Source organism: Paenibacillus sp. JJ-223, assembly GCF_927798175.1.
Taxonomy (GTDB): domain Bacteria; phylum Bacillota; class Bacilli; order Paenibacillales; family Paenibacillaceae; genus Paenibacillus; species Paenibacillus hubeiensis.
Map to the genome: position 1 here is coordinate 1 of NZ_CAKMMP010000006.1, position 57,671 is coordinate 57,671.

Sequence of the window (57,671 nt, forward strand, 5' to 3'; positions counted from 1 at the left end):
CGTCGTCCGCTCCAAATATGCGCCCTTAGCTCAGCTGGATAGAGCGTTTGACTACGAATCAAAAGGTCGGGAGTTCGAATCTCTCAGGGCGCGCCATTTAATTAAATAAGCCGGTGTGGCGGAATGGCAGACGCGCTCGACTCAAAATCGAGTGGGGAGACCCGTGGAGGTTCGAGTCCTCTCACCGGTATTTAACGGGATGTAGCTCAGCTTGGTAGAGCACCTGGTTTGGGACCAGGGGGTCGCATGTTCAAATCGTGTCATCCCGATCTTTCGAAAGACGGACTATCATAATAGATAGTCCGTCTTTATTGTTTTCCATGAGAGAAACTGTTTTATTTTGCATAAAGCTGAGCCCTTTCGGTCACAATATCCTTAAAACAGGGATAGAAGGGGTTCATGTGAACACATTTAAGCTCAGAAAACAATTAAAGCGACGTTGGCGTCGATGGAAACGCACAGCATGGATGGCTGTAGCTTTGATAACGATCACGGTGTTGGCGGGTAGTGGATTGTCCATCTCTTCGCATGTTCAGCGGCTGCTGACAACCCATTTCGGTGAGGCTAAGGCTGTTATGGGGCTTGCCGAACCGGAAGCACAGGTGACGGAAAAAGCGCAAATGGTGTTGAAGCAATTGGGAACGGACCCAGATCGGTTAACTCGGGTTGTCCTCGAGACACGTTATATTTGCGGGATTGAAACGGAGCAGTTGGGGCGTTTAACGAATTCGCAGCTAGAAGCATTGTTGCTTCAGCATCCTGAATGGGAGCCCGAATTGAAAAGTACTGATCTTGTTCAAGTCAGTCAACAGATTGACGATCTTTCACCGTTGTGCAAAGAGAAGGCGTATATCAGCGTCGATGCCGTAGGGAATTTAAATTTATATGAAGGACGTCCAACCAAGGAGAAAGTCATCCGGACATTTTTTCAAATGGATGTGGGTTCCCTCGAATCTTCTTTGCCGGAAGGGGTATTGGAACAATTGCAGCAAGGGATACGCGTACAGGACAAAGATGAATATAACAGTGTGATCTCCACATTTAGCGATTATGCCCTCGATCGGGAGTATGAAGCAGCACAGCCTGTGCAAAGCGGCGGGTAAAAACAAACCAACATAATAGGTGGAGTGTGCCAAGGCATCGTCGGATGCCTTTTTTGCATTGTTGAAAATGATCGAAACTCATCAAATGATGCGGCATCATCGTCTCGACAAAGTTTTTCCTGCCGCAGGATCATAAACTTTGTTATAATGAAATGAACGATACATATGTTCGCTTTATTGTAAGGGAGAGATGGTTTTGCGTTTTTTGGGGATCGACCCGGGGATAGCGATTGTCGGCTTTGGTTTTGTGGACAAAATCGGAAGCCAGGTAAAGCCTGTGCAGTACGGCTGCATTCAAACCGAGGCTCATACGCCCGAAGAAGAACGGCTGCTTCATGTGTATGAGGGCATGGTGCAGTTGATTGATAAATATAAACCGGATGCGATTGCGCTGGAGAAGTTGTTTTTTAACCGAAACGTGACGACAGCCATGTCTGTCAGCCAAGCGAGAGGGGTCATGGTGCTTGCAGCAGCTCAGAAAGGGCTGCCGATCGCGGAATATACGCCAATGCAAATTAAACAGGCCATCGTGGGTTACGGCAAGGCGGAGAAACGCCAGGTGCAGGAGATGGTTCGTATGTTTTTGCGTTTGCAGGCCATTCCGAAACCGGACGACGTGGCGGATGCGCTAGCCGTAGCCGTTTGTCACGCCCACTCATACACACTAAATAACAAGTTGAATGAGGTATTGCGAAAATGATAGATTTTCTTAGAGGACAGTTTGTGCTTGTGGAGAATGAATATATTGTGTTGGATGTGCATGGAGTGGGGTATCGCGTGTTCTGCCCTAATCCCTTTGTTTTTGCCAAACAAGAAGGGGAAATCACGGTGTATATTCATCACCATGTACGTGAAGACGCAATCCTTTTGTTTGGTTTTGCATCCCGGGATGAGCAGCGTCTTTTCCGCAAATTGATTGAGGTATCCGGCATCGGGCCGCGGGTTGCATTGGGGATTCTGGCAGGGGGAACGCCTGAGCATGTCGTTACGGCGATTTATCAAGAGAACATTACGTTCCTGACCAAATTGCCGGGAATCGGCAAAAAGACGGCACAGCGCATGATTTTGGACCTGAAGGACAAATTGGACGGCTTCGGTACGGCTGCATTGGCGACAGGGTTGTTTGCCCCTCCGTCGGAGGAACAGGGCAGCGGGTCTGCGTGGGATGAAGCTCGAGAAGGCTTGAAGGCATTGGGTTACACGGACAGCGAGCTGGATAAAGTATGGCTGAAGCTCAAAAAAGACGCCACTGCGGCAGATTCGGTGGATGTGCTGATGAAGCGGGCGCTGCAGATGCTGTTTAAAGGATAGCGAGCTGATCGGTGACAGACCATTTCAGACAACCAAGTCAACCAAGCAGCCAGCAAAGAAGGTAGGGATATAACATGGAAGACCGGATTATTTCCGCCAACCTGATGATGGAGGACCAAGCTGTGGAGCTGAGCCTGCGTCCCCGGTATTTGAACGAGTATATCGGACAGAATCAGGTCAAGGAAAATTTGAAAATATACATCGAAGCCGCAAAAATGCGTAATGAAGCGTTGGACCACGTGCTGTTGTACGGTCCTCCCGGACTGGGGAAAACAACGCTGGCCAATATTATCGCGAACGAGCTCGGCGTGAATCTAAGAACGACGTCGGGCCCTGCGATTGAACGTCCAGGAGACTTGGCTGCGCTTTTGACCAACCTGCAGGAAGGTGACGTCTTGTTCATTGACGAGATTCACCGCTTGCATCGTACCGTGGAAGAAGTCATGTACCCGGCCATGGAGGATTTTGCGCTGGATATTATGATCGGCAAAGGCCCGAGTGCACGTTCCGTGCGTCTGGATTTGCCTCCATTTACGCTGATCGGTGCAACGACGCGTGCGGGATTGTTGTCGGCTCCGCTCCGCGATCGTTTCGGCGTGATCAGTCGTTTGGAATTTTACACGGTGGATGAACTTGCGTTTATCGTGTCGAGGGCTTCGGAAATTCTTGGCGTCGACATCGTGGGCGATGCGGCAGAGGAGATTGCCCTTCGTTCTCGCGGTACGCCGCGGATTGCTAACCGTCTCTTGAAAAGGGTACGGGATTTCGCCCAAGTGCGGGGGGACGGCATGATCACGCAGGCTTTGGCAGAAGAGGCGTTGAAACGTTTGCAGATCGACCCGAGAGGGTTGGACGAAATCGACCATAAGATGCTCAAATCCATGATTCAAAGTTTCAAAGGAGGCCCGGTCGGGCTGGATACGATAGCTGCCACCATCGGGGAAGAGAGCCAAACGATTGAGGACGTATACGAGCCTTATTTGCTGCAGATCGGCATGCTTCAACGAACTCCGAGGGGCAGGGTGGTCACGGATTTGGCGTATCACCATCTGGGCATTCCCCTTCCGCCAAGGGACGGGAAGTAATGGTTGGATGGAGCATCTGACGCAACATCAACGATAAAAAGAAGCTCATAAGCAGGACGCATATTTCCGATAATCCAATGGATATAGCATGGAGAGGAGTTTGATTGTGGGAAGAGCGAGGAATACAAACAAGTGGAGCAGACGCATTAAGGTTTTTGCGGCGGCATTGCTGACTGCGGGATGCCTGCAGTTGCCTGCCTATGCGGCAGAAAGCGACGGCCAAACGATCCGGGTTGCGATGTTTGCGAACCTGGGAAGCACGTACAAATCGACAACACCGCTTATTACGCTGGAATCCACGGGAAAATGGAGCATTGGTTCTGACAGCGGAGCCAACTTAAGCATCCCTGCAGGGCAAATCCGATTCAGCGCGGACGGTTATAGGGTTAAAGTGTTGGAAACGACCGATTTCCAAACGGCGTCGGCTGCGGCTAAACGGTTACAGGCCACTGCGGACACGCCGCTGCTGTTTACAACAACGGTCAACGGCAAAGAGACCTATCAGCTGTATACAGGCAATTATGCGACAGCAGCGCAGGCCGGACAAGCCGTAGCCCGTGTCCAAAACACGGCTGCAGCCCAACTTGGCGGCCAGAAACCGGTGGTTACCGGAAGCAAACGGCTGACGACGGGCACGTACAGTTCGCTTGAGGAGGCGCAGGCAGCACAGGCGACTTTGCTGTCGGCAGGCATTACGGCTTATCCTGTGCTCCAATTGGGGGCAAATGCTTCGGGATACGCGGTTTGGGTGGGCGAAGCCTCCACGGATGCAGAGCTTGCGGCACTGAAAACAACGGTTGATGCTCAAGCACCTGGTTTGAGTTTATCTACAGTGAATGACGGTCAACCCGGGCTGATCATCCGTACGGATGCAGGACTCAGCCTGGATGCTCTCAAAACGGCAGCACATTATACGATGGCAGGCACCAATGCCAAAGCTTTGGTACAGGGAGACGGCAGCGGAATCAAAGTCGCGGAGCGTTCACAGCGGACCTACCGCGGCGATATGGAAGTCAGCATCGTTAACGGGGACCTGGCTCTGGTCAACGTTGTACCGCTGGAGCAATACCTGTATTCAGTCGTGGGCGCAGAAGTGTATTCCTCGTGGCCGGCAGAGGCGTTAAAAGCTCAGGCTGTAGCAGCGCGTTCCTATGCGCTTCAGCAGGGTGACCGCTTCAAGATTGCCAATGTCGTGGATACAACGCTCAGCCAGGCCTACAACGGAATGGGATCCGAGAATGACAAAGTAAACAGCGCCGTCGATGCGACCGCGGGCGAAGTGGTCAAGAGCGGCGGAAAAATCGTCGAGGCTGTGTTCTCGTCCAATGCGGGCGGGCAGACGGCGCATCCTTCCGAAGTTTGGAACGGCGCAGAAGGTGTATTCAACACGGTTGACAGCTCGGGAGATATTGCGGCGCAGGCAGGACTGCACACGTGGTATCACGTGTTTCTAAGCTCGGGGGTCAGCGGATATATACGCGAAGACAACGTGAAGGAACTCTCTTCCCAAACGAATGCAGGGCTATCCAAAGTAACGGTTACGGCCCAAAATACCAACGTGCGACCGATTCCGATGATCCAGTCCAATGTGAACCCGGTGGCAAAAATGAATCCAGGCAACGAAGCCGTAGTTTTGGCGAAAGTGCCTGAATCAAATACGTATTCCTGGGTAAGAGGCCCGTTTACTTCAGCTCAACTAGTCAAAACCCTTCAAGGCAAAACGACATCCTCGGTACCGTCAGCCATCTCCACGTTGGAGGTAACGAAACGGGGGCCGTCGGGAAGGGCGCTCGAAGTCAGTGCCAACGGACAGCCGATGACCGTGAAGTATGCGGACACCTATCGTTCTGCATTGGGCGGGTTGCCGAGCACATTATTTGATATTGCCGGTACCGGAAGTTATACTGTATTAGGCGCTGACGGCGTGCAAGCCAGCAAAACCGGGGCGAACGGCGCAGCCGTGTTATCGGCTTCCGGGACGGGCACATCGTCCGGAAACGCACTCGTCGTCATGAGCGGGGACGGAACGGCCAGAGCCGTAACCCAAGGCCAAACCTTCATGTTTATCGGTCAGGGCAATGGCCATGGTCTGGGGTTGTCCCAGTGGGGTGCCAAAGGCATGGCGGATGAAGGGTATGATTACCAGGCCATTTTGAAACACTATTACCAAAATGCGACTATTGTTAAGGAATGAATTTAAGATGAATGTGGATCTATATAATTTTGAACTGCCGGAAGAGCTGATCGCGCAGACGCCGTTGCTTGAGCGCACGGCGTCCCGGCTGCTTACGTTGAACAAGGAAACGGGCGAGGTTCACCACCGCAAGTTTCCGGATATTATCGACTTTTTTGAGCCGGGAGACACGCTTGTTTTGAATGATACCCGTGTCCTCCCTGCACGGTTGTTCGGAACAAAGCAGGACACCGGAGCCAAAGCCGAAGTGCTTTTGCTCAAAAATGTGGAGGGAGACCGCTGGGAAGCGCTGGTCAAACCAGGGAAAAAGCTGAAAGCGGGATCGGTCATCGTATTCAGCGATGAGCTGAAGGCCGTGATCGACGAAGAAGGCGAAATGGGTGCCCGAATGCTCACTTTTATGTATACCGGCATTTTTCAGGAGATTTTGGACCGCTTGGGAGAGATGCCGCTTCCTCCATACATCAAGGAGACCCTTGATGATCGGGAGCGGTACCAGACGGTATATGCGAAGCATGAAGGATCGGCTGCGGCACCGACGGCGGGCCTGCATTTTACGGATGAACTGCTCGACCGCATCCGCGCGAAAGGCGTCAACATTGCTTTCATCACGCTGCACGTCGGTTTGGGAACATTCCGGCCGATGTCCGTGGATGTCGTTGAAGAGCATGTGATGCATGAGGAGTACTATTCATTGTCTCAGGAAACGGCCGATTTGATCAATGACACGAAAAAGAGGGGTAACCGCGTATTCGCCGTTGGCACGACGAGTTGTCGTACGCTGGAAACGGTAGGCAGCCAGTCCGAGGACGGCTTGCTTAAGGAAAGCAGCGGCTGGACGAGCATTTTCATTTATCCGGGCTATTCCTTCAAAGTCATTGATGGCATGCTGACAAATTTCCATTTGCCGAAGTCGACGCTGGTCATGCTGGTCAGTGCGCTTGCCGGCAGGGAACACATTATGGATGCATACGCGGAAGCGATCCGCGAGCGGTATCGGTTTTTCAGTTTTGGCGACGCCATGCTGATCTATTGATTCGGCGGAATTTACGAATATTTTTCAGAGGATGATTATAAACGATGGCAGCCATTACGTATGAACATATTAAAACTTGCAAACAGTCAGGCGCGCGTCTTGGACGTGTCCACACGCCTCACGGGATCATTGAAACACCTACCTTTATGCCTGTCGGTACACAGGCAACCGTAAAAACGATGAGCCCGGAAGAATTGAAGGAGATGGATGCCCAGATCATCCTGAGCAACACGTATCATCTCTTCCTTAGACCAGGACATGAGATCATACGCCAGGCTGGCGGACTGCATAAATTCATGAACTGGGATCGCCCCATTTTGACGGATAGCGGCGGATTCCAAGTATTCTCGCTCAGCGAGATGCGCAAAATTACCGAGGAAGGCGTTCACTTCCGTTCCCATCTGAACGGAGACAAAAAGTTTTTGTCCCCCGAAGTAGCTATGGAGGTTCAAAATGCACTCGGCTCCGATATCATGATGGCGTTTGACGAGTGTCCTCCTTACCCGGCCGAATACGAATACGTGAAAAAGTCGCTGGAGCGGACGAGCCGCTGGGCGGAACGTTGTCTGGAAAGCCATGCCAGACCGCATGACCAAGGATTGTTTGCCATCGTTCAAGGGGGCATGCACGAGGACCTGCGGAGACAGAGCGCTGCGGATTTGACTTCCATGGATTTCCCGGGGTATGCTATTGGTGGACTGAGTGTCGGAGAACCCAAACATTTAATGTATGGTGTATTGGATTATACGGTGCCTTTGCTGCCGTCCAATAAACCACGGTATTTGATGGGGGTAGGTTCGCCCGATGCATTGATTGAGGGATCGATTCGGGGAGTGGACATGTTCGACTGTGTACTGCCTACACGGATTGCCCGTAACGGAACTACGATGACAAGTCAGGGACGCCTGGTCGTTCGGAATGCGCAGTTCGCAACCGATTTCGGCCCGCTTGACCCCGAGTGTGATTGCTATACTTGCCGGAACTACTCCAGAGCATACTTGCGTCACCTGATCAAAGCGGATGAAACGTTTGGCTTGCGGTTGACCACCATCCATAATCTTCACTTCTTGCAGAATTTGATGCGCAATGTGCGGAAAGCGATCATGGAAGATCGTCTGCTTGATTTCCGGGATGAATTTTTCGATCAATACGGTCTGCACAACAATGAGAAAGGGTTCTGATCGGGTTTTGCGGAACCTGGGAGCCACGAACGAATTGGTGAAAAGCTGATAAGGGGGAGTCCATATGTTTCAAGGAATGACTGCGAGCGCAGCGGCAGGCGGAGGCGGAATTCTCGGCCTGATCGTGCCACTGGTGCTCATGGTGGCCATTTTCTACTTTCTGATGATTCGTCCTCAGAACAAAAAACAAAAAGAACGCAACGCCATGTTGGGCCGTCTGAAAAAAGGCGACAAGATCGTAACGATTGGCGGCCTGCACGGCACCATTGCCGAAATCACGGATGATACGGTTGTATTGCGTGTAAACGATGTCACGAAGCTGACGTTTGACCGCAATGCCATCAGCAGCGCCGTAAGCCGGGAAACTGCGGAATAAAGCAGACAGGCATTTTTATGAGAGAAAGGGAACTCCTCGGGAGCTCCCTTTCTTTTTTTGTTTGTGATGAACGTTTGATAGAAAATGATCTGACGACTTTCCCCGCCGCTTTCGTCGTTTATTTCATGATTTGCGTATATTTACTCCAAAGATGCCACCCAGAGCGGAAATGACGAACGCGCTTGCGAGCTGTAGTCCGTCTTTCCAGTTAATCACGGCATCCAGTGCCAAAAAACCGATCAACAACACGATAACACCATAAATAATACCGGTAATTCCGCCATGGTACCACCCCTTTTCGCCAGAGCGTTTGCCGGCCAGAAAACCACCGATCAATAAGGAGACGGCGTGAACGATGTAAGTATACCTGGAGAGGTCTTGTTCCCGCATGTCCGTCATCCAGAGGAAACAAGAGAGAATCAACGCCCCCAGAAACATCCACACGAATGCATGACAAAGACCGGACAAAATCGGATTGGTCAATCGGAACGGATTCATTCGTCGAATCAGCTGCATAAAGCAACCCCCTTGTACAAGTTTAAATTAATACAGTTTATGGTCAAGCCTCCCCACTTATGAACTGATTTTCCATTATATGAACAATCGAAAAACTGCATCAGCATGTGAGGTTCAGGCCAAAATAGGGATTACGCTCCAGGCTTCACTACAACTTATAATTAAGGGAGGAATCCTGTTGTGAACCTTTCAGATATCGGAGTACATATTTTTAGAACGATCCTGATGTATTTTATTGTTTATGGCGCCATTCGCGTCATGGGCAAACGTGAAATCGGGAAGCTGTCCATGTTTGATCTGGTCGTCTCGATCATGCTTGCTGAAATTGCCGCATTTGTTATCGAAGACACGGATAAGCCGTTGTTCCACGGCATTGTGCCCATGCTGACGGTGCTTGTGATGCAGATCGCCATGGCCTACATGAGTCTCAAAAGCCGTGGTTTGCGTTTGATGATCGACGGCAAACCCGTGGTGTTGATTTCTAAAGGCACGTTGAGTCGCGATGAAATGCGCAAACAGCGTTATAACCTTGATGATTTGCTGCTGCAGCTTCGAGAGCAAAATATAGATAGTATCAGCGAAGTGGAATACGCCATTTTGGAAACGACAGGCAAGCTTACCGTTTTCCCGAAAAATCAGAACGGGAGCGTGTCTGCAACAGGGGGCAATTTAAATTCCAACAGTATACAGAAACCGAGAAAAGATAAGGTGGACGGTTTTCAAAACATTAAATACGAAGGTTTGCCACTGCCTCTGATCATGGACGGGAAAGTTCAGGACCAGAATCTGGAGTTGATTCAGAAAACCAGATTCTGGCTCAAAAACGAGATTCAACAGAAGGGTATACTTGATTTCAAGGACGTTTTCATTTGTTCCATTGACCATAACGGAAAAATTTACGTAAGTCCCAAAGAGGATCCGAAGTAAAGTCATTTCCGCAAACGGCGATTGAACCACGAACCAATGATGGGCGCGCGGGACAGATCGTGAAAGTCGATCATGCGGGTCAAGCCCATGACGATAAAGTAAACGATCAAACCTGCGATCGAAGCCATAATCAGCCTGAGCCACAAAGGAAACAGCACAACGGTTTGCTCGTAAACGAGCAGCGTCGCCGCACCCATAATAAACATGCCTGCAATGGTTTTGGTCCAGTCCATAAGCTTGAAACGAAAAGCGAGCAGTTTGCGAACACTGCCGGCATGAAGGAACGTGACGATGGTGGAGTTGACGCAGATGGCGATAACCGCGCCAATTATGCCAAATTCCGGACGGGAAGCGAGCAGCAAAATCAGAGAGATTTTGATCACCGCCCCGATGAATGTATTGAGCAGCGCCTTGCCCGGCCGATCAAGGGCCTGAAGAGCCGCTTGCAGCGGTGGCTGAATATAAATGAACAGGGCAAAAGGAGCCATTAATTTCAGCATGTTGCCAATCGAAGCGTCATTGTATAACAGAAGGCACAGCGGTTCCGCAAGCACGTACATGAATACCGAGAACGGAGCCCCTGTGACCAGAGCCAGACGCAAAGCCTGGTGCATGCGCTTATGTATGAGTGCGCGATCGCCTTGGGCGGATGCTTCGGACAAAGAAGGCACAAGAGAGGTCGCCAGCGAAGACGTCAGCGCGCCGGGCAGGAGCAGCAAAGGAATGATCATGCCTTGAAGCGCGCCGTACTGGGCCGTGGCCAGTCCTCTGGATAACCCCGCAAGGGCGAGGCTTTGCGCGGTAACGATCGTTTCGGCCAAATAAGAAAGGGATCCGACCAACCGTCCTGCGGTTACGGGAACCGAAATGGCGAGCAGTCTGCGAATCAGCCCTTTTTGAGAGGCTGCCGAGTCGATGGGCGTTTTGCCTGTGGTTTCGTCTTGGTTTTGGAGGGGGGATTTCGGTTGCACTTCTGTTCTCTTCTGTTCTTTCTTGGCCCTGCCGTAATTCCAAAGCAAAATGAGCATTCCTGCAAACTCGCCGACAAGCGCCCCCAGCATGGCGCCGGCTGCAGCCCGTTCAATGCCTTGGGGAACCAGCAGCCAGGAAAACCAAATGACGCAGACAATGCGTACAATCGTCTCGGTGATGGAAGAAGCTGCGCTGGGGATCATGTTCTGTTTGCCCTGAAAGTATCCCCGGTACACGGCAGACACCGCTATGATCGCAATCATGGGACTCATGCTGACGAAGGTGTGGTATACACGCTCGTCCGTGAGAACGTAACGCGTTACCCAAGGGGCAAAAACGATGCAGAGAAACATGAACAAAACGCCCAGCGTTAGCGTGAAGCTTAAGCTGACCTGCAGGATGCGCTGCGGAGAATAACGATTTGCTCCCGTATCCGCTTCGGCTACAAGCTTGGCTATGGCGAGCGGAATGCCTCCGGTGATCAGGGTGACCAGCACAATAAAGAAAGGATAGCTCAGTTGGTACAGGCCCACCCCTTCTGCACCGATGACTCGCGGCAGCGCGATGCGCGGGATAAAGCCCAATACCCGGTTAATAATGCCAGCAGCGAGTAGGATCATGGCTCCTTGGATAAATGTCTGCTTTTTCAAAGCGACCCCTCTTTCCCGGTTGAAAAGTAACAGGTTGGTTACGCGGACAGGACAAAGCCTGGTTGTCTCATTCTATGCTAGTCCATGACCTTCTCATGACACGATCGGGCGATTTACAAAAAGAACCAAACCAATCAAAGAAGGAATATGGCATGTGGAAGTCGAATGTTGTATCAAGGATGCCGCAGAAAGGTTTTTGAGCAAGGAAGGGAGGCGCTCCCCGTGGAAGAAATGAACGATACGGAACTGGAACAGTCCATCGAGCTGCTCTGCCAAAGCAAAGCAGAGGAGTTACGGCTTGTGGGATACGAGTATGTGACAAGCAAAGATGTATGGAACTGCGTCAGTCATAAATATGAGAAGCAGGGCATTCCGCCCCTGCACCAGCTGGTGAACGACATATTGTCACTGAAAGCAACGAGCTTTATGAACTTTTTGACCGTAGCTGCTTACCGGGGGTCCTCTTTCTAATCGAAAGGGATCTTTTTTTGTTGAAAATTGACTGCATTTTACGGCATCGCTATAATAGGAATATTGAGAATGAAAGGGGATCTAGGAACGGCATGAAAAGAATTGTCAGTTTCATTCTGGTCGTGCTTGTCACCGCTGGCGTGATGGTGGGGACAAGTCCGGAGCTGCTGAAAAATATGCGCTTGGGCCTTGACTTAAAGGGAGGCTACGAGATCTTATATGAAGCAGAGCCGCTGGAACAAGGACAGCAAGTTTCCAAGGCTTCTCTGGTGCAAACCGCAAGAAGTTTGGAAAGTCGTGCCAACGCGCTCGGAACCAGCGAGCCAGAGGTCACAACGGAAGGAACGAACCGCATCCGTTTGAAACTTGCCGGAGTTACCGACGAGGCCGAAGTTAGGGCCAAAATGAAGGAGCCGGCCGTTTTGACGTTCCGCAGTAAAGGCGAGAACGACAAAGAAGGCGAGTACAGCAAAATCGAACTTCGCGGTAACGAATTCGTCGAGAACGGCGCAAAAGTGGTGTTTAACCAACTGAACCAACCGATGATCGACATTCAGGTGAAGGACAAAGCCAAATTTGCGGAAATTACGAAACGTTTGGTTGGACAGCCTTTGGCGATCTACTTGGATGATCAACTGTTGTCCGCGCCAGAAGTTAAACAAGCGTTAACCGACGGTTCTGCCCAAATTTCGGGCAGTTACACGCGCGAGGAAGCGAACCAGCTGCGCGATACGATCAACTTGGGCGCTTTGCCGTTGAAGCTGACCGAGAAGTATTCGCAAAGCGTTGGCGCAACGCTGGGTAAACTTTCCTTGAATCAAACGATTAAAGCGGGGCTTATCGCATCAGTCATTATTCTGGCGTTCATGATCGCAATGTACCGTATACCAGGCCTTGTCGCAAGTTTCTCGCTGATAGTGCACACATGGCTTGTGCTGGCCATCTTCTATTTGGGAGAATTCGTGCTCACGCTGCCAGGGATCGCGGCCTTTATTCTCGGGATCGGGATGGCGGTCGACGCCAACATTATTACGTACGAACGGATCAAAGAGGAGATGCGGAGCGGCAAGTCCGTGATGTCGGCAGTGAAGGCCGGCGGGAAACACTCGTTCCGCACAATCATCGACTCCAACATCACTACAATCATTGCTGCTGGCGTCATGTTTTTCTTTGGTACCGGGGCGGTCAAAGGTTTTGCACTCGTGCTGATCTTCGACATCGTGACCAGCATCATCACGAATATTTACTTCTCCCGTTTCTTGCTCAGCCTGCTCGTTAAAGCGAACTTGCTGAAGAAACCGAAGTATTTCGGAGTAAAGGAGAGTGAAATTCGTGCGCTTTAATTGGAACTATGACTACATCAAAGGCAGCAAATTTGCTTATACTTTCTCCATTCTGTTAACGATAGCGGGGATCGTCAGCTTGCTTGCTCTTGGATTGAACTATGCGGTGGATTTCCGTGCAGGTTCAAACGTCGACATCACCGTATCCAAAGCGATTACAGCGGAACAAATCAATCCGATCATCAAAGACATTGGTGCAGATAACGGGGATGTCCAAATAACAACGGGAACTGACCGAGTAAACGTACGTTTTTCCAAAGAGCTTGATGAAACTCAGGAAAAAACGTTCAAGGATGAATTCAGCAAATTGGATTCCACCGCTTCTTACGAGGTGAATACCGTTGATCCGGAGATGGCCAAAGAATTGGAACGGAATGCCATCTACGCTGTGCTGATCGCAAGTATCGGGATCATGATCTACGTTGCGATCCGGTTTGAATGGCGATTCGGCCTTGCCGCCGTCATTTCGCTTTTCCATGACGCATTTGTCGTCATCAGCGTGTTCTCCATTTTCCGGTTGGAAGTGGACCTGACGTTCATTACAGCCGTACTTACCGTTGTCGGCTTCTCCATCAATGATACGATCGTTATTTTTGACCGGATTCGTGAAAACATGCGGTTCGCCAAAAAAACGTCGAAGGCCGATTTGCGTCAGGTGGTAAACAACAGTTTGGCTCAAACGATGACTCGTTCCCTGAATACAACGTTCACCGTTTTTGCCGCTTCCATCTGTTTGTTCATTTTCGGCGGGGAGTCCATTCGTATGTTCTCGCTCGCCATGGTCATCGGAACACTGTTCGGCGCGTATTCTTCCATCTTTATTGCTGCACCGCTCTGGCTGGTTCTGAAAGGCAAACAAATCAGCAAGCCAAAAGCGGCTGCCAAAGCATCCAACTAAACATGTATGTTCAAGCCGCGCTTCCATGCGCGGTTTTGTAACTTTAGGTACACGTACAAGGGGGATTAAGCATGACCAGAACTCGTATTCCAACTGTTCGCACTGCGGCATGGAGCGGCATCGCCGGGAATATGGTTCTCGCAGTGATCAAGGCTGGGATTGGATATATTTCAGGAAGCAAGTCTTTGCTTGTCGATGGTTTATATTCGGCCTCGCAGGCGGCATCCTCACTGACGGACTTGTTTCCGGCCAAGGTTGAAAAGACTGGGAATCGAATCCGAGGAATGGCTTCCGGGGATCATGTGCGCGTAGCCGGGCCAGGGACTTCGGTCGTGTTGTCTGTGCTTGTTCTTTTGGGCGGGTTGCAAATTGCTTTTTCGGCACTGTCGGCATTATCGGGCAGCGTACCCGAAATGAAGGGACAGTGGGCCCTTGTTACCGTTCTAGTTGCCTTGGCCATCCGGGAAGCGATATTTCACTTTCAGTACAGATATTACCGCAAACGAAACCAGCCGCAAGCCTTGGCGTATGCGCAGCAGCATCGCCGCGCATTATATTGCTCGCTTGTCGTTATGATCGGCATTGCCGGTTCCTTGACCGGGGAAATGATGGGTTGGGACGCGCTGCTGTACATGGATCCGGCCGCATCTTTGATTGCTTCTTTCTTTGTGCTGCATCAGGGATACCGCATGATCGTGGATACGGTGTACGGTTCGCTCGTGCAGGAACTGGAACAGGAAGAGTCCATTGACTTTCAGGAAACGGTTCAACGCGTGCTTGGCGTGATTACGATTGATCATTTGTCTGCAAGAAACCAAGGGCATTACGTTGCCATCGACCTTATCATTACCGTTAATCCGAGAATCACCATTCTGGAGGCGCAAGAAATAGCTAACCGTGCCAAAACATTGCTAATGACCCGTTTCGACCATGTTAGGGAAGTGCAGGTTCAGGCGATTCCTTATGACCCTGGTTATCCCTATAAATCCAATCATGAGCTGCCTGATCACGAAGCGACATTGATCCAATAGTGACGCTTGATCGTGCAGCGCAGGAAAGGAGCGTTATCATTGCTTTATTCGCAATACCGGTGGAGTACGCCGGATATCGAACCGGAGGCGGCTGCGGGACTCTCGCAGGCGCTTTCCGTTTCCCCGCTCGTCGCACGTTTGCTCGTGGGCCGTGGAGTGCTCACAGAGGCAGAGGCGGAACGGTTTTTGCATCCGGACCTGAGCCAGATGCATGATCCTTATTTGCTGCATGGCATGGATAAGGCCGTACCACGCATCCAACAGGCGCTGGAGCGCGGCGAGCATATTTTAATTTATGGAGATTACGATGCCGACGGTGTATCAAGCACTTCACTCATGATTCATTTGATGAGGCATTTGGGCGCCTCGTACGATATTTATATTCCTCATCGATCCAATGAAGGGTACGGGCTGCATAATCATGCCTTGGATTGGGCACACCAGCAGGGAGTCACGCTGATCATTACCGTCGATACCGGGATCAGCGCAGTGGAGCAGATCGCGTATGCCTCATCGCTGGGCATGGAAGTCATCGTGACGGATCACCATGAACCGCCTGAAGTATTGCCGGAAGCCTATGCTTTAATCAATCCGAAGCTCCCGCAATGCAGCTACCCGTTCAAGGGGCTGGCAGGTGCAGGAGTCGCCCTGAAGTTGGCCCAAGCGCTGATTGGGGAAGTTCCGCGCGAATGGATGGAGATTGCATCCATTGGCACGGTAGCGGACCTCATGCCCTTGGAGGGGGAAAATCGGGTCATCGTAAGTTACGGCGTCGAATCCATGCGCGATACGCGCCTTCCCGGAGTAAGTGCCTTATTGGAGATCAGCGGGGTTACACAGGAACAGGTGACCTCTGTGAACATTGCGTTTGCAATGGCTCCTCGAATCAATGCCAGCGGGCGTCTGGATCACGCGGGGCGTGCGGTGTCCCTTCTTACGACAGACAATCTGGATGAGGCGCATATGCTCGCCGGTCAACTCGATCTGTTGAACAGGGAACGCCAACAAGTGGTCGAAAGCATCGTGCAGGAAGCGGTGGCGATGCTGGAGCACAAAATTCAGAGCCAAGGCTCGGTTCCTCATGTCATTCTGTTGGCAGGAGAGGGCTGGAACGTGGGTGTGGTTGGTATTGTGGCTTCCAAATTGCTGGAACGATATTATCGCCCTACGCTTATTCTGGGCATTGACCCTGAAACAGGGATGTGCAAGGGATCGGCCCGATCCATCGACGGGCTCGACATCTACGAGGCTCTAACCGCGTGCAAGCATACGCTAGACCATTATGGAGGCCATCCCGCAGCTGCGGGCATGACGCTCCATCGGGACCAGCTCGTGGAGCTGGAGCGAGGCTTGAACGATTATGCCGCTGGCGTTTTGAAAGAGGAAGATTTCATTCCACGACGCCTCGCTGACGATAACTGTTTGATCAGTGACGTGCCGCTGAAAGTCATTCAGGAAATAGACAGACTGCAGCCGTTCGGCATGAGCAATCCATCGCCACGTTTTGTGCTGAATAAGGTCACTATTAAAGAAACCCGAACGATGGGCCGCGAGAAACGCCATCTGAAGCTGGTGCTGGAGCAGGAGGGCTGGCAGCTTGAAGCTGTTGCGTTTGGCAAAGGGGCTTTGGCGGACTTCCTGCTTCCCGGAACCGTCATCGACGCGATGGGCGAACTTTCCATTAACGAGTGGAATGGCACGCGAAAGCCGCAATTTATGCTGCATGATCTGGCAGTGAGCGAGGCACAGGTTTTCGATCTACGCGGCAGTGCCGATCCATTAAATGGAATGAAACAGTTTATGCGTACCTTCGAAGTTCATCTGAGGTATACAAGCGGCTCGATCGGCGTTATCGTCCGTCAAGAAACGAATGTTTCTATAGGAAATTCATTGTATGAACCATGCCTTTGGGTATATGATAGGAAGGTCGGGTTGTTACCCCGTAATGCTGCCGCGCAGCACTACGGACAGGAGCAGGTCCGGACGTTATTTGTGTTTGATACGCCGGAAACTCCGGAACAGCTTGATGCGATGCTGAAGTTGTTCAGCGGAGCCGAGAATATCATCCTTCTGCATGGATCGGGCCACAATCGCCGAGATCGACTTCAGATGCCTTCCAGAGAGCTCTTTAAGCGCATGTATGTGCTGGTGTCCAAATGGGGAGCTGAACCGGTGGGTGAACAGGAAATTACGCCTGTACTCAGTCGGCAGTGCAGCTGCTCTGTACGCATGATTACGATGATGCTTGATGTGTTTGAAGAACTGGGCTTCATTCACCGGCGAGACGGCAACATCGAGTTTGTTGCCAATCCGCCCAAACGGGATCTGGCAACATCGCGAAATTATCGAGCCATCGAAAGCATGGCAGAAACCGAGCAGGTGATGTTGGATGCACCCACGTCTCAGCTTACACAATGGATGATAACCCGGATGAAGGGCGTATCTTAGGCAGAGTTGTGTTATTTATTTTAGGAGGAGATTAATTTTGGATTTCAAAGATTATATTCGTGTCATTCCGGATTTTCCGCAGCCGGGAATCAGCTTCAAGGACATTACCACGCTGTTGAAGGATGGAGAAATGTATCGCAAGGCGATCAATGAACTGAAAACGATGGTTTCCGATCTGAAAATCGATGTCATTGCCGGACCGGAAGCGCGTGGTTTCGTTGTGGGTGCTCCATTGTCCTATGCTCTTGGCGTTGGTTTTGCGCCGATCCGCAAAAGCGGGAAGCTGCCTGGTGAAACGATCGAAGCCGGTTATGACCTCGAATATGGCAAAGATACGCTCGCTATGCATATCGATGCGATCGAGAAAGGACAAAACGTGCTGATTGCCGATGACCTGTTGGCAACCGGCGGCACCATCGCTACCTCCGTCAAATTGATTGAGCAATTGGGCGGCAACGTGGTTGGCGCTGCGTTCCTGATTGAGTTGGATGAACTGAACGGGCGGGCTAAGCTGCCGAATATCGACGTGTTCACGTTGATGAATTACTAAACCAAACCTATTGCTCCCGTTTCCCGGGAAATAATACATGGCATGAATGACTGAAAAAAAGCCAGTTCGCTGCCTCCGTAAAGGAGGGAGTGAACTGGCTTTTTTACATGTTACGGATGAAATCAGTCAGGCGTTTTCTCGGTCAGAATCGCCTTATCTTCTTTGTCATTCGACCAGCCAAGCACTTCGAACAATTTGAACAACAGGCTGAGCAAGATGCCCAAGATGGTTGCCAGTGCCATACCTTTCAATTGAACGCCGTAGAAGGTTACTTGAGTGCCGCTAAGTCCCACAACCAATACCAAAGTCGTTAACAGCAGATTGGTCGGTTTGGCGAAATCCACCTTTTGTTCGACCAGGATGCGAAGACCGGAAGCTGCAATGACACCGAACAGAAGCAAGGACACACCTCCCATGACCGGAACGGGAATGTTCGCAATCAATGCCGAGAATGTCCCGGAGAACGAAAGAATAACAGCAATGATCGCAGCGCCGCCAATAACATAGGTTGAGTATACTCGGGTCAAAGCCATGACACCGATGTTTTCGCCATATGTCGTGTTAGGCGTTGAACCGACGAAACCGGAAAAGATGGTGGAAATCCCATTGCCGAGAAGGGAACGATGCAAACCAGGATCTTTGGAAAGGTCTTTGCCCACAATGCTGCTTGTGACAAGCAAATGTCCGATATGTTCGACAATAACGACCAAGGCTACAGGTAGAATCGTTAGAATAACGGACCAGTCGAAGGTAGGCGTCGTAATGGTAGGCATGGACACGAAATCGGCATTGGCAATTTTATCGGTTTCCACTTGGCCCATAGCGTACCCGAGCAGGTAACCGACTACAATCCCGATCAGAATGTGAATGATCTTGGGAAATCCACGGAACGTAACCGCTCCGATGACTGTAACCCCCAATGTGACCATGGATAAAATAATGGGCTGTGCGGTAGGCACCCAATCCGGATTATTCACGGGGTCCGAGTTGATGATTCCTGCCATTCCGGCAGCAACCGGAACCAATTCCAAACCGATCAGCGCGACGATCGCGCCCATGACTGCGGGAGGAAATACGACGTTAATCCAGCCTGTACCCGCATATTTGATGACCAAGGCAACGATGCAAAATACGATGCCCGTTACGATGAACGCGCCAAGCGCCATCGAATACCCGTTCTCCGGATGTTTAAGCAGGACGGAGGATACCGGGGCGATAAAGGCAAAGCTAGAGCCGAGGTAAGCCGGAATTTTGCCTTTGCACATCAGAATGTACAGCAATGTCCCGATCCCGTTCATCAACAGAATCATGCTTGGATCGACGCCGAACAGGTTAGGCACGAGAACCGTGCTCCCAAACATGGCGAAAAGGTGCTGCAAACTTAATAAGAAGCCAGGTCCAAAAGGCATTTTTTCATTTACCTGAATTTCACGCTGCACGAAATGCTCATCTCCTTTTTCCGAAACACAAATCTTCAATATAGTACAGACTTTCCGAAGAATAAGCAATAACATTTTTTGCGAAAATCGCCGAATTGTTCGTTTTTACGTTAATATCAAGTGAGTGAAATCACGATCCTGATAGAAATGGTACTATATATAGGGTTGGTTGGTGATTTGTAATCCGTATATTGTGGCAAGGTGTGAAAAAGACGAATAATGCAAAATGAATGGCTTACCTATTCTAATTCTTCGGCAAACGGCTATACTGTATTACAATAAAGAAGGTTGGCATTTTCATCGAGCAGCCTTTATTCGACAAGCCTTTCGCACAAGTCATCATCATCTTCTCGCCCATTCGTCAGCAGTTGACGGAAAACGGGTGAAGCGTCATAATTATAGGAAATCACTTTTACGGGGAACCTGTGTAGATGCAAATGTCACGGGTTCCATTTTGTATAGAAAGGACACGGAACAGATCAGAATGGGCATAGAGCAATTACTTGAGAAGGCCGGGGCCTACATCAAAGAAGCCGATCTGGTGCGCATACGTGAAGCTTACGAATTTGCTGATCAGGCCCACCACGGACAGACGCGAAAATCGGGAGAGCCATATATTCTGCATCCGCTTGCGGTTGCTGATATCGTTGTGAACATGCAGATGGATACGATTTCCATTATTGCAGCGCTTCTTCATGATGTCGTGGAAGACACGACAGTGTCGCTGGAGGAGATTCGCAACCAATTCGGCAATACGTGCGCCATGCTTGTCGATGGTTTGACGAAGCTGGAGAGAATTCAGTTCCGTTCCAAAGAAGAGCAGCAGAACGAGAACTATCGCAAAATGTTCATTGCCATGGCACAGGACATCCGTGTCATCGTGATCAAGCTGGCAGACCGCCTGCATAACATGAGAACCCTCAAATTCCAGTCGGAGGAGAGCCAGCGCCGGATTTCCTACGAAACGCTGGAAATTTTCTGCCCCATCGCCAATCGTCTCGGGATATCCGCGATCAAATGGGAGATGGAGGATATTGCTCTGCGCTATCTGAACCCGCAGCAGTATTACCGAATCGCCAACCTGATGCACAAAAAGCGGGCTGAGCGGGAACAGTACATCGATACGGTCATGGACGGAATCAAAGCCAAGCTTGATGAAATGGGCATTCAGGCGGACTTGTCCGGCCGTCCCAAGCATATCTATAGCGTGTTCAAAAAAATGACGACCAAAAACCGGCAGTTCAATGAAATATACGATCTGCTGGCGATTCGTATTATTGTGGATAATATCAAGGACTGTTATGCCACGCTCGGCATCATTCATACGTTGTGGAAGCCGATGCCCGGGCGTTTCAAGGATTATATCGCAATGCCGAAGGCGAACATGTATCAATCGCTCCATACGACGGTGGTGGGACCGAACGGGGAACCGACCGAGGTTCAGATTCGAACATGGGACATGCATCGCACGGCCGAGTTCGGTATTGCGGCACATTGGGCTTATAAGGAAGGCGTTGCGTCCGTCAACAATTTCGAAGACAAAATCACGTTTTTCCGTGAGATTCTTGAGCTGCAAAACGAAACCAAAGACGCGTCCGAGTTTGTCGAATCGCTCAAAATGGATTTCTTTTCGGATCTTGTATTCGTATTTACGCCAAAAGGCGAAGTCATCGAGCTTCCGGCAGGATCCGTGCCGCTCGATTTCGCTTACCGCATTCATACCGAAGTGGGCAATCGCACGATTGGTGCCAAGGTCAATGGACGGATCGTTCCGCTGGATTACAGCCTGAAAACCGGGGATATCATTGAAATCCTGACGTCCAAGCATTCCTACGGCCCAAGTCAGGACTGGCTCAAAATCGCCAAGTCGTCCCATGCCCGTTCGAAGATCAAGCAATGGTTCAAGAAGGAACGCCGTGAAGAAAACGTTGAAAAAGGCCGTGAGGGCATTGAACGCGAGCTGAAGCGAATGGGGCTGGAGCCTTCCGTATGGATGAGCGACGAGAAACTCCTGGAGGCCGCCAAGAAATTTGCCTTTAACGACATTGAGGACATGCTTGCAGCGATCGGATTCGGTGGAATCACTGCCGCGCAGATCGTTACAAAAGCCACCGAGAAGCTGCGCCGGGAGCAGGAAGAAAACAGCCTGCTGGAGCTGAACTCGGAGATGCGTGAGCTGAAGCCTGCGCCGGAACGCAAAAACCGCCCAACCAACGGCATTCGCGTCAAAGGCATTGACAACCTTCTCGTTCGTTTTGCGCGTTGCTGCAACCCTGTGCCCGGAGATGACGTGATTGGTTATGTCACGCGTGGTCGCGGCGTGTCCGTGCACCGCAGGGACTGCCCGAACATTCCTTCAGGCTCGGACGGGGATGAGGCAGCTCGCGTGATCGAGGTGGAGTGGGAAGAAAATATCGAAGCCAACTACAGCGTCGACATTGAGATTACGGGCCACGATCGCAATGGTTTGCTCAATGAAGTGCTGCAAGCCGTTTCGGAAAGCAAAACGAATATTTCCGCCGTTACCGGACGGACAGACAAAAACAAATTGGCATTGGTGCATGTTACCATTTTGATTCGAAATACGGAACACCTGCATTCGGTTGTGGAACGGATCAAACGAGTGAAGGACGTTTACTCCGTACATCGCATCATGCAGTAAGGAGCTTAAGCATGAGAGTGCTTGTACAACGTTGCAAAGAAGCCAGGGTTACCGTCGGGGACGAAGTGACCGGACAGATCGAATCCGGCCTGATGCTGCTGGTCGGCATCACGCATGAGGATACGGAAAAGGATGCCGTTTATCTGGCCGACAAAATCGCCGGTTTGCGGATCTTCGAGGATGAGCAGGAGAAAATGAATCTCAGCCTGATTGACGTGGGCGGAGCCGTTCTGTCGGTCTCCCAGTTCACCTTGTACGGCGACTGCCGTAAGGGCAAGCGCCCCAGCTTTGCGGCTGCGGCAAGACCTGAAGCGGCGGCTGCATTGTATGAAACATTCAACCAATTGCTGCGGGATAAGGGCATTCAGGTCGAAACCGGACGTTTCGGGGCTATGATGGATGTGACCTTTACCAATTGGGGACCGGTGACGCTCATGGTGGAAAGCCCGATTCGTCAGGAAGGCCAGGCATAATCCCGGCGGGGAAAGGCCATAATGAAGGATATGTTGAAATCTGCAGCCCGTAGCAGGGCAAAGGAGCACGCCATCATTATGCGCCAATCCACGAAGGAAAGCCGTTCGCGCATGGAACCTCTGCTTCCTCCGGGCAGCATGCATGAATCGCTTCAGTTGGCCCGGGCGGCAGCGGATTGTGTTGCAGCGATCTGGTTCGTTCAAGAGAAGGATAAGGGCAAACCGCCGCGTCTCCCACGCGTTTGAGGATGCCACAGCAAAAAGCCATGACTCGAATCATGGCTTTTTGTTGTTTCCGCAAATAACGATATGGTGGAAGAAGCCGACCGTTCACTCAGGACCTGTTATAAAAGAAGCTTGTTAGGGTAATAACAAACTAGGCACAAGCGCTTTACTTTTGCAGTAAGACGCCTGAAAAAAGCGACCATGGTTTCCAGACATGAAACGAACCGCAGGAAATCAACGGGGTTGACCAGTGTGAAAGGAGAGCATGACCAATGAGCAAAATCGCATTTTTGTTGGCAAACGAGTTCGAGGATTCGGAAATGCAGGTACCTTACGATGAGGTCAAGCAAGCCGGACACGATGTCGAAATTATCGGCCTCAAAGCCGGAGAAGTGTTGAAAGGCAAGAACGGCAAGGCAACATACACGACGGATAAAGCCATTGCAGACGCTGTTGCAGCCGACTATGATGCCGTGGTCATTCCCGGGGGATCGTCCCCGGAAAATTTGAGAACCGATGCTCACATTTTGAAATTCGTGACGGAGATCGACAGCGCCAAAAAACCGATTGCAGCCATCTGCCATGGACCGCAAATTTTGGCAAGCGCCAATCTGTTGAAGGGACGCACGATTACCGCATACCCGCCGCTGAAGGACGACATGGTCAATGCAGGAGCCGAATTCCAGGATCATGAAGCGGTTGTGGATGGAAATTTCATTACGTCGCGAACGCCGAAGGACGAACCGGCTTTCGTTCGCGAACTGTTGAAGGTTATCTAACCGTTTCATTACGAAGCAGGAGCAGGGCAGCCTAATGCTCCTGTTCCCGCATCATAATCAGCCCGGATGGAATGGAGCATTTCGCCGAAATGAAAAGGAGGGATTGGCATGGCAAAGCATATTCAGGCTTATTTTCGTACCGAAGATGACGCAGAGGGAGCAAGAACGTCATTGCAGACGTTTCGCACGGAGCAATTGGAGGTAGGGCAGCTGGACGATGCGATCGGAAGGGACCAAAAGCTGATGGTACCCCTGGTTCCTTACAACACGGCTGGCGCAGCGGGCACGAACGGCGCAATGGGGGTGGGTTCTTCTCCCGGAGTTCCGGCGAGCGAGAACGTGATTCCCGTCGTGGCCCCGGTGGACCGCGATGCCGATGGGGGAACGAGGGAGCGCGTAAATGAGGATCATGACATGTTGAATGCATCCAATATATCCACAACTGATTTTGGAGATCTGCGCTATGTTCTTTCGGCCAAGGTGAATGACGAGGATTATAACGAAATCATTCACAAGCTGAGAAGCAATGGAGCGTACGTGGAGGAATTAAATTAAAGCGCTATCATTTTTGTAATGATCCTGTAACATTGGATTCATGGGTCTTTAACATAGCCTGTTTATAATAACAGACATGACCCCCTTTTTTATATATCTTTTGAGCCTGCACACGGTGTGCAGGCTTTTTTTTGCTTCCTTTGAGCGTTAGCTCTTGACTTTAGTACTGCGGTTCATTACAATCAGGAAATAAATTAACTTTTAACGTCATATTATAATGTTAAAACTGATGAATCGACGATTCGATGACGGGACCAAGTAATCCGAACCCACAAGAACAGAGAAGAATCCCCAGGCTGTAAGGATTCTCTTGATGAGCGGATGAATGACTTCCCCGAGAACAGGCGGCGAACACAGCGGAGCTTCTCCGGTGGCCAGTAGCCGAACTGCGCAGGACGTGCGTTATACGTGGAGCGGAATGAATGACTGATGAGGTGACCTCACGCATCGGTTCAGGACAAACTTGACTGGTCTGTGTGGCGTCGGGTGTTCCGGAATGTGGGTGGTACCACGGGTGAATGTTAAACACAATCTCTCGTCCCTTTGTTTGCCGATGATTCGGCAAGCAGGGCGAGGGATTTTTTTGCTATATAGAGAACTAAAATGATGGAGGGATGAATCATGGCATTTCAAAAACCAACAGGAACGCAGGATTTGCTGCCTGGTGTTGTCGAGAAATGGCAGGCCGTTGAGGAAAAAGCACGCGACTTGTGCCGCCGGTATAATTACCGCGAAATTCGTACCCCTATATTTGAACAGACAGCTTTGTTTGTTCGCGGCGTAGGCGAAACGACGGATATCGTGGAAAAGGAAATGTACACGTTTGATGATAAAGGGAACCGCAGCATGACGCTTCGTCCCGAGGGCACTGCGGGCGTGGTTCGCTCTTACGTGGAAAACAAACTGTATGGCGAACCTGATGTCAGCAAATTGTATTACATCGGACCGATGTTTCGTTATGAGCGCCCGCAGGCAGGACGTCAGCGCCAATTCCACCAGTTTGGCGTGGAAGCGATCGGGGCGGTCGATCCGTCGATCGACGCAGAAGTGATCGCGCTTGGTTATCAGCTGTGCGTGGAGCTTGGACTGCAGGATGTTAAAGTGGAGATCAACTCCGTCGGCAACCCGGCAAGCCGGGCGGCTTATCGCGAGCAGCTGCTGTCGTTCCTCAGACCGATGAAAGACAGCCTGTGTAAAGACTGTCAATCCCGGATGGAGCGCAACCCGCTTCGCGTGCTCGACTGCAAGGTGGATCAAGACAAATTCACAGGCGCACCGTCCATTTTGGACAGCCTGGATGAAGAGTCCCTGAATCACTTTGAAACATTGAAGTCATATCTGGAAGACTTCGGCGTGGACTATGCCGTGAATCATCGTTTGGTTCGTGGACTGGATTATTACACATTGACTGCGTTCGAATTGAAGGCACAAGGCATTGGCGCAATCGATACGGTCGGCGGCGGCGGCAGATACAATGGACTCGTCGGCGACATCGGCGGACCGGATCAGCCTGGCATCGGTTTCGGTATCGGCCTGGAACGCATCCAGCTTATTCTGGAGCACCAGAATATCGAAGTTAGCAATCTTGCTCCGCTGGACGTGTACTTTGTTGCCCTCGGCGAGGCTGCGGATCGCGAAGTCAATCGTTTGTTGTTCAAGCTGCGTCAATCCGGGCTGTCCGGCGAGCGCGATTATCTAGGCCGCAAAATGAAAGCCCAGATGAAATCGGCAGACCGTTTCAAAGCCCGTTATACGGCCATCCTTGGGGATGACGAGCTGGAGCGCGGCGAGATTGCGCTGAAAGCGATGGAAACGGGAGAACAACGGACCGTGAAGCTGGATGACCTGGCTGCTGCGGTAAGAGGAAGCCACTGAACCGCTAAACATTCATCCAGAATCGGAAACGAGCTGGAAAGGTTTGCGGCTAAATTAACGTTATTCACACAACCGAACTGGAACGGGCGGCCTTGAGCGGCTGCCTTCGTACAGGGAGGGAATTTCAAATAATAAGGAGTCTGATTATGAAAAGAAGTCATCATTGCGGCGCTTTGACGAACGCACACATCGGTGAAACCGTAACACTGAACGGCTGGGTTCAAACCCGTCGTGACCTTGGAGGCGTCCTGTTCATCGATCTGCGCGACCGCAGCGGCATCGTGCAGGTGGTATTCAACCCGGCATATTCCGGCGAAGCCCTTGCCATTGCGGACAGAGTTCGCAGCGAGTACGTCATTGCCGTATCCGGTAAAGTCGTGAAGCGTGATGCCGAAACGGTAAACCCGAACCTGCCTACAGGTGAAATCGAAGTGCAAGTGACCGAAATCGAAGTGCTGAATGCGGCCAAAACACCTCCGTTCTTCATCGAAGACGGCGTTGAAGTCGATGAGTCTCTTCGTTTGAAATATCGTTATTTGGACCTGCGCCGCCCGGAAATGTTCGATACGCTGAAGCTGCGTTCCAAAGCAGCCAAAGTATTCCGCGACTTCCTGGATGGCGAAGAGTTCATCGAAGTGGAAACGCCGATCCTGACCAAGAGCTCGCCGGAAGGCGCGCGTGACTATCTCGTGCCGAGCCGCGTGCATGAAGGCGAATTTTTCGCCCTGCCTCAGTCCCCGCAAATTTACAAGCAGTTGCTGATGGTCGGTGGACTGGAGCGTTACTATCAGATCGCCCGCTGCTTCCGTGACGAGGATCTGCGTGCTGACCGCCAGCCGGAGTTCACGCAAGTCGACATTGAAACGTCCTTCATGCAACAGGATGACCTGCTGCCGATGATGGAACAATTGATGGCGAAATTGCTGCGCGAGACGAAAGGCATTGAGCTCGAACTGCCATTCCAACGCATTACTTATGCGGATGCCATGGGCAAATACGGCTCCGACAAGCCAGATCTGCGCTTCGGCATGGAATTGATCGAAGTGAACGACATCGTTGCGACCAGCGGCGTCAAAGTATTTGCTTCCGTCATCGAAAAAGGCGGCGAAGTGAAAGTGCTGAACGCGAAAGGCTGCGGCACATGGAGCCGGAAGGAAATCGACGACCTCGGACCGTTCGCTGCACGTTATGGCGCCAAAGGTCTGGCTTGGATTCAAGTGAAAGACGGCGAATTCAAAGGGCCAATCGTGAAGTTCTTCACGCCGGAAGAGATCGAAGCGCTCAAAGAACGTACTGGAGCCGAAGAAGGGGACTTGCTGCTCTTCTCTGCCGACAACAAAAAAGTCGTTGCCGACGTGCTCGGCAACCTGCGTCTCAAAATCGGCCGCCAGCTTGGCCTGATCGATGACAGCAAATTCAAATTCGCTTGGGTTGTGGACTTCCCACTGCTCGGTTATGATGAAGAAGCAAAACGTTATGTAGCTGAACACCATCCGTTCACACGTCCGAAAGACGAGGATCTGCACCTGTTCGACAGCAATCCGGGCGAGATCCGCGCCCAAGCGTATGACCTCGTATTGAACGGTTACGAAGTCGGCGGTGGTTCGATGCGTATTTACAAACGCGACGTACAGGAAAAAATGTTCGACGCACTGGGCCTTTCTCCGGAAGTGGCGAAAGAAAAATTCGGTTACTTGCTTGAAGCATTCGAATACGGAACACCACCACACGGCGGGATCGCCTTTGGTTTCGACCGTCTCGTCATGCTGCTGGCTGGACGCACTAACCTGCGCGAAACGATTGCGTTCCCGAAAACGGCAAGTGCAACGGATCTGCTCATGAACGCTCCATCCGAAGTAGATCTGGATCAACTGGAACAGCTGCATATCCGCGTAGCCCGCAAACCGGTGGCGGAAAAGAAATAAAGGAGGCATCTGATTCTCAATGCTCCATCAATTTTCAAGAACAGAGCTCGCAATCGGACCTGAAGGTCTTGAAACGATGAAAAACAGCACCGTTGCAGTGCTCGGCATTGGCGGCGTCGGCTCCATCGCGGTGGAGGCCCTCGCCCGTACCGGCGTTGGACGCATCATCCTGATCGACAAGGATGTCGTGGACATCACCAACATCAACCGTCAGATCCATGCCTTGACCACGACCGTGGGCCAAAAAAAGGCAGACCTGATGGTGGAACGGGTCAAGCTGATCAATCCCGAGTGCGAAGCGATCGCGCTGAACATGTTCTATACCGAAGAGACGTATGAAGAATTGTTCAAATACGAGCTGGATTACGTGGTGGATGCTTCGGATACGATCATTTACAAAATCCATCTCATCAAGGAGTGCCTGAAGCGCGGCATTCCGATCATTTCCAGCATGGGTGCGGCCAATAAAATGGACCCGACGAAATTCCAGGTGGCGGACATTTCCAAAACGTCCATGGACCCGATCGCCCGCGTCGTGCGCACGAAGCTGCGCAAAGACGGCATCAAAAAAGGCGTGAAGGTGGTATTCTCCACCGAGGAGCCGATGAAACCTCGCGCGGACGTTACGGAGAAGATCGTTCCCGAGAACGCTCCGGAAATCCGCAAAGCCAAGCAGCCGCCGGCAAGCAACGCCTACGTCCCTCCGGTGGTCGGACTGATCATGGTCAGCGTCGTGGTCAAAGAGCTGCTTGAAATCGCCGAGAAAAAGAAGAAAAATTAAGCTTTTCATAAAAAGCGCAGGTGCCGTTACGGTGCCTGCCTTTTTTGTGAAATTCGACTGCAATCCGCGATGTATCACCGATGTTCGCAATCCCGAAAAACCTTCCAAGCGTCAAGCGTACGTCATGTACTTCAACAACAAAAGCGTGTATGATATGGGGTGCTGCGCGTCATGCTGAATACATAGGGAACTGCAGCGTCAGAGAGGGGAATAGAAATCAGATGAAACAAGGATGGATGACCAGACGCCTCGGATTGGAGCCGGGGAACCAGTGGAAAAAGGAACTGATCGCGGGAGCGATTTCCTATTTTGCCGTGGTATACATCGTCATGGTCAATGCTACAATTTTGGCGGATGCCGGCATGCCGCTGCAGGCGGCGATGGTTGGCACGCTGCTGACGTCCATCGCAGGCTGCCTGCTCATGGCGTTCTGGGGCAAATCCCCGATCGTGGTTGTGCCGGGCATGGGGATCAACGCGTTTTTTACATATACCTTGGTGCATTCCATGAAGCTGAGCTGGCAGGAGGCACTGGCCGTCGTCACCGTTACGGGCATTCTGTTTGCGGTCGTTGCTTTTACATCGTTATATAAAATGGTCAGCGAAGCCATACCCAAAAACTTGCAGCATGGCATTACCGTAGGCATCGGGCTGTTTTTGACCTTTATCGGCCTGCAAAAAAGCGGGATCGTGATCGCGCACCAGACGACGTTTGTGACGATCGGGCATTTTGGCGAACCGGGGGTCATCACCGCATGCGTCACGCTGGTCATCGCGCTGATATTATTCATTCGCAACGTGCCGGGCGGCCTGCTGATCAGCATATTGGCGGGAACGGCGTTGGCCTATGTGCTTGGAGCCGTGCAGCCGGGAGAGCCGGTGTCAGCCGGAGCAGCGATCCGCCAATACGGCGGCCTGTTCGCCCAGCTGTCGTTCGATCATTTGGCGCAGCTCGCCTTTTGGATCGCGGTATTCCTGTTGTTGTTGATCGTTGTATTCGAAAATATCGGCCTGATCACTGCGCAGACGCAGTTGATCGGCCGTCCGGAACGGTTCAAAGGCAGTTTGCGTGCCCTGTCCGTAACCAATGTGTTTGCAGGCATCTTCGGCAGCAGCCCGGCTGTGGCAGCCGCGGAAACGACGGCAGGCATCGCCGCAGGCGGGCGTTCGGGCCTTACGCCGCTCGTGACGGCCGTGCTGTTCGGCGCGACCTTTTTCTTCATTCCGCTGCTCGGTTATATTCCGGACAGCGCGATTGCGCCTATTTTGATCATCATCGGGGGCTTGATGGTTCAGGACGTAAGGCAGATGGATTTTCGCGATTTTACCGAAGCTTTCCCGGCATTTCTGATCATGGTCATGATTCCTTTTACGTACAGCATCGTGGACGGCATGGCGTTTGGATTCATCGCTTATCCGCTCGCAAAGCTGGCTGCAGGACAAGGAAAAAACGTTCCGGGGGTCATGTACGGCATCTCCATTCTGTTCTTGGCCAATTTCATTTTGCACGGCATTTTGTAGCCTAAAAGACATCATCAAGCAAATCCGAATCCGAGAAACGAAATGGGGCGTTCAGTCGTATGATTGAGGTGTGAATGAAGGGTAAGGAGGAGGACCATGCAAGATACGGAGCAAAAGAAGCAAACAGAACCTAGATTGGGGAAAAAGGGATTCAAGGATTTCGCAAAACTGATCGCCTCGACTCAGCCGCCGAAGCTGATTCTCATCGTGGCCCTGATCCTCACGCTGATTCAGACGACGGCCGGATTGATCGTGCCGCTCATGACCAAAGGGCTGATTGACGGACTGACGATGTCCGCATTGAATAAATCCGTCATCATCATGCTCATTGGCGCTTTTGTCATTCAGGCGATCGCAGCGGGAATCAGCATTTATTTGCTGAACTATGCGGGACAACGGGTCGTCGCAACGCTCCGCACCAAGTTGTGGAACAAGGTGTTATCGCTGCCGATGCCGTATTTCGACCGCAACCGCACAGGGGATACGATGAGCCGCATTACCAACGATACGAGTCAAATTATGACGCTGATCGCCGATTACCTCGTTTCGTTCATATCAAACATCGTGGCGGTGGTCGGCGGCGTGGCTCTCCTGTTTTACCTGGATTGGGTCATGTCGTTGATCATTCTGAGCCTCGTTCCGCTAACATTGCTGATCCTGCTGCCCGTTGGCCGGAAAATGTACCAGATCTCGAAGAAACAGCAGGACGAGATGGCGGGTTTTACGTCGGTGCTGAGTCAGGTCATCGGTGAAATCCGTCTCGTAAAAGCATACGGTACCGAAAAGCAAGAAAGCGACGCGGGCAGCTCCCGAATCGGTAAAATGTTTGCTTTTGGTCTGCAGGAGGCGAGGATACTGGCGCTGATCGGACCGCTGTTCACGTTTGTCATGACCGCGGTGCTGGTCGTCATTCTCGGCGTAGGAGGCATGCGCGTGGCATCGGGCCTGCTGTCGGCCGGGGAGCTGGTTGCATTCATTCTGCTGTTGTTCCAAGTCATCATGCCGATGGGGCAATTCACGACGCTATATTCTCGTTTGCAAAAAGTGGTAGGAACCACCGAGCGCATCCAGGCCATATTGGCCCACGAGGAGGAGCCGCGCGATCAGACCGAAGAGGCTCCCAAAGGCAATGAAAACATTGCGTTCAACAACGTGCGCTTCTCGTACGTGACCGGAGAAGAAGTGCTGCACGGCATCGATTTGATGCTGCCTGCACGCAAAGTGACCGCGATCGTGGGGCCGAGCGGCAGCGGCAAATCGACCATTTTTTCTTTGCTGGAACAGTTTTATCGCCCCGAGGCAGGCAGCATCACCTACGGCGGGAAATCAATAACGGCCTATTCGTTATCTTCGTGGCGCAGCAAAATCGGTTACGTCTCCCAAGAAAGTCCGCTCATGGCTGGCACGGTGAAGGACAACATCACCTACGGCTTGGGACGTGAAACCAGTGTGGAGGAGATCCGGCGGGCGGCCGAGATGGCCTATGCCAAGGAGTTTATCGAGAAGCTGCCGCAAGGATACGACACCGAGGTAGGGGAACGCGGCATCAAGCTGTCGGGGGGACAACGCCAGCGAATCGCTATTGCGCGCGCTTTGCTGCGCAGCCCTGACGTGCTGCTGCTGGACGAAGCAACCTCAAGCCTGGACAGCACATCGGAGCATGAAGTGCAGCAAGCTTTGTCCAACCTGATGCAGGGGCGCACGACGGTGGTCATCGCGCATCGGTTGTCCACCGTGGTGGACTCGGACCAAATCGTTGTGCTGGAGCACGGCCATGTGACCGGAACGGGCACGCATGCGGAGCTGCTTGGCAGTCACGAGGTGTACCGCGAGCTGGCGCAAAAACAGTTCGTGTCGCAAACGGAAGAGGCCGGCGATGCGACATCGTAAAGTATATTGGGGATTCATGCGGTGCCCGAATCATGCCTGTCAAGGCTTGAAGAGGGTGTCGTATTTTTTTGCGTCCAATTCCTCTTATTGACAGAAATTGAGGCTTGCTTTTAGATTGCCGGCTTCCTTTAAATCGCAAGGATATATAGCTTTCGCGCTGTCAATGTGATATAGTAAATATCCTTTTGTGTCGTCCGTAAACGGCTATGCAAAATAACATATTCTTAGGAGGTAACTGAAACATGTCAGAAAGCTTTCAAAGTGCCTATCAAGAAGAAGAAAACAGGTTGAAGCGAACGATGGAAGAAGTGGACCGCCAGTTGGAACGGTTGAGAAACATTCCGGTCTATACCGGCCACGATTTCACGGAGCAAGTGCTGGAGGCGGGACGTGAGGAACGCCGCAGCAATCTGGCCAAGAGCGCGCAGCAACCCTATTTCGGGCGTCTTGATTTTGAAGAACAGGGCAGCGATGAACGAAAGCCGCTGTATATCGGCAAAATCGGGGTGGACCGCGAAGAGGTGGGTGAGCATCCGCTCGTGATCGATTGGCGCGCACCCGTTGCCAGCCTGTTTTACTCGTTTACCGGCGGAGAAGCCATGGCGACGTATGAAGCGCCGGAAGGGCTTGTCGAAGGGCTCGTTTACCTGAAACGGAACGTAGTTATTCGCCAGCGCATTTTGGAACGGGTGGCGGATACATATAACCGCGAAGGCGATCAGCCGGCGGTTTCGGATGAATTTTTGGTATATCGGCTCGGCGAAAACAAGGACAATAAGCTCCGGGATATCGTATCGACCATCCAGGCGGAGCAGGACCAGATCATTCGCGCCGCCAAAAACACCGCATTGATCATCCAGGGCGTGGCAGGCTCGGGAAAAACGACCGTGGCCCTGCATAGGCTGGCCTTTTTGCTGTATCAGTATAAGGAGCAGGTATCGGCAGAAAAAATGGTCATTTTTGCGCCCAACCATATGTTTCTCGATTATATCTCGGACGTCCTGCCAGAATTGGGCGTGGGCGATATCCAGCAAAGCACGTTCCCGGATTGGGCGGTGAACCTGCTGGGACTGGAGCTGCCGCTGGCAGACTCGCAGGAAACCTTGCAGGCGTGGTTCGAAACGCCGGATGCCAAGCCGGAGCTGAACGATGACGTGCCTGGGAGGTACAAGGGTTCGATCCGTTTCATGGAGCTGCTGCGCGAGTGGTTGACCGGCATGGAGGCCAGTGCGGTACCGGATCTGGATTTCAGTCCGTGGGACGGAGCCGTGCTCGCGAAAAAGGAAATCGATGGCTGGTTCAGCGACGAATACAAGCATTACCCGCTGGCTAAACGCAAGGAACGGGTGATGGCGCGGATTCATCGCTGGATCGAAATGGAACTCAAGAAAACCTCCTCCGAATCACTGCGCAAGGAGCGCAAAAAGAAGGCGGCCACCCGCGAGAAGGCATATGCCAAAAAGTGGGCGGAGTATGAACCGCTGACGCTGTACAAACAGCTGTTCAAGGCATCCAAAGGAAGAACCGTGCCAGAAGGGATCATGGCGCGCATTCCGAAGAACGTGCTTAAACAGACGGCGGCCGACCTGAAACAAAACGTGATTCGCGAAGAGGACCTGCCCGCGCTCGTGTATATCCACACATTAGTTCACGATATTGACGGCGCTGCGCGGTTCGATCATGTGGTCATCGACGAAGCGCAGGATTTCTCCCCGTTCCATGTGGCCTTGCTGGATTTGTACGTCAAAGGACATTCGTTTACCATTTTGGGTGACCTCTCCCAAGGGATTCACGAATACCGCGGCGTCCATGCTTGGAATGAGATGAGCTCGCTGTTTGCCGAGGAACATAATGCCTATTTCGCCCTGACTCGAAGTTATCGCTCGACGATGGAGATCATTGACTATGCAAACACGATTCTCGAGCAGGGGGTTCGAAGTGGTATTACGGCCATCCCGGTCTTCCGGAGCGGTGACCCGGTGCGTGTGTTACCGTACGAACAGACGGGAAGGACCGCGAGTTTGGAACGTGCATTGAAATGGCTCACAAGCAAAGACTACCGCACGGTTTCGATTCTGACCCGGACGCTGCATGAAGCGATTGAACTGCATCGCGAGCTGGAGCAGGCAGGATGGGAGCTTAACCTCATCGACGGGGGCGAAAAGCAGTATGCTGGCGGCCATTCGGTTCTGCCGGTCTATCTTTCCAAAGGGTTGGAGTTCGATGCGGCCATCGTGGCCGACGTGGACGGAGCGCACTACTTGCCAAATGCGGGTGACGCCAAGCTGTTATACGTCGGCTGCACGCGGGCGCTGCATGAACTGTGGCTGTTCCATGACGGAGCGCTGCCCGAATATGCTGCGGCAACGCAAAATCCGGAAGGTGACGTGGTCAGCGTACAAGGGTGGCCTGACGATTCGATATAAACGATAAGATAAATAGTAAAGCATGGTGCCGGGGGCGCCATGCTTTTTCTGTATGTTTATGGCAAGGGTGATGTACTACACGGAACAGGTTGTTTTTGGCTTGCAAATGAATACGAGGTCGACATTCCGTGTTTTCTCTTTTCTATCCTTTGGATGGCCGAGGCGAGATGAATTTCGATGGGATCTTCTTGTCAGAAGCGCTTCCTTTGCGGTTAACCAAATAAATGCCGATGCAGACGCAAGCGGCTCCAACGCCCATAACCCATTGCACCCGTTCTCCAAGCAGGACCCAGCTGCAAGCAACACCGAATAACGGCGCGAGGAACAGAAACGAGCTGGTGCGTGCAGGGTCGCTATTGTGCAGCAAATAGAACCAGAGCGAAAACTGCACCATCGAGCAGGCCAGCACCAGCCATATCAGTACTATAATCGAGGTTGCGTTTAGCGCAAACGCGGGTTGCTCGGTAAATGCGCTCAGCATCAGTAAGGCGATACCGCCCGCAAGCATTTGATAGGAAGTGAGTACGTAGGTATTTTGTGCGCTTCCCCAACGTTTGACCAGTATGGTGGAAATGGCGAAAAAGACGGCGCCCGCCAATCCGATCAGCGTTCCCGGGCTAAAGCTGAGTTGAAAGCCAAAACCGATGGCAACACCCGCGATGCCAAGGAGTACGCCGCTCCACTGACTGAGCCGGTATGATACGCCATCCAGCAATGTGCTAAACAGAATGAACAGCAGCGGGCTCGTAAACGTGATGATCGCGGATTCCCCCGAAGTGAGCCAGTTCATGCTGTAATAGGCACAGCCCATGACCCCTGCGGATTGAAACAAGCCGATAATGGCTGTTTGCATCCACTGCTTCCAGCCTTTTGGTAATGGTCGCTTTCTGACGATCCACGCCAGCAAAGCGCCTGCCAGCACATAACGAAGTCCCATCAGCAGAAAAGGAGGGGCGTACGCCATGCCGATTTTGCCGACGGGGAACGACGTGCCCATAATCAGCGTTGTGAGCAAAATCAAAACAACGTACTTTAATGGTTTTAATCCTTTGGCTCGATCGTCAACATTTCCTTTAACTTGTTCACCAACGCTCATAACGTTTGACCCGCGTCGACCGTGATGAGCTGTCCGGTCATGGACGGCTGCTCCAGCGCGGCAACGATCATATGGGCAATATCCTCAGGAGAGGATATGCGCTGCAATAACAGTTGTCCGCCCAATTGTTCCATACGTGCCTCGTTGCCTGCCCACCAACGCGTGGAAACCGCTCCAGGAACGATGGCGTTAACCCGGATGTGGGGAGACAGTGCATGGGCAAGAGAGCGGGTCAACCCATGCACGCCGGCTTTGGATGCCGCGTAAGGGACGGAGGAGCCTGATCCGGTCATGCCGGCAATGCTGCCAAGGTTGACGATCGCGCCATGTCCGGCCTGCCGCATGCCTTTGGAGACAGCCCTTGCGCAATAAAACATGCCTTTGACATTGACGTTATAAAGCGTGTCCCATGCGTCATCGTCGACGGCATCCAGATCTTGCAGCGGAATATGTCTCGTGATGCCCGCATTGTTGACCAGTGCCGTTATGGGGCCATGTTCACGTTCAATGCCGGCAACCATCTGACGTACTGCCTGATCATCGGCGATGTCGGCTTGCACGGCAAAAGCGCGTCCGCCGGTGTCCCGTATCTGCTGCACGGTCGCCTCGGCTTCCAGCCGGGAACGCGAATAATTGACTGCTACGGTTGCCCCGTGCCGGGACAGCAGCACGCTGGCGGCTCTGCCGATTCCTGTGCCGCCGCCAGTTACGATCGCTACGGTTTGTTCGGATATTTTCATGGTTACACTCCTCTTGATGAATTGGATTCAGTGATGTTGGCAAACCGGCTTGCCTGTTACACTGATTGTAGCGCCGAGCGAGCATGCTGTATAATGATTGTTAATGAACCAGAAATCATTTTGAATGATATCAAAAACGGGATCAAGGTAGTATCGGAAGGGGCGGTTGTCCATGGAAAGCGGAGATTTGCGCATATTTCAGTGCGTTGCACAGGAGGGAAACGTGACCAGAGCAGCGGCAAGGTTAGGGTATGTTCAGTCCAATGTGACCGCAAGAATCCGGCATTTGGAGAACGAATTGGTAACGGCTCTCTTCATTCGGCATAACCGGGGCATGACGCTGTCTCCGGCCGGGGAGCTTCTATTGACTTACGCGGACAAAGTCGTAGGGTTGCTTGAAGAAGCAACGAAGGCGCTTCAAGCCACCGGGACGCCGTCCGGACCGCTGCGCATCGGTTCGACGCAGACTGCGGCTGCGGTGCGTTTACCCGAGCTTTTTTCGCTCTATTACAAGAGCCATCCGCAAGTATCGTTGTCTTTGACGACCGGCAACTCTCAGGTATTGATCGATCAGGTCGTTGGCTACGAACTGGAGGGGGCGTTCATCGGCTGTGCTTGCGATCATCCCGATTTGCGCGCGATTCCGGTATTTAACGAGCGAGTGTTTATCGTATCGTCCGGCATGAATGCCGATCAGGAAGAGTTGTACGCCAAGCCGATTCTGGTCTATAGCCGCGGGTGCTCCTATCGCGAAATATTGGAAAACTGGCTGAGGGAAAGCGGTGTTCACCGCCCAGCGATCATGGAGTTCGGCACGTTGGAGGCCATTATTAGCGGAGTGGCTTCAGGTATGGGGATTTCCCTCCTGCCCGAGATTGTCGTGCGGCAGCAGATTGCCGGCGGCATGCTTCGCAAGCATTCGCTCCCTGCAGGAAAGGATCATATGACGACGTATTTCATTACGCGCAAGGATGCGTTCATCAGCAGCGCCATGCGGGCGTTTATCGATTTGATCGCGCAGGAATATGGTATGATAGAGAGCAGGCCAATCAGTTAAGGAAGTGAATAATGATGGATTTGTTTTCGTTTCAACAGGATGCGGAGCCGAAGGCGAGACTGCTTGCCGATCGGATGCGTCCGGAGAAGCTTGAAGAATATATCGGGCAAGAGCATATCATCGGGCCGGGCAAGCTGCTTCGCCGCGCCATCGAGGCCGACCAGATTTCGTCCATACTGCTGTATGGTCCTCCAGGATGCGGCAAAACCACGTTGGCGCATATCATATCCAAGCACACGCAGGGTAATTTCGTTCGGCTGAACGCGGTGGATGCGTCCGTGAAGGACGTTCGTGAAGTGATCGAGCAAGCCCAGACGAACAAGCAGCTGTACGGCACCAAAACGATTCTGTTTCTGGACGAGGTGCACCGCTTCAACAGCTCGCGGCAGGATGCGCTGCTGCCTGCGGTGGAACAGGGCACCATTATTTTTATCGGGGCGACGACGGAGAATCCGTTTCATTACGTGAACGGGGCCTTGATGAGCCGCTCAACGCTGTTTCAACTGGAGCCGCTGAACAAGGAGCACTCGCTGATTGCCATGCGTCGTGCCCTGCAAGATGCGGACAAGGGCCTCGGTTTCATGGAACTGAAGGCGGACGAAGAGGCGCTATCGCATATCGCGACGATGGCCAACGGGGACATTCGGCGCGCGCTGAATGCCCTGGAACTGGCCGCACTGACCACGCCGCCGGAAACGGACGGTTCCATCCATATTACGCTCGCGGTTGCGGAAGAATCCATTCGCCGTCCCATCGTGCGCGCGGACGAGTCGACGCAATACGACGTGTTGTCGGCGTTTCACAAAAGCATTCGCGGTTCCAGCGATGCCGCCCTGTTCTGGTTTCTGTACGCGGTGGAAAAGCTGGGCATGGACCCGATGGTGTTTATTCGCCGTTTGATCGCGGCGAGCAGCGAGGATATCGGCCTTGCCAATCCTCAGGCCATGACGCAGGCCATCGGCGCGCTGGACGCGTATCGCAACAACGGCTGGCCGGAGGCCAAACTCAACATTGCGCAGGCGATCCTGTTTGCGGTGGAAAGTCCGAAATCGAATGCCGTGTATACGGCCATTTCCAAAGCGATGGAAGCGATCGAGGAAGTGAAGTCGGCGGAGGTGCCGCTGCATCTTCGTGATACCCATTACGCCGGAGCGGCCAAGCTTGGGCACGAGGGGTACCTATATCCGCACAACTATCCGGGACATTACGTGAAGCAGGAGTATTTGCCGAAACAGCTGTCGCGCCGCATTTTCTATGAGGCGACCGAGCAGGGGAACGAATCCAAGATTCGCCTCAACCAGCAGCGTCGGAGAGGGTAACGGATGTGAATGTCTACGTGTCTGGTTACCTTAAGGAATGAGTAGAATGTAATATGTGGTTTGTGCACGATAAGCTGCTTTCAGTATTCTCTGAATGCGGCTTTTTTCTTTTTCTGCAAAGCTCGTGCTGCTTTATTTCATAGTTTCATAATAAGCTAGAAAGAGCTGTGGATTAACATCGTCGGTTTCAAAGTATAATGATGATTCGCTGATCAGGTTAGAGGATTTTTAACAGCAGGCTTGATCTGACCCCAAAATAGTTAGAGGCTTCTTGTAATTCCAAATTATTGATTTGATTGAATTGAGATAGTAATATAGTAAATTGATGTAATAGAACTTGAATCCGACTTTAGGGGGGCACTTTCATGAGCGAAACTGGCATAGCGGGAGAACGTGTTCTTCATCATTCACTGGGATTGACCGATGAAGAGGCTGTTGACATGTATAAAACGATGGTAATGGCACGGAAATTTGATGAACGCAATTTGCTGCTTCAGCGCGCAGGTAAAATTAATTTTCATGTTTCAGGCATTGGACAAGAAGTGGCACAGGTCGCTGCAGCATATGCCCTCAACAAGTCGACGGATTACTTCCTCCCGTACTATCGCGATTATGGCCTCGTCCTATCGCTAGGCATGAGCATCAAAGAATTGATGCTGTCCGTATTTGCCAAAGCGGAAGACCCCAATAGCGGAGGCCGTCAAATGCCTGGCCACTTTGGATATAAAAAGCTTCGGATCGTAACTGGTTCCAGTCCGGTTACTACGCAGGTGCCCCATGCCGTTGGCATAGCCCTGGCGGCAAAAATGAAAAATGAGAAGTTAGTGAGTTTTGTAACCTTTGGGGAAGGATCCAGCAATCAAGGAGATTTTCACGAAGGCTGCAATTTTGCGGGGGTTCACAAACTTCCGGTCATTTTGATGTGTGAGAATAATCAGTATGCGATTTCCGTGCCGATCCATAAGCAGCTTGGTGGACGGGTTGTTGACCGTGCGCGAGGCTATGGGATTGCAGGTGTACGAGTGGATGGGAACAACGTATTTGAGGTTTACAAAGCCGTAAAGGAAGCTCGGGAGAGAGCGATTCGCGGGGAAGGGCCAACGCTCATTGAAGCCATGTTATACCGACTTTCGCCGCACTCCACTGCCGATAATGATTTATTGTACAGGACGAAGGACGAAGTAGAGGAGAACCGGGCTAAGGACGGAATTCCCAAGTACCAACAATATTTGATCGATTGCGGAATATGGAGTGCCGCTCATGAGGAAGAACTGCAATCTCAGCTCAAAAAACAAATCGATGATGCGATAAACTATGCGGATAAGGCCCCGTTGCCAACGCCGGAGTCTTCGTTGGACCATGTATATGCAGAATGAATTAGAGGGGGAGTAGAGTCAATGGCAATCATGAATTATGTATCGGCGATCCGCCTTGGGATGCAGGAAGAATTGGCGAGGGATGAGAACGTTTTTGTATTGGGCGAAGATGTCGGAGTCAAGGGGGGAGTCTATACAACGACAAAAGGGCTGATCGACATGTTTGGCGAAGAACGAGTTTTGGACACGCCGCTTGCCGAATCGGCGATTGCCGGGGTAGCGATCGGTGCGGCCATGTATGGAATGAAGCCGATCGCCGAAATGCAGTATTCCGATTTCATGTTTCCGGCAACGAACCAGATTATCAGCGAAGCAGCCAAAATCCGCTATCGTTCCAACAATGATTGGAGTTGTCCGCTTGTGATTCGTGCTCCCATCGGAGCCGGCGTCTTCGGTGGACTCTATCATTCCCAATGCGCAGAATCGGTGTTTTTCGGAACCCCGGGCCTTAAAATCGTAGCCCCTTATAGACCTTACGATGCAAAGGGTTTGCTGAAAGCCGCGGTCAGAGATCCCGATCCCGTACTGTACTTCGAGCACAAGAAATGCTTCATGCTGGTGAAGGGTGAAGTGCCGGAAGACGACTATACGGTACCCATCGGCAAATCCAATGTGCTTCGCGAGGGGACCGATATAACTGTAATAAGTTACAGCATGCCGCTTATGTTTATAGAACATGCTGCAGAAGAACTTGAAGAAGAAGGGATTTCTGCACATGTGCTCGATTTACGAACACTCCAACCTTTAGATAAAGAAGGGATATTGGAGGCTGTCCGGAAAACGGGAAAGGTGCTGATTGTGCATGAAGACAACAAAACAGGAGGTATTGGGGCAGAGGTATCGGCCATCATTGCCGAAGAACTGCTCTTCGATTTGGACGCACCCATCATGCGGCTGTGCGGCCCGGATACTCCAGCCACGACGTTCCATGCGCCGGGAGAAAAATACTTCCTGTTGAATAAAGATAAAGTAAAAGAGGCCATGAAGAACCTGGCGTTATTTTGATCCGCATTTGCCAGCGTGAGAAATTCAGCTTCCGACCGCCTTTTCCCTTGTACCTGCGGGACCCCATGGTTTAAATCTCGATAATCCACTATCATTAGGGAGAAGGAAAAAGTATAACGTCTGGAGATGTCTTGCGTCATGAAGGAACTTGTTTATGTTGGGCTTGGCGGCATTGCGGGCACGTTGACCCGTTACGGCGTCCAGCTGTGGATACCGCAGGACAATGGGGGGTTCCCTTGGGGGGTGCTGCTGATCAACGCGGTGGGCAGCCTGTTTCTGGGGTGGTTTTTCACGGTAGCCGTACCTCACAAAATTTCGGCTGAGCTGCGCCTGGCCATCGGCACGGGGTTTACCGGCGCGTTCACGACCTTTTCAACCTTTGCGCTCGATATGGTGCGATTGGCGGAAGGCGGACATTGGATAAGTGCGGCTGCGTATGTATTCACTAGCATCGCGGCAGGGCTCTTGCTTTGCTCGGTCGGTATCCGCTGGGGAGAGCAAATGTTGAGAAGGGATGGAAGGGGCGGTGCGCAGGCATGATCATCTGGATCGGTGCAGCAGGCATGATGGGTTCGATACTGCGGTATTCGCTGGGACGATGGGTGTCTGCCCGGTTAGGCACTTCGTTTCCATGGGGAACATGGCTGATCAACATCAGCGGTTCGCTGCTGCTTGGAATGCTTTATGGCTGGCACGCGTCTGCAGCCATTTCCGATATGCTGTGGGTCATCGTAGGTACAGGATTTTGCGGTGCATACACGACCTTCTCCACATTTGGTTATGAGACCATGGGTCTAATAAGCCGGAAACGGTATGGTAGAGCGGTCCTTTACGTCGTCAGTTCGGTCATCGTGGGCACGTTGGCCTCATTTTGCGGCACGTGGATCACTGCATAAACCGGGTATTCGGATTTTTTTGCAGGGAAAAGAAGGAAAAAAGCCATCCTCCATGGTATACATGATAGGGATGGCTTTTATTGGCTTTTGTGCTTGTGTAGAAAGCTCCATACATACAGGTATGGAATTCGTGGACTGATCAGCCCAAAGCCGGCACAGGCACTTTTTGCACCTGGTCGATTGTTCCGCCTCCAAGGCAGACGTCGCCATCATAGAACACGACCGCCTGTCCAGGCGTAATGGCTTTTTGTTGTTGGTCGAATTGCACGTCCACGCTTCCATCCGCATTCCAGGTGAGCGTAACGCCTTGGTCTGGTTGACGGTAACGGAACTTCGCCGTACAACGGAAAGACCCGCTCGGAATGTGCTCTGAACCGGCAATCCAATTCACGCCGGTTGCGGTCAATCCCGTGGAATAAAGACTTGCATGAGAATCGCCCTGCACAACCAGCAGCTGGTTGCGTTCCAGATCTTTATCGGCAACGAACCATGGTTCCCCATTGCCCGATCCGCCGATGCCAAGACCTTGGCGCTGACCCAGCGTATAATACATCAGTCCGTCATGGCGACCTTTGACTTCGCCGGTCACGATATCGATCATGTCCCCGCCTTTGGCAGGCAGGTAGTTGCTCAGGAATTCTTTAAAGTTGCGTTCGCCAATGAAGCAGACACCAGTGCTGTCCTTTTTCTTAGCGGTATACAGCCCGGCGGCCTCAGCGATTTTGCGAACCTCCGGCTTCGGCAGATGACCGATCGGGAACATGGCTTTGGACAACTGATTTTGGTTCAGCGCGTTCAGGAAATAGGTCTGATCCTTGTTGCTGTCCACACCGCGAAGCAGCTTGTAAGCGCCATTCTCTTCAACAAGGCGCGCATAGTGGCCGGTAGCGACGTAATCTGCGCCAAGATCAAGAGCCTTGTTCAGGAATTCGCCGAATTTGATTTCGCGGTTGCACATGACATCCGGATTCGGAGTCCGGCCGGACTTATATTCATCGAGGAAATAGGTAAATACTTTATCGAAATACTCTTTCTCGAAGTTGACAGTGTAGTAGGGAATGCCGATCTGCTCGCACACCCGGCGCACGTCCTCTGAATCTTCTTCAGCGGTACAATGGCCGAATTCGTCCGTATCGTCCCAGTTTTTCATGAAAATGCCGATGACATCGTAACCTTGCTCTTTCAGCAGCAGTGCGGTTACGGAAGAGTCGACACCTCCGGACATGCCAACGACGACCCGTGTATTTTCTTTTGTTTTGGACATCGTCATCACCACTTCTATATATAAATGTGTTGAACCGCGTCGGTAGACGCTTTTCTTATTCTAGCATAACCGGACCCAACTTACGATACACCCGGGGAACTTTGGATACTGTCCACTCCAGGCGCACAGATTAATTGCCATCCATGTTTCCTTTGGGCATGCAGTTATGTTAACATTAGGCGAGGGTTATGATCGGAATACGGAGGTTTAAGGAACATGGGCCGTTTTTTCATATCCCGCTGTGGCGAATCAGTGACGGGAAATCATGGCCACATGTGCTGAGCGAACAAACACTAAACAGGTTTTCTGAAAATTGAAAGAGGTGACTCCTTTGAAAATATCGACAAAAGGCCGTTATGGCCTTACCATCATGATGGAGCTGGCTGCCAGAACCGGCGAAGGCCCGACTTCCCTGAAGAGCATTGCGGAGCGCAATCAGCTCTCGGAGCATTATTTGGAGCAATTGATCGCTCCCCTGCGCAATGCAGGACTTGTTAAAAGCATTCGCGGAGCGTACGGCGGCTATATTCTGGCCGGCGATCCGGCCAGCGTGACTGCAGGTGACGTCATTCGTGTGTTGGAAGGCCCGATCTCCCCGGTGGACTTCACCGAGGAAGACGATCCGGCCAAGCGGGACCTGTGGCTGCGTATCCGCGACAGCATTGCCGAGGTGCTGGATTCGACGACGCTGCAAGACCTGATTTCGTATCAGGACCAGGAGCAGAAGGACAGCTACATGTTCTACATTTAATTTTCAGGTATGGGATTTAATAAATCCTTGATGCAAGGGTTTTGGCTTCATTACTGGGGCCAAACTTTCAGTTAAATGATTAACATTTTGATCGAGGCTGCGACACGCATACACGGCAAAAACATTAAAGCCCCCAAATTGGGGGCTTTCGCGTGCAAATGGCATTTTTATAAGGCTTGTTGGTTGAGCTAAGTCGAAATACTAACAACATATGCAACAATGGCTGTTAACGGTCTATGTATGAAAATCGCAAATCTCGGCCTGGAATTTTAAGCCCGGCTATTGGACTAGCGATTTTTGAGGGTTTCGATGTCAGCCTCCATTCGCAGCTGGCGGCGATTCAAAATATCAATGCTGTGTTGATGGGTATTCAATTCGGCCGTAACCTTGCGTTCGAAGCTTGCCTGGTTTTCTTCCAGGCGTTTGGTGATTTCAAGGGTTTCCAGCACCGCTTGCTTGAGCAGCGGAATATCTTTGGTTTGCTGTTCGATGGTATCCAATCTGCCTTCAATATGATCGAAACGACCATCCATGCTATCCAGACGTCCATCCATGCCATCCAGATGTCCATCCATGTTGTCCAAACGCTGATCTATATGATCAAAACGTTTGTTCATCTGCTGCAACTGGTTCAAAATTTGTTCAAGTACGGCATCGCTCATAACACTCTTCCTCCTTATCAAATGTAGTGATTCCATTATACTTGAAGTTGCATTACAAAAACATTCGATTTGATTTCCAATTCCATTATAGCGATTACGAGGTGAAAGATTAACATGAATAGAATTTATTTGGACCATGCTGCATCCACGCCTGTGCATCCACAGGTCGCACAAACAATGATGGATATCATGACCGGGCAATTCGGCAATGCCTCAAGCATCCATGCCTTCGGTCGAGAAGCGAAACGAACCGTCAATGGAGCCAGGGATGCCATCGCTGCCTTGCTTGGCTGTTTCCCTGACGAATTGGTATTTACCAGCGGAGGCACGGAAAGCGATAATTTGGCGATCTTCGGCGCAGTCGCGGCCCGGAAAGACAAAGGGCGGCATATCATTACGTCGGCCGTCGAACACCACGCGGTGCTGCATACTTGCGAGGAACTGGAGCGCCAAGGTTATGACGTGACTTATTTGGGCGTGGACGAGCATGGAAGAATCCGCATGGAGGAATTGCGGCAGGCCATTCGTCCGGATACCGTACTGATCACGATCATGTACGCTAATAATGAAGTCGGCACGCTCCAGCCGATTCGGGAGATCGGTGAACTTGCCCGCGAACGCGGCATTCTGTTTCACACGGATGCGGTACAGGCGCTGGGGACGCAGCATATTTCCTGCAAAGACATGCCTGTCGACATGATCAGCTTGTCCGCGCACAAAATTAACGGTCCGCAGGGCGTCGGTGCGCTGTACGTGCGCAGGGGCACGATGCTGGAAGCAAGGGCGCATGGAGGGCTGCAGGAACGTCAGCGGCGTGCGGGAACCGAAAATATGGCAGGTATTGCCGGTTTTGCCGAAGCGCTCAAAATAGCCGTGTCGCAGGCAGAAAAACGCTATGAGCATGATCTTCTTTTACGCTCCCTGTTGTTGGAACAGTTGGAGAAGCATGTTGGCGCCGAGCATTTTCATGTGAACGGCCACCCCGATTATACACTTCCGCATATCCTTAACGTCAGCTTCCCGGAAGTGTCGACAGAAACGATGCTCATGAACCTGGACATGGAAGGCATTGCGGTGGCGAGTGGGTCGGCATGCACCTCGGGGTCGCTTGAAGTGTCCCATGTACTCAAAGCGATGAACCTTCCGGAAGCTTTATTGCACTCTGCGATTCGTTTTAGCTGGGGGTTGGGTAATACTACGGAAGAAATGATAAAAACGGGCGAAAAAATTGGAACCATTCTTTTGCGACTTCGTAATAGACTTTGAGGGTCTCTTTATCTGCGGAACAGAAGGAGGGGAGGAGTTCCAATTTATCGGTTGAATGGAGCGGTCTGGGGCGACGGTGAATGGTTTTTCGTTCATTCGGGGAATACCTAAATTCAATGATGCCGCGTCTGTTTCACGATAAGATGATGAGGAGGACACTGCGATGAAGCTTCAGGAAATGATCGGTCTTGCCGTTTTTGATGTGGAAGGCGGAAAACAGGTCGGGAAAATCCAGGATTTCATTGTGAGCGACGATTGGAAAATTGAAGGCATTGAACTTGAAAGCAAAGGCCTGTTTACCAGTCATGTCAAAATCGTGCAGTGGCAAGATATCGTTGCCTACGGCGAAGATGCCGTCATGATCCGTAATCAACAGGCTGTCCGCAAGACGGGAGCCGACAACATAAAACATACGTACCTCCTCGGTCAGTCCAAATTAAAAGAGATGTCGGTGTTGACCGGCGACGGTTTGCTGCTTGGACGCGTCTCTGATGTTTATTTTGACCAGGAGTTGGGAAATACAATAAAAGGGATCGAAATTACGGACGGTTTTGTGTCCGACTTGATCGAAGGCCGCAAATGGCTGCCATGTACAAGTGATATGTCCATTGGAGAGAGTGCTGTAATGGTGCCCCCGCTGAGTGAACAGCGCTTGGAAAATGCCATTCATTCTGTGAACGGATAGGTGAATGAATATGAAATGTCCAAACTGTAGTTCCAAAGATATCGGTAAAATCGGCTCCCATCAGTTTTATTGCTGGGGATGCTTTATTGAATTGAACGTCAACGGCGACAAGATGTCCGTATATCAAGTGGAGGAGGATGGTACGCTTAGCTCGCTGGACGATTTGTTTTTTGGCGAAGAGCTGCCGCAGGATTTTCCCCATTTGCACGCTTCTTCTTAATTGCAAACAAAACTTCGTTTACATGCGGTTTTGTGACAATATCAGGCGCCGGGCACCAAGGTGCAACCTGCAAGGGTTACATTACGATATGCATTCGATCGAAAGGCTTGTACTCGCGTATCGCATTACTTTATCGTATGCAGAGGCGAAGTGCAAGATGCATCGGATACGTCTCCTTTATAGTAAAGGAGGCGTCTTTTTTCATGTTCTCCGAAAAACGCAGCGCGCTATCAGACCTGCTTCGAGATGGCAGAAGATCTTTCGGCCAAAGGCAGCTTCCCAAAAACTGAAACAATTAATAAATACTCCCGCTCCTACATATACTGACTTTCAGAGCCAGTCCAAAGAGGAGTGAGGCACTGTGGAGCAATTAACCAAAAACAAGCTGTTCCGTTATGCCATCTGGCTGCTGCTTGGCTTGATCATTTTGTATTTTATCTGGCTGCTGCGGCCATTGCTGCTTCATATATATGGATTTCTGAAAACCGTGCTGGCGCCGTTTGTCATTGCGCTCATCATTTCGTATGTGCTTAACCCGATCGTCAGCATGCTGGGCGGGCGCAAAGTGCCGCGTTCCATCGCGGTACTGTTGATCTATGCGTTTTTCCTGACTTGTATCGGAGTCATCCTGGTTAACGTGATCCCGGTGCTGATGGAGCAGTTGGAGGAACTGAACGAACACATGCCCGAATTGTCGATGCGCGCCCAGAGTCTGATGAATAACATGGACAACAAACTGATGCCGCCGAGCGTTCGTTCGGGCATGAACAGCTGGTTTTATCAAATGGAGGATCGGCTTAGCCAAGGAATTACGGTGTTGATGGACAATATCGGGGCGACGATTAACGTGTTGTTCAACATTTTTATCGTGCCGTTCCTCATTTTTTACATGCTCAAAGATTTTGAGGTGTTTGAACGGACTGTCGTGGCTTATCTTCCGCGTTCCCGGAGAAAAGCAATCGTTACGGTCATGAAAGAAATCGATGCTGCGCTTGGCAACTACATTCGCGGCCAGTTCATCGTCTGTGTGATCGTAGGCATTTTCGCGTATATCGGATATATCATCATTGATATGCCTTATGCCCTGCTGCTGGCGAGCATTGTGGCGGTGTTCAACATCGTGCCTTATCTTGGTCCCTTCCTTGGCGCGGCCCCGGCTGTGGTGATGGCATCGACGGTATCGTTTAAAATGATGATGCTGGTTGTCGTCGTGAACATGCTGTGCCAGGTGCTGGAAAGCAACATTATCTCTCCGCAGGTGGTTGGGCGAACGCTTCATCTGCATCCGCTTTCGATTATTTTTGCCCTGCTTGTCGGCGGGGAAATTGCGGGCATCTTCGGCCTAATTTTGGCCGTCCCTGTATTTGCGGTGTTAAAAGTCATTGTCCAGCATTTTTTCGCATACTATATTAAGCGAAGAACGGACTGATACAAGCTGCGATGGACGGCTGCTGCCTTCATTTGACAGGCATTGACGTTGCCGATATAATGAAAAAAGTATGTTTGTATAATGAAATCGATGATGAAATGAAGTACGCCGGGCGTTCCTTTCTCAGAGAAGAGACTCCTTCGGTAGCAGGGTTATTCTGCTGCTGATGGCTGGAAGGGTCTTGAAAGTTGAAGCGGCGGAAAGCTGATTTCGGAGTGCAGGACAACCCTGCCGGGAGCGACCGTTACTCGCGTCAACAAGGCGATTGCTTGCACGTTCCCTCCGTTACGGATGGATTGGACGCAGGCAATAACCAGGGTGGTACCGCGATAACATCGTCCCTGAATACTCAGGGGCGTTTTTTGTTGTTGTATCGGAACAAACCGGGCGATTCCGCACCGGACCAACATATCTTTTTCAAATGGGGGCAGCCAGTATGAAAGCCAGTGAAATCCGATCCAAATGGATAGAGTTTTTTGCAAGCAAAGGTCACAAAATCGAGCCGAGCGCCTCGCTCGTGCCGCACAACGATCCTTCCCTGCTGTGGATCAATGCGGGTATGGCACCGCTCAAGCCGTATTTTGACGGCCGCGAGAAACCGGAGAACCCGCGCCTCGCGAATTCCCAGAAGTGCATCCGTACCAACGATATCGAAAACGTCGGCAAAACTCGCCGTCACCATACGTTTTTCGAAATGCTGGGCAACTTCTCGATCGGAGACTATTTCAAGGAAGAGACCATCACATGGGCATGGGAATTCCTGACAAGCAAGGAGTGGATCGGTTTCGATCCGGAGCGCCTGTCCGTGACGGTATATCCCGAAGACGAAGAAGCATTCAAACTGTGGAACGAAAAAATCGGCATTCCTGCCGAGCGCATCATCAAGCTGGAGGACAACTTCTGGGATATCGGCGAAGGCCCGTGCGGACCATGTACCGAAATTTTCTATGATCGCGGCGAAGCTTACGGCAGCGACATGAACGATCCCGAAATGTACCCGGGCGGGGAAAACGAACGTTACCTGGAAGTGTGGAACCTCGTGTTCTCCCAGTTCAACCACAACAAGGATGGCAGCTATACGCCGCTTCCGAACAAAAACATCGATACCGGTGCAGGCCTGGAGCGCTTTGCGTCCATTCTGCAAAACGTGGATTCCAACTTCGATACCGACCTGTTCCAGCCGATGATCCAAAGAACGGCTGCGCTCGCCGGCGTGAAGTACAATGACAGCGTCGAAACGGACGTTGCGCTGAAAGTCATTGCCGACCATATCCGCACCGTTGCTTTTGCCGTGGGTGACGGAGTTCTGCCAAGCAATGAAGGCCGCGGTTACGTCATTCGCCGTCTGCTGCGCCGCGCGGTTCGTTACGGCAAAGTGATCGGCCTGGACCGCCCGTTCCTGTATGAACTTACAACAACGGTAGGCGAAGTGATGGGCGTATACTATCCGGAAGTGGTCGACAAGCAGGAATTCATCGCCAAAGTGATCAAAACGGAAGAAGAACGTTTCCATGAAACGCTCAGCGACGGGCTGGCGATCCTGGCTGACATCAGCAGCACAGCCAAAGCGGAGGGACGCACCGTCATCAGTGGTCCGGAAGCGTTCAAGCTGTACGATACGTACGGTTTCCCGTTTGACCTCACCGAGGATTATGCGCTGGAACACGGCATGACCGTGGACCGCGAAGGTTTTGACGCCTCCATGCAGGAACAGCGCGACCGCGCGCGCGCAGGGCGCCAGGAAAGCGAGAGCATGAAGGTACAAGGCGGCGCACTTGCCGACCTGGAGGTTAAAAGCGAATTTGTTGGGTATACTGAGCTGTTGACGGAATCGAAAGTGCTTGCCATCGTTGCAGGCGATGCGCTTGTCGATTCGGCAAGCGAAGGACAGATCTGCCAAGTCATCTTGGACAAAACCCCGTTCTATGCAGAGAGCGGCGGCCAGGTCAGCGACCAGGGACTGCTGCGCGGAGCAAACATGACCGCGAAAGTCCAAGGGTTGTTCAAAGCACCGCTGGGACAGCATGTGCATGTCGTGAACGTGGAAGCCGGCGAACTTCGCGTCGGCGATGTCATCAAGGCGGAAGTGGATGCTTCCAAACGCGGGGATATCATCAAAAACCATACGGCAACCCACTTGCTACACAAAGCGCTCAAGGATGTGCTGGGCTCCCATGTCAATCAGGCTGGATCCCTTGTTGAACCGCAGCGTCTGCGCTTCGACTTCTCTCATTTCGGCAGCATTACGGCTGAAGAATTGACGGAAATCGAACGCCAGGTGAATGAGCAAATCTGGAATCATCTGAACGTGAACATCGAGCTGAAACCGATCGATGAAGCCAAAGCGATGGGTGCAATGGCCTTGTTCGGTGAAAAATACGGAGATATCGTTCGCGTCGTTCAGATCGGAGACTACAGCTTGGAACTCTGCGGCGGCTGCCACGTAAACAATACGTCGGAGATCGGTTTGTTCAAACTGGTGAGCGAAAGCGGAATCGGATCAGGCGTGCGCCGGATCGAAGCCGTTACGGGCCGTGGCGCATATATGTATATGGAGAGCCAGTTGGATCTGCTCAAACAGTCGGCAGCTTTGCTTAAAGCCAATGTAGCTGACGTCCCTAAACGCATCGATGGCTTGAATCACCAATTGAAAGAAGCGGCAAGAGAGAACGAATCGCTGCAAGGCAAGCTGAGTGCCATGGAAGCCGGCCAATTGACGGATCAGGTCGTTCAAGCAGGCAATACGCAAGTGCTCGCCGCTCGCGTTGATGCGCCAAGCATGGATGCACTGCGTACGATTGCGGACGAGTTGAAAGTGAAGCTGCCTGAGGCTGTGCTAGTACTGGGTGCGGCTGTAGACGGCAAAGTCAATTTCGTTGTTGCCGTGCCGGCCGAGCAAGTGAAACAAGGCCTGCATGCAGGAAAAATCGTCAAGGAAGTTGCCGCGGTATGCGGCGGCGGCGGCGGCGGCCGTCCGGACATGGCGCAAGCCGGAGGTAAGGACGCATCCAAGCTGGATGAAGCGCTCAAATTGGCTGTTTCGCTGGTTAGCAAATAACAGACAAGCAAAAAACATATTTGTCGGGTCCTTTATTTACTTGTAGGAGTCAGAATATGTTATTATAGAAGCAGTAATCAATTCGGCAGAACATGGTCCCCATGTTCATGCAGAAGTGAGGTGTCATCAATGGACTCCATGGATAAGACGGTTAAATTCAACGTGAAGGGTGATGAGCAGGAAGCTTCCTCCAAAGAGATTCTGCTCACGGTGTATGATGCCCTGGTGGATAAGGAGTACAATCCGATCAACCAGATCGTCGGGTACCTCATTTCGGGTGACCCCGCCTACATCCCTCGTCACAATAATGCGCGCAGTCTGGTCCGAAAAAAAGAGCGCGATGAGCTCATTGAAGAGCTTGTTCGTTCTTATCTGGCCAATCACCGGTAAAGGATATCGCTCTTTCTGCATTGCATCCAAGCAGGCAGGAAGAGCATAACCGACAGAAGACAGCCTGGAGCTTGAGAAGGGAAGGCGTTTTCCCCTAAGCAGGCTTGAGGATGGGAGAGCATCGATGAAAATACTAGGTTTGGATTATGGGGACCGAAGAATCGGAGTTGCCGTCAGTGACGCCTTCGGTTGGACTGCCCAGGGATTGGAAGTGCTTGAACGCCGCCGTGATGAAGGCGAGTTTGGTCGAATTGCCGAGCTTGTGCGTGAGCACGAGATTGGTGAAATCGTCGTAGGGCTCCCCAAAAACATGAACGGCACCGTAGGGCCGCGTGGCGAACTTTGCATGGCGTTTGCCGAGCGCCTGCGTGGCGAATTGAATTTACCCGTTCACCTTTGGGATGAACGGCTGACAACGATGGCAGCAGAACGAACGCTGCTCGAAGCGGATGTCAGTCGCAAAAAACGCAAGCAGGTTGTAGATAAGATGGCTGCCAGCTTGATTTTGCAAAACTATTTGGATGCAAACAGTACAAGGTGAGGGGGATCAACAATGGCTGAAGATCGACTGGGTATGGAAGAAGAATCGGAGATTATTTACATCGCGGATGATGAGGGTAATGAAGAGGAATTCGAAGTCATCATGAAATTTGAGGTGGACGGTTCGGAGGCCAAGTACATGATGGTTGCTCCGGTTGAACCCGAAGATGGCGAAACGGATGTTTATGCATTCCGTTACGAAGAAGAGGGAGACGACATTAAACTTTTCGTGATCCAGGACGATGCCGAATGGGAAATCGTTGAGGAAACCTTTAATACATTTCTTGCAGAAGATGAAGAGGAAGCGAACTAAATGACAGAATACAGCCGCAAAGACCTAAAATGGACAGATTCGCTGCGTTTGGCTTATGGTGCCCACGTTGAACTTGAAGAAGAGAACGGTAAATCGCATCCGTATGACTTGCTGGCTGAATTTGAGGTGAAGGGTCAGCAATATGCGGTGCTTCGCAGTTCACTGCGGCCATACGACGAGGTAGAGCTCTTGCGGGTTTTGCCTGCCAAAGAAGGCCAGGTCATGCCTGAACTGGTTACCATTGACGATGATGACGAGTGGGAGAACATTTCGGAGCTGTATGATGAATGCACACTTCCGATTGATGAAGATTGATCAGCTTCAAATTGTAGAAACCGAAAGGGCGGAGCAGTCCGCTCTTTTTGGTTGTGTAGAGGAGTTGTGTCTTTTTTGAAAGGAAAAGCGATTATAGTCATTCTGCTTATTATCATCATTGCCGCGGGAGGGGCCGGCACATATGCCTGGAGTTTGACACGCCCAGTCCAGGCTTCGGAAACGCCGATCACGCTGGAGATTAAGAGCGGTTCGGGAACTTCGGCCATTGCGGACCAACTGCAGCGGGAGGGGTTGATCCGGAGCTCGCTTGCATTTAAAGCCTATTTGAAATGGAAGAACCAGGGTTCAAATTTCATGGCAGGCACGTACGCGATGAATCCCGGCGTGACCTTTGATGAAATTATTAGCAAGCTCAGCAGCGGTGATGTTGTGCCCGAGGAAATGGTGAAATTCACCATTCCCGAGGGTTACACGATACTGCAAATGGCGGACAAGCTGTCCGAGGAGGGCATCGTGAACCGGGAAGAATTCATTACATTGGCCAATGAGCCGTCCGCATTCGACCTGGACCTCATCAAGGGTGCTCCTGTGGACGAAGAACTGCGTTACGTGTTGGAAGGATATCTTTTTCCCGAAACGTATGAGGTGAAAAAGGATAGCTCCACCCATGACGTCATGCAGCGCATGATGGAAGAGCTGGAGACCCGGCTGCAGACGATTCCCGATCTGGAAGCGAAGCTGAAGGAGCGGAACTTGTCTCTGCATGAACTGTTGACCGTTGCCTCGCTCGTTGAACGGGAAGTTGTAGTGGACAAGGAACGCGCGCTTGTGGCCGGCGTGATCTATAACCGGATCAACCGGGACATGAAGCTGGAGATCGATGCGACGGTGCAATATTTGTTGGACAAACCGAAGGCAAGGCTGCTCTTTGCCGATCTGAAAGTTCAGAGTCCTTATAATACGTACCTGAATAAAGGACTGCCGCCGGGACCGATTGCGAGCCCAAGCTTGGCGTCCATTAAGGCGGCACTGGAACCGCAAGCTTCGGACTACTTGTTCTATGTGACCAAGAAAGACGGCTCCTCGGAGCATCTGTTTGCCAGAACGTACAAGGAACATCAGCAAAATATAGCCAAAAGTAAGGCTGCGCAATAAGCGGAGGGATGGAAATGAGTAACAGACATGAGCTGCTTGTCACGGCAGCCAATGTAAAGGAAGCGGAGGCTCTTCTTCAGGCCGGGGCGGATGCCCTGCTCATCGGAGACGATCGGTTCGGGATGCGCCTTGCGGGGAGCTTCAGCCTCGAGGAAACGGCAGAGGTGGTTCACATCGCCGCCAAACACAATGCCCGTGTGGTTGTATCCATGAACAACCTGATGTCGAACGAGCTTTTGAAGGAAATTCCCGAATATGTGCAGGCTCTGGGGCAAATCGGCATTCATGCGGTGGAGTTTAACGATCCGTCCGTGCTCCGCGCCGTGCGCGAGCTTGCTCCGCACATCAAGCTGCATTGGAACGCCGAGATGACTTCCACAAACTATGCGACCTCCAACTATTGGGGAAGCAAAGGGGCTAGCCGTGTCGTCTTGGCACGCGAGCTGAACATGGACGAAATCACCGAGATGATGCCTTATTTGAAGGTGGAAGCCCAAGTGCAGGTTCACGGCATGACGAATATTTATCATTCGAAGCGCAGCCTGGTACAGAGCTACATGGCTCACCAAGGCCGTCCCGTGGAAGGGGATTTGGGCAAAGAAAGAGGCCTTTTCCTGATTGAGGCAGAGCGCCGCGATGAGAAATTCCCGATTTATGAAGATCTGAACGGTACACATATCATGAGTTCGGAAGATATCTGCATTTTGGAGGATTTGCATCTGCTGATGGAGGCGGGGGTGCATAGTTTCAAAATCGAAGGCATCCTCAAACCTCTCGCTTATAATGAAGCGGCCGTACGTGCCTATCGTGCGGCAATCGACAGCTATCAGGCTGATCCTGAAGGTTATGAATATCGGGATGAATGGCTGGAGCGGGTGCGTGAGCTGCAGGACCCCGAGCGGGAGTTGTCTTTTGGCTTTTTCTATAAGGAACAGGTGTATTAATGAAAGAGGTGAACGTTATGGAAGCAGTGGCGGTCAAACGCAAATTTTCAGGCAAACGGAACCGCCTGGACAAACCGGAGCTGCTCGCTCCGGCAGGGAATTTGGAAAAATTGAAATTCGCCATCCACTACGGCGCGGATGCGGTATACATCGGCGGTCAGGCCTACGGTCTGCGCTCCAACGCCGACAATTTCAGCTTCGAGGAAATGCGCGAAGGCGTGGAGTTCGCTAACAAATACGGTGCGAAGGTATTTGTGGCGACTAACATCTATGCGCATAACGAAGATATCGAGGGCATCGAGGAGTACCTGCAAAACCTGTACAACGCGGGCATTGCTGCCGTCATCGTGGCCGATCCGGCCATTATCGAAGTGGCTCAGCGGGCGGTTCCGGGCCTGGAGGTGCATTTGAGCACCCAGCAGTCGACGCTGAATTGGCAGGCGGTGAAGTTTTGGAAAGAGGAAGGATTGCCGCGTGTCGTCCTTGGGCGGGAAACCAGCTTTGAGGAAATCGAAGAAATCAAAGCCAACGTGGATATCGAGATTGAGGCATTCATCCATGGAGCGATGTGTTCTTCATATTCGGGACGCTGCGTATTGTCCAACCACTTTACGGATCGCGATTCCAACCGGGGCGGATGCTGCCAGTCTTGCCGCTGGAAATATGACCTGTTCGAGGATGCGCGCGAAGACGCGGTATGGGTTAGCGAAGAGGAGATGCAGATGAAATCGCCTGCGCCATTTAAGCTGGGTGAAAATCAACTGCCGCTCTTCCAGGAAAATGATAATGCATTCTCGATGGGGTCGAAGGATTTGTGCATGATCGGGCATATTCCCGAGTTGATCGATGTCGGCGTCGACAGCTTCAAAATTGAAGGACGCATGAAATCGATCCACTATGTGGCGACGGTCGTTAACGTATATCGGCAAGCGATTGACGCCTATATGGCTGATCCGGAAAACTACGTGCTGAAGCCGGAGTGGGTCGAAGAAATAAACAAGGCAGCCAATCGTCCGCTGAATACCGGCTTTTTCTATGATACGCCGGATCATGAGGATCATATCTATGAGCCGGAAGAAAAAGCGGTGCCTTATGATTTTGCCGGACTGGTTTTGGATTACGACGCCGCTACGGGCATCGCAACCATTCAGCAGCGCAATCATTTCAAACCTGGGCAAGAAATCGAATTTTTCGGTCCAGGGGGCACGTTTTTCAAACAGGTGGTCGGTGAGCTTCGCGACGAAGAGGGCAATGTTCTCGATGCGGCACGCCACCCGCTGCAGCCTGTCAAAATGAAGGTGGATCAGCCTGTATCCTATTTTGACATGATGAGAAAAAAGAAATAGGCTGTATTTCCTATGAATAAACAAAATAATGTTATAAAATAACAACATTGTGTTATAAATTGCGCTGAAAAGACCTCCGTATATCGGCAAACGGGGGTCTTTTTTTTATAGAAAAATAGGAAAAAAGTTGTAAAGAAATTTTACAAAAGGAGAGGGGAAAGGGGAAAGTTGTCGAATAAATAAACATTATAGGGGAGAGAAAAAATACAACAAGTAAAAACTGGCAGGTGAATGGGATTGGTCCAAAAGAAGCAGAAAGACAGCGGGGAACAATTAGGTAAATCGGTACAGGAGAAGAGGGAGAAGAACACAAAGACACCCAAAGAAAATATATTCAAGAAGGTGAAGCTGTTCAAAGGCAAGGCAACGGGTGATGGACAGAGCCCGAACGAAAAGCCTCTTAAATCAGGCTTGGGCAAGCTTCGCTTGAACAAGATCGAATGGAAACAGGTGGGGGGGACGACGTTTTCACAGATCAAAAAAGCAAACCCGATCAAATCGGTGGGCGTGAAGCTGTTTTTGGTCTTTTTCACGGCCATTATGGTCTTTGTGGTAAGCTTGGGCCTATTGTCCTATTCCAAGGCAAAGGGCACGATTGAAGAAAACGCTTCACGGGCAAATCAGGAAACGATCGATCAGACCAAGGAGAAAATGGATATCATTCTGGAGCGGTTCGTGGATACGTCCACGCAGATTTTCTTTGATCCGGAAATGCAAAGTTTGCTGCAAAAAATGGGCGATAAAAATTTGTCGGCCTACGATAGTTTCATCAATTCAAGCTCCATCAATAAACAGTTGTCCAACGTTGCATTTACAAACAAATCCATGGAAGCGATTTATCTGGTGCCCACGGATGAAACGAAATCGACGATGGGCACGGGCGGCAACAGTTCCAGCGTGGCCAATATCCGCAATGAACCTTGGTATGCCGAGATTACCGAATCCGGCGGATATCGCTGGCTTCCAACGGAAGTTCCGGAAGACGGAGGCACACCAACGTTCCGCATCGCCCGTTCCATGAAAAACCTGCAGGGCTCCAGTTTGTCTTATGTGCTCATCATTGAGCTGAAGCTGGAAGTGCTCGAAGAGCAGCTGAAATCGCTCAACCTGGGTGAAGGGGCCATTCTGCAGCTGATTGCTCCCGACAACAAAGTGGTGGCATCCAGCATTTCCGACCGAACTGGAAAGGAAACCGAATTATCCTTTGTGAAGGACCTGACCGAAAATACCGGAAGCGTTAA

General features: G+C 51.5%; 54 protein-coding genes and 3 tRNA genes (1 of these 57 running past the window's edge). 50 read left to right on the forward strand and 7 right to left on the reverse strand.

The genetic code is table 11. The features are described from left to right. The first annotated feature begins 19 nt into the window (after positions 1-19). The 11 genes from L6H98_RS12170 (at position 20) to yajC (ending at position 8,286) form a co-directional block, all read left to right on the forward strand. Positions 20-96, forward strand: a tRNA-Arg gene (locus L6H98_RS12170). A gap of 13 nt (positions 97-109) precedes the next feature. Continuing rightward, positions 110-190 (forward strand) — tRNA-Leu (locus tag L6H98_RS12175). Positions 191-195: 5 nt separating this feature from the next. Next, a tRNA-Pro gene (locus tag L6H98_RS12180) sits at positions 196-269 on the forward strand. A 198-nt stretch (positions 270-467) separates the two neighbouring features. After that, positions 468-1,103 carry a BofC C-terminal domain-containing protein gene (locus tag L6H98_RS12185; protein WP_236415417.1) on the forward strand — a complete coding sequence of 212 codons (636 nt, stop codon included), beginning with the start codon at positions 468-470 and terminating at the stop codon, positions 1,101-1,103. 196 nt (positions 1,104-1,299) lie between these two features. Then, positions 1,300-1,803: a crossover junction endodeoxyribonuclease RuvC gene (ruvC, locus tag L6H98_RS12190; RefSeq protein ID WP_236415418.1), complete on the forward strand. Its 504-nt coding sequence runs from the start codon at positions 1,300-1,302 to the stop codon at positions 1,801-1,803. Further along, entirely contained in the window at positions 1,800-2,414 is a 615-nt protein-coding gene (gene ruvA / locus L6H98_RS12195) for a Holliday junction branch migration protein RuvA (RefSeq protein ID WP_236415420.1), read from the forward strand. Before ruvC ends, ruvA begins: the two co-directional genes overlap by 4 nt. A 74-nt stretch (positions 2,415-2,488) precedes the next feature. Further along, the gene (gene ruvB / locus L6H98_RS12200) at positions 2,489-3,499 is read left to right on the forward strand and encodes a Holliday junction branch migration DNA helicase RuvB (protein ID WP_236415422.1); all 1,011 of its coding nucleotides are present in this window, start codon (positions 2,489-2,491) and stop codon (positions 3,497-3,499) included. Between the two features lie 106 nt (positions 3,500-3,605). Further along, on the forward strand, positions 3,606-5,693 hold the full coding sequence (locus tag L6H98_RS12205; protein ID WP_236415424.1) for a SpoIID/LytB domain-containing protein: 2,088 nt from the start codon (positions 3,606-3,608) through the stop codon (positions 5,691-5,693). A gap of 7 nt (positions 5,694-5,700) precedes the next feature. After that, a complete protein-coding gene (gene queA / locus L6H98_RS12210) occupies positions 5,701-6,729 on the forward strand; it encodes a tRNA preQ1(34) S-adenosylmethionine ribosyltransferase-isomerase QueA (RefSeq protein WP_236415425.1) in 1,029 nt (342 codons plus the stop codon). A gap of 44 nt (positions 6,730-6,773) precedes the next feature. After that, a complete protein-coding gene (gene tgt / locus L6H98_RS12215) occupies positions 6,774-7,910 on the forward strand; it encodes a tRNA guanosine(34) transglycosylase Tgt (RefSeq protein WP_236415426.1) in 1,137 nt (378 codons plus the stop codon). A 64-nt stretch (positions 7,911-7,974) separates the two neighbouring features. Further along, positions 7,975-8,286 carry a preprotein translocase subunit YajC gene (gene yajC / locus L6H98_RS12220; RefSeq protein ID WP_236415427.1) on the forward strand — a complete coding sequence of 104 codons (312 nt, stop codon included), beginning with the start codon at positions 7,975-7,977 and terminating at the stop codon, positions 8,284-8,286. A gap of 123 nt (positions 8,287-8,409) precedes the next feature. Here the strand turns inward: yajC and L6H98_RS12225 are convergent, their stop codons facing one another. Next, the gene (locus tag L6H98_RS12225; RefSeq protein WP_236415428.1) at positions 8,410-8,802 is read right to left on the reverse strand and encodes a TIGR04086 family membrane protein; all 393 of its coding nucleotides are present in this window, start codon (positions 8,800-8,802) and stop codon (positions 8,410-8,412) included. A 225-nt stretch (positions 8,803-9,027) separates the two neighbouring features. Between L6H98_RS12225 and L6H98_RS12230 the strand changes: the two genes are divergently transcribed. After that, complete coding sequence (locus L6H98_RS12230; RefSeq protein ID WP_236415821.1) at positions 9,028-9,729, forward strand: DUF421 domain-containing protein; 702 nt, start codon at positions 9,028-9,030, stop codon at positions 9,727-9,729. 2 nt (positions 9,730-9,731) lie between these two features. Here the strand turns inward: L6H98_RS12230 and spoVB are convergent, their stop codons facing one another. Continuing rightward, the gene (spoVB, locus tag L6H98_RS12235; RefSeq protein WP_236415429.1) at positions 9,732-11,351 is read right to left on the reverse strand and encodes a stage V sporulation protein B; all 1,620 of its coding nucleotides are present in this window, start codon (positions 11,349-11,351) and stop codon (positions 9,732-9,734) included. Positions 11,352-11,582: 231 nt separating this feature from the next. Here spoVB and L6H98_RS12240 point away from each other — a divergent pair, with 231 nt between their 5' ends. The 6 genes from L6H98_RS12240 to L6H98_RS12265 all read left to right on the forward strand — a co-directional run bounded on the left by L6H98_RS12240 (position 11,583) and on the right by L6H98_RS12265 (position 18,092). Further along, positions 11,583-11,822 carry a post-transcriptional regulator gene (locus tag L6H98_RS12240; RefSeq protein WP_236415823.1) on the forward strand — a complete coding sequence of 80 codons (240 nt, stop codon included), beginning with the start codon at positions 11,583-11,585 and terminating at the stop codon, positions 11,820-11,822. Between the two features lie 92 nt (positions 11,823-11,914). Then, positions 11,915-13,165, forward strand: coding sequence for a protein translocase subunit SecD (secD, locus tag L6H98_RS12245; RefSeq protein ID WP_236415430.1), 1,251 nt, complete (start codon positions 11,915-11,917; stop codon positions 13,163-13,165). Continuing rightward, positions 13,155-14,063 carry a protein translocase subunit SecF gene (secF, locus tag L6H98_RS12250; RefSeq protein ID WP_236415433.1) on the forward strand — a complete coding sequence of 303 codons (909 nt, stop codon included), beginning with the start codon at positions 13,155-13,157 and terminating at the stop codon, positions 14,061-14,063. Before secD ends, secF begins: the two co-directional genes overlap by 11 nt. Positions 14,064-14,134: 71 nt before the next feature. Then, positions 14,135-15,094, forward strand: a complete 960-nt coding sequence (locus L6H98_RS12255) for a cation transporter (protein ID WP_236415434.1) — start codon at positions 14,135-14,137, stop codon at positions 15,092-15,094. Positions 15,095-15,133: 39 nt separating this feature from the next. Then, on the forward strand, positions 15,134-17,542 hold the full coding sequence (gene recJ, locus L6H98_RS12260; protein WP_236415437.1) for a single-stranded-DNA-specific exonuclease RecJ: 2,409 nt from the start codon (positions 15,134-15,136) through the stop codon (positions 17,540-17,542). 37 nt (positions 17,543-17,579) lie between these two features. Continuing rightward, the gene (locus tag L6H98_RS12265; RefSeq protein ID WP_236415438.1) at positions 17,580-18,092 is read left to right on the forward strand and encodes an adenine phosphoribosyltransferase; all 513 of its coding nucleotides are present in this window, start codon (positions 17,580-17,582) and stop codon (positions 18,090-18,092) included. Between the two features lie 122 nt (positions 18,093-18,214). Here L6H98_RS12265 and uraA read toward each other — a convergent pair whose 3' ends face one another. After that, positions 18,215-19,531 (reverse strand): uracil permease, encoded by a 1,317-nt coding sequence (gene uraA / locus L6H98_RS12270; protein WP_236415439.1) that lies wholly within the window; start codon positions 19,529-19,531, stop codon positions 18,215-18,217. A 484-nt stretch (positions 19,532-20,015) separates the two neighbouring features. Here uraA and L6H98_RS12275 point away from each other — a divergent pair, with 484 nt between their 5' ends. The 11 genes from L6H98_RS12275 to L6H98_RS12325 all read left to right on the forward strand — a co-directional run bounded on the left by L6H98_RS12275 (position 20,016) and on the right by L6H98_RS12325 (position 34,642). Then, a complete protein-coding gene (locus L6H98_RS12275; RefSeq protein WP_236415824.1) occupies positions 20,016-22,193 on the forward strand; it encodes a bifunctional (p)ppGpp synthetase/guanosine-3',5'-bis(diphosphate) 3'-pyrophosphohydrolase in 2,178 nt (725 codons plus the stop codon). Between the two features lie 11 nt (positions 22,194-22,204). Further along, positions 22,205-22,666, forward strand: coding sequence for a D-aminoacyl-tRNA deacylase (dtd, locus tag L6H98_RS12280; RefSeq protein ID WP_236415440.1), 462 nt, complete (start codon positions 22,205-22,207; stop codon positions 22,664-22,666). Positions 22,667-22,687: 21 nt separating this feature from the next. After that, positions 22,688-22,912, forward strand: a complete 225-nt coding sequence (locus tag L6H98_RS12285) for a hypothetical protein (protein ID WP_236415441.1) — start codon at positions 22,688-22,690, stop codon at positions 22,910-22,912. A gap of 251 nt (positions 22,913-23,163) precedes the next feature. Next, a complete protein-coding gene (locus L6H98_RS12290) occupies positions 23,164-23,670 on the forward strand; it encodes a type 1 glutamine amidotransferase domain-containing protein (protein WP_236415442.1) in 507 nt (168 codons plus the stop codon). A 108-nt stretch (positions 23,671-23,778) separates the two neighbouring features. Then, positions 23,779-24,225, forward strand: a complete 447-nt coding sequence (locus L6H98_RS12295) for a hypothetical protein (RefSeq protein ID WP_236415443.1) — start codon at positions 23,779-23,781, stop codon at positions 24,223-24,225. A 621-nt stretch (positions 24,226-24,846) separates the two neighbouring features. Next, positions 24,847-26,100 carry a histidine--tRNA ligase gene (hisS, locus tag L6H98_RS12300; RefSeq protein ID WP_236415444.1) on the forward strand — a complete coding sequence of 418 codons (1,254 nt, stop codon included), beginning with the start codon at positions 24,847-24,849 and terminating at the stop codon, positions 26,098-26,100. A 146-nt stretch (positions 26,101-26,246) separates the two neighbouring features. Continuing rightward, complete coding sequence (aspS, locus tag L6H98_RS12305) at positions 26,247-28,025, forward strand: aspartate--tRNA ligase (RefSeq protein ID WP_236415446.1); 1,779 nt, start codon at positions 26,247-26,249, stop codon at positions 28,023-28,025. Between the two features lie 19 nt (positions 28,026-28,044). Beyond that, on the forward strand, positions 28,045-28,806 hold the full coding sequence (locus tag L6H98_RS12310; RefSeq protein ID WP_236415448.1) for a tRNA threonylcarbamoyladenosine dehydratase: 762 nt from the start codon (positions 28,045-28,047) through the stop codon (positions 28,804-28,806). Between the two features lie 221 nt (positions 28,807-29,027). Continuing rightward, the gene (locus tag L6H98_RS12315; RefSeq protein ID WP_236415450.1) at positions 29,028-30,326 is read left to right on the forward strand and encodes an NCS2 family permease; all 1,299 of its coding nucleotides are present in this window, start codon (positions 29,028-29,030) and stop codon (positions 30,324-30,326) included. A gap of 96 nt (positions 30,327-30,422) precedes the next feature. Continuing rightward, positions 30,423-32,216, forward strand: coding sequence for an ABC transporter ATP-binding protein (locus L6H98_RS12320; RefSeq protein ID WP_236415452.1), 1,794 nt, complete (start codon positions 30,423-30,425; stop codon positions 32,214-32,216). 242 nt (positions 32,217-32,458) lie between these two features. Then, a complete protein-coding gene (locus L6H98_RS12325; protein WP_236415454.1) occupies positions 32,459-34,642 on the forward strand; it encodes a UvrD-helicase domain-containing protein in 2,184 nt (727 codons plus the stop codon). Positions 34,643-34,784: 142 nt separating this feature from the next. Here L6H98_RS12325 and L6H98_RS12330 read toward each other — a convergent pair whose 3' ends face one another. Both L6H98_RS12330 and L6H98_RS12335 read right to left on the reverse strand, forming a co-directional pair. Then, positions 34,785-35,738 carry a DMT family transporter gene (locus L6H98_RS12330; RefSeq protein ID WP_236415456.1) on the reverse strand — a complete coding sequence of 318 codons (954 nt, stop codon included), beginning with the start codon at positions 35,736-35,738 and terminating at the stop codon, positions 34,785-34,787. Beyond that, positions 35,735-36,478 carry an SDR family oxidoreductase gene (locus L6H98_RS12335; RefSeq protein WP_236415457.1) on the reverse strand — a complete coding sequence of 248 codons (744 nt, stop codon included), beginning with the start codon at positions 36,476-36,478 and terminating at the stop codon, positions 35,735-35,737. Before L6H98_RS12335 ends, L6H98_RS12330 begins: the two co-directional genes overlap by 4 nt. 172 nt (positions 36,479-36,650) lie before the next feature. Between L6H98_RS12335 and L6H98_RS12340 the strand changes: the two genes are divergently transcribed. From L6H98_RS12340 to crcB (L6H98_RS12365), 6 genes are all read left to right on the forward strand, one after another. Then, entirely contained in the window at positions 36,651-37,535 is an 885-nt protein-coding gene (locus L6H98_RS12340; protein ID WP_236415459.1) for a LysR family transcriptional regulator, read from the forward strand. A gap of 14 nt (positions 37,536-37,549) precedes the next feature. Beyond that, positions 37,550-38,854 (forward strand): replication-associated recombination protein A, encoded by a 1,305-nt coding sequence (locus L6H98_RS12345; RefSeq protein ID WP_236415825.1) that lies wholly within the window; start codon positions 37,550-37,552, stop codon positions 38,852-38,854. Positions 38,855-39,219: 365 nt separating this feature from the next. After that, the gene (locus L6H98_RS12350) at positions 39,220-40,230 is read left to right on the forward strand and encodes a thiamine pyrophosphate-dependent dehydrogenase E1 component subunit alpha (RefSeq protein ID WP_236415460.1); all 1,011 of its coding nucleotides are present in this window, start codon (positions 39,220-39,222) and stop codon (positions 40,228-40,230) included. Positions 40,231-40,251: 21 nt separating this feature from the next. Further along, positions 40,252-41,235, forward strand: coding sequence for an alpha-ketoacid dehydrogenase subunit beta (locus L6H98_RS12355; RefSeq protein WP_236415461.1), 984 nt, complete (start codon positions 40,252-40,254; stop codon positions 41,233-41,235). A 138-nt stretch (positions 41,236-41,373) separates the two neighbouring features. Beyond that, complete coding sequence (gene crcB / locus L6H98_RS12360; RefSeq protein WP_236415462.1) at positions 41,374-41,775, forward strand: fluoride efflux transporter CrcB; 402 nt, start codon at positions 41,374-41,376, stop codon at positions 41,773-41,775. Further along, on the forward strand, positions 41,772-42,131 hold the full coding sequence (gene crcB, locus L6H98_RS12365) for a fluoride efflux transporter CrcB (RefSeq protein ID WP_236415463.1): 360 nt from the start codon (positions 41,772-41,774) through the stop codon (positions 42,129-42,131). Before crcB (L6H98_RS12360) ends, crcB (L6H98_RS12365) begins: the two co-directional genes overlap by 4 nt. Before the next feature lie 139 nt (positions 42,132-42,270). On the opposite strand, the gene mnmA is transcribed toward crcB (L6H98_RS12365), so the two are convergent. After that, positions 42,271-43,401 carry a tRNA 2-thiouridine(34) synthase MnmA gene (gene mnmA / locus L6H98_RS12370; RefSeq protein WP_290371445.1) on the reverse strand — a complete coding sequence of 377 codons (1,131 nt, stop codon included), beginning with the start codon at positions 43,399-43,401 and terminating at the stop codon, positions 42,271-42,273. A gap of 325 nt (positions 43,402-43,726) precedes the next feature. Here mnmA and L6H98_RS12375 point away from each other — a divergent pair, with 325 nt between their 5' ends. Then, positions 43,727-44,146, forward strand: a complete 420-nt coding sequence (locus L6H98_RS12375) for an Rrf2 family transcriptional regulator (protein ID WP_236415465.1) — start codon at positions 43,727-43,729, stop codon at positions 44,144-44,146. 287 nt (positions 44,147-44,433) lie between these two features. On the opposite strand, the gene L6H98_RS12380 is transcribed toward L6H98_RS12375, so the two are convergent. Then, positions 44,434-44,808 (reverse strand): DUF1664 domain-containing protein, encoded by a 375-nt coding sequence (locus L6H98_RS12380; protein ID WP_236415466.1) that lies wholly within the window; start codon positions 44,806-44,808, stop codon positions 44,434-44,436. A 114-nt stretch (positions 44,809-44,922) separates the two neighbouring features. Here L6H98_RS12380 and L6H98_RS12385 point away from each other — a divergent pair, with 114 nt between their 5' ends. The 14 genes from L6H98_RS12385 to L6H98_RS12450 all read left to right on the forward strand — a co-directional run. Further along, positions 44,923-46,074, forward strand: coding sequence for a cysteine desulfurase family protein (locus L6H98_RS12385; protein ID WP_236415468.1), 1,152 nt, complete (start codon positions 44,923-44,925; stop codon positions 46,072-46,074). Positions 46,075-46,237: 163 nt separating this feature from the next. Beyond that, positions 46,238-46,759, forward strand: coding sequence for a PRC-barrel domain-containing protein (locus L6H98_RS12390; protein WP_236415470.1), 522 nt, complete (start codon positions 46,238-46,240; stop codon positions 46,757-46,759). 10 nt (positions 46,760-46,769) lie between these two features. Next, on the forward strand, positions 46,770-46,979 hold the full coding sequence (locus L6H98_RS12395; protein ID WP_236415471.1) for a hypothetical protein: 210 nt from the start codon (positions 46,770-46,772) through the stop codon (positions 46,977-46,979). Between the two features lie 361 nt (positions 46,980-47,340). Beyond that, positions 47,341-48,408 (forward strand): AI-2E family transporter, encoded by a 1,068-nt coding sequence (locus L6H98_RS12400; protein ID WP_236415472.1) that lies wholly within the window; start codon positions 47,341-47,343, stop codon positions 48,406-48,408. A gap of 188 nt (positions 48,409-48,596) precedes the next feature. Continuing rightward, on the forward strand, positions 48,597-48,848 hold the full coding sequence (locus L6H98_RS12405) for a hypothetical protein (protein ID WP_236415473.1): 252 nt from the start codon (positions 48,597-48,599) through the stop codon (positions 48,846-48,848). After that, a complete protein-coding gene (gene alaS, locus L6H98_RS12410) occupies positions 48,845-51,466 on the forward strand; it encodes an alanine--tRNA ligase (RefSeq protein WP_236415474.1) in 2,622 nt (873 codons plus the stop codon). Before L6H98_RS12405 ends, alaS begins: the two co-directional genes overlap by 4 nt. A 129-nt stretch (positions 51,467-51,595) precedes the next feature. Beyond that, on the forward strand, positions 51,596-51,856 hold the full coding sequence (locus L6H98_RS12415; protein ID WP_036616950.1) for an IreB family regulatory phosphoprotein: 261 nt from the start codon (positions 51,596-51,598) through the stop codon (positions 51,854-51,856). Between the two features lie 124 nt (positions 51,857-51,980). After that, positions 51,981-52,397, forward strand: coding sequence for a Holliday junction resolvase RuvX (ruvX, locus tag L6H98_RS12420; RefSeq protein ID WP_236415475.1), 417 nt, complete (start codon positions 51,981-51,983; stop codon positions 52,395-52,397). A 12-nt stretch (positions 52,398-52,409) separates the two neighbouring features. After that, positions 52,410-52,709 carry a DUF1292 domain-containing protein gene (locus tag L6H98_RS12425; protein ID WP_236415476.1) on the forward strand — a complete coding sequence of 100 codons (300 nt, stop codon included), beginning with the start codon at positions 52,410-52,412 and terminating at the stop codon, positions 52,707-52,709. Continuing rightward, positions 52,710-53,024: a DUF1292 domain-containing protein gene (locus L6H98_RS12430; protein WP_236415477.1), complete on the forward strand. Its 315-nt coding sequence runs from the start codon at positions 52,710-52,712 to the stop codon at positions 53,022-53,024. A 75-nt stretch (positions 53,025-53,099) separates the two neighbouring features. Next, positions 53,100-54,140: an endolytic transglycosylase MltG gene (gene mltG, locus L6H98_RS12435; RefSeq protein ID WP_236415478.1), complete on the forward strand. Its 1,041-nt coding sequence runs from the start codon at positions 53,100-53,102 to the stop codon at positions 54,138-54,140. Between the two features lie 14 nt (positions 54,141-54,154). Next, positions 54,155-55,084: a peptidase U32 family protein gene (locus tag L6H98_RS12440; RefSeq protein ID WP_236415479.1), complete on the forward strand. Its 930-nt coding sequence runs from the start codon at positions 54,155-54,157 to the stop codon at positions 55,082-55,084. A gap of 17 nt (positions 55,085-55,101) precedes the next feature. Continuing rightward, on the forward strand, positions 55,102-56,430 hold the full coding sequence (locus tag L6H98_RS12445) for a U32 family peptidase (protein WP_236415480.1): 1,329 nt from the start codon (positions 55,102-55,104) through the stop codon (positions 56,428-56,430). Positions 56,431-56,661: 231 nt separating this feature from the next. Beyond that, positions 56,662-57,671: the 5' portion of a methyl-accepting chemotaxis protein gene (locus tag L6H98_RS12450; RefSeq protein ID WP_236415481.1), read on the forward strand. 1,273 nt of this gene lie beyond the right edge of the window; 1,010 of the gene's 2,283 nt are visible here — the first part of the coding sequence; the start codon lies at positions 56,662-56,664; its stop codon lies beyond the right edge, outside the window.

What these genes read in the sequence shown, in the direction of transcription:
- L6H98_RS12185 (WP_236415417.1), top strand. Translation starts at nt 468, where the DNA reads ATGGCTGTAGCTTTGATAACGATCACGGTGTTGGCGGGTAGTGGATTG.
- ruvA (WP_236415420.1), top strand. Translation starts at nt 1,800, where the DNA reads ATGATAGATTTTCTTAGAGGACAGTTTGTGCTTGTGGAGAATGAATAT.
- ruvB (WP_236415422.1), top strand. Translation starts at nt 2,489, where the DNA reads ATGGAAGACCGGATTATTTCCGCCAACCTGATGATGGAGGACCAAGCT.
- queA (WP_236415425.1), top strand. Translation starts at nt 5,701, where the DNA reads ATGAATGTGGATCTATATAATTTTGAACTGCCGGAAGAGCTGATCGCG.
- tgt (WP_236415426.1), top strand. Translation starts at nt 6,774, where the DNA reads ATGGCAGCCATTACGTATGAACATATTAAAACTTGCAAACAGTCAGGC.
- yajC (WP_236415427.1), top strand. Translation starts at nt 7,975, where the DNA reads ATGTTTCAAGGAATGACTGCGAGCGCAGCGGCAGGCGGAGGCGGAATT.
- L6H98_RS12225 (WP_236415428.1), bottom strand. Translation starts at nt 8,802, where the DNA reads ATGCAGCTGATTCGACGAATGAATCCGTTCCGATTGACCAATCCGATT.
- L6H98_RS12230 (WP_236415821.1), top strand. Translation starts at nt 9,028, where the DNA reads ATGTATTTTATTGTTTATGGCGCCATTCGCGTCATGGGCAAACGTGAA.
- L6H98_RS12240 (WP_236415823.1), top strand. Translation starts at nt 11,583, where the DNA reads ATGAACGATACGGAACTGGAACAGTCCATCGAGCTGCTCTGCCAAAGC.
- secD (WP_236415430.1), top strand. Translation starts at nt 11,915, where the DNA reads ATGAAAAGAATTGTCAGTTTCATTCTGGTCGTGCTTGTCACCGCTGGC.
- L6H98_RS12255 (WP_236415434.1), top strand. Translation starts at nt 14,135, where the DNA reads ATGACCAGAACTCGTATTCCAACTGTTCGCACTGCGGCATGGAGCGGC.
- L6H98_RS12275 (WP_236415824.1), top strand. Translation starts at nt 20,016, where the DNA reads ATGGGCATAGAGCAATTACTTGAGAAGGCCGGGGCCTACATCAAAGAA.
- dtd (WP_236415440.1), top strand. Translation starts at nt 22,205, where the DNA reads ATGAGAGTGCTTGTACAACGTTGCAAAGAAGCCAGGGTTACCGTCGGG.
- L6H98_RS12285 (WP_236415441.1), top strand. Translation starts at nt 22,688, where the DNA reads ATGAAGGATATGTTGAAATCTGCAGCCCGTAGCAGGGCAAAGGAGCAC.
- L6H98_RS12290 (WP_236415442.1), top strand. Translation starts at nt 23,164, where the DNA reads ATGAGCAAAATCGCATTTTTGTTGGCAAACGAGTTCGAGGATTCGGAA.
- L6H98_RS12295 (WP_236415443.1), top strand. Translation starts at nt 23,779, where the DNA reads ATGGCAAAGCATATTCAGGCTTATTTTCGTACCGAAGATGACGCAGAG.
- hisS (WP_236415444.1), top strand. Translation starts at nt 24,847, where the DNA reads ATGGCATTTCAAAAACCAACAGGAACGCAGGATTTGCTGCCTGGTGTT.
- aspS (WP_236415446.1), top strand. Translation starts at nt 26,247, where the DNA reads ATGAAAAGAAGTCATCATTGCGGCGCTTTGACGAACGCACACATCGGT.
- L6H98_RS12310 (WP_236415448.1), top strand. Translation starts at nt 28,045, where the DNA reads ATGCTCCATCAATTTTCAAGAACAGAGCTCGCAATCGGACCTGAAGGT.
- L6H98_RS12315 (WP_236415450.1), top strand. Translation starts at nt 29,028, where the DNA reads ATGAAACAAGGATGGATGACCAGACGCCTCGGATTGGAGCCGGGGAAC.
- L6H98_RS12320 (WP_236415452.1), top strand. Translation starts at nt 30,423, where the DNA reads ATGCAAGATACGGAGCAAAAGAAGCAAACAGAACCTAGATTGGGGAAA.
- L6H98_RS12325 (WP_236415454.1), top strand. Translation starts at nt 32,459, where the DNA reads ATGTCAGAAAGCTTTCAAAGTGCCTATCAAGAAGAAGAAAACAGGTTG.
- L6H98_RS12330 (WP_236415456.1), bottom strand. Translation starts at nt 35,738, where the DNA reads ATGAGCGTTGGTGAACAAGTTAAAGGAAATGTTGACGATCGAGCCAAA.
- L6H98_RS12335 (WP_236415457.1), bottom strand. Translation starts at nt 36,478, where the DNA reads ATGAAAATATCCGAACAAACCGTAGCGATCGTAACTGGCGGCGGCACA.
- L6H98_RS12340 (WP_236415459.1), top strand. Translation starts at nt 36,651, where the DNA reads ATGGAAAGCGGAGATTTGCGCATATTTCAGTGCGTTGCACAGGAGGGA.
- L6H98_RS12345 (WP_236415825.1), top strand. Translation starts at nt 37,550, where the DNA reads ATGGATTTGTTTTCGTTTCAACAGGATGCGGAGCCGAAGGCGAGACTG.
- L6H98_RS12350 (WP_236415460.1), top strand. Translation starts at nt 39,220, where the DNA reads ATGAGCGAAACTGGCATAGCGGGAGAACGTGTTCTTCATCATTCACTG.
- L6H98_RS12355 (WP_236415461.1), top strand. Translation starts at nt 40,252, where the DNA reads ATGGCAATCATGAATTATGTATCGGCGATCCGCCTTGGGATGCAGGAA.
- crcB (WP_236415462.1), top strand. Translation starts at nt 41,374, where the DNA reads ATGAAGGAACTTGTTTATGTTGGGCTTGGCGGCATTGCGGGCACGTTG.
- crcB (WP_236415463.1), top strand. Translation starts at nt 41,772, where the DNA reads ATGATCATCTGGATCGGTGCAGCAGGCATGATGGGTTCGATACTGCGG.
- mnmA (WP_290371445.1), bottom strand. Translation starts at nt 43,401, where the DNA reads ATGACGATGTCCAAAACAAAAGAAAATACACGGGTCGTCGTTGGCATG.
- L6H98_RS12380 (WP_236415466.1), bottom strand. Translation starts at nt 44,808, where the DNA reads ATGAGCGATGCCGTACTTGAACAAATTTTGAACCAGTTGCAGCAGATG.
- L6H98_RS12385 (WP_236415468.1), top strand. Translation starts at nt 44,923, where the DNA reads ATGAATAGAATTTATTTGGACCATGCTGCATCCACGCCTGTGCATCCA.
- L6H98_RS12390 (WP_236415470.1), top strand. Translation starts at nt 46,238, where the DNA reads ATGAAGCTTCAGGAAATGATCGGTCTTGCCGTTTTTGATGTGGAAGGC.
- L6H98_RS12395 (WP_236415471.1), top strand. Translation starts at nt 46,770, where the DNA reads ATGAAATGTCCAAACTGTAGTTCCAAAGATATCGGTAAAATCGGCTCC.
- alaS (WP_236415474.1), top strand. Translation starts at nt 48,845, where the DNA reads ATGAAAGCCAGTGAAATCCGATCCAAATGGATAGAGTTTTTTGCAAGC.
- L6H98_RS12415 (WP_036616950.1), top strand. Translation starts at nt 51,596, where the DNA reads ATGGACTCCATGGATAAGACGGTTAAATTCAACGTGAAGGGTGATGAG.
- ruvX (WP_236415475.1), top strand. Translation starts at nt 51,981, where the DNA reads ATGAAAATACTAGGTTTGGATTATGGGGACCGAAGAATCGGAGTTGCC.
- L6H98_RS12425 (WP_236415476.1), top strand. Translation starts at nt 52,410, where the DNA reads ATGGCTGAAGATCGACTGGGTATGGAAGAAGAATCGGAGATTATTTAC.
- L6H98_RS12430 (WP_236415477.1), top strand. Translation starts at nt 52,710, where the DNA reads ATGACAGAATACAGCCGCAAAGACCTAAAATGGACAGATTCGCTGCGT.
- L6H98_RS12440 (WP_236415479.1), top strand. Translation starts at nt 54,155, where the DNA reads ATGAGTAACAGACATGAGCTGCTTGTCACGGCAGCCAATGTAAAGGAA.
- L6H98_RS12445 (WP_236415480.1), top strand. Translation starts at nt 55,102, where the DNA reads ATGGAAGCAGTGGCGGTCAAACGCAAATTTTCAGGCAAACGGAACCGC.